The organism is Sorangiineae bacterium MSr11367 (genome assembly GCA_037157805.1).
GTDB classification, from domain to species: domain Bacteria; phylum Myxococcota_A; class Polyangia; order Polyangiales; family Polyangiaceae; genus Pendulispora; species Pendulispora rubella.
In genome coordinates this window covers 8,445,932-8,502,230 of sequence record CP089983.1, presented here as the reverse complement: position 1 = coordinate 8,502,230, position 56,299 = coordinate 8,445,932, and the positions used below count along the sequence as shown (strand labels likewise).

Here is a 56,299-nt window from a genome sequence, read left to right as displayed (position 1 = left end):
TGAACACTGTCTATCTACGACCGGCCGTCCTCTTGAAAAAGTGATGAAGTTGTGATGCTATCCATCGGCAAATATGATGGAGTTTGGCAGGCTCGGAACCCTCAGTCTCGACCAGCTGCGTGTTCTCGTGACCATCGCCGATTCCGGCAGCTTCTCGGCCGCGGGCCGCGCGCTCGGGCGCGCGCAATCTGCGATCAGCCAGGCGATCGCCACGCTCGAAGAGCTTCAAGGCGTCACCCTCTTCGACCGGGAGGGGTACAGGCCGCGCCTCACCGACGTAGGACGGGTCCTGACCGATCAGGCGCGTCTGGTACTGGCGAGCGCGGCACGATTCGAAGCGGTGGCCGCGAATAGCCGTAAAGGTCTCGAACCCGAGCTCGCGATTGCCATCGACCCTCTCGTGCCCACAGAGCCGCTGATCGAAAGTATGAGAGCGCTCGGTGGTGAATTTCCGGATCTCCCGATCAGCTTCTCGACGGAAGGTCTTGGTGGCTCGTTGCGGCGCCTGCGCGCAGGGTCGGCTGCGCTGGCGATATGTCTGTTACTGCCAACGGTTCCGGACGACATCATCGCGTATCCGTTGCTGCGGATCCGCCTGAAGGCGGTGGTCGCGCCTCATCACGCCCTCGCGCGACTCGCGCGACCGGCTACACGAGCCGACCTCGAGCAACATGTGCAACTCGTGCTATCGGACACCGCCGCACCTTCCGGTGAGAGTTACGGCCTCCTAAGCGCGCGACTCTGGCGCTTCGTCGATCTTGGAAGACGTCTCGACTTCCTACTCGCCGGCTTTGGATGGTGCCGCATGCCCGAGCACATCGTGGCGGCGCCGATCGCCTCGGCCCAACTGGTGCCGTTGGAGATCTCGGATGACCCCACTCCGCGCGATGCCTTGACGATCTACGCGGCGCACCGGCGCGATCATATTCTCGGCCCTGCCGGTCGATGGCTACTGGACACGCTTCAGAGCCGACTTGCTGCGGGCTAGGAGCTGGATTCAAGACGCGATGTCCAGCATCTATTTTGGTGAATGTCGCGCCGCTCGGCTACCTACCTCGATACACCGGTGGGCGACCTTCCGCTTCGGCGTTTCGGCCTTCGAGGAAGTCTTGTGTCTTGTAGAGCGCACCATACTGCGTATCCAATTTCGACAAGGCTTGCTGGTCCGACTCGTCGATGGCCAGGTGGGCGGATTCGAGGGTGCTCTGGATCCCGAGAGGCCCGCACGCTGCGATTTTGTTGGCCATCTCGATTCCCGCCTGCAGTGCGGCCTCTTGTGTCGAATGCACGGCCTGCACCACGCCCATGCGAAGGGCTTCGTCGGCACTCCAGTGATCGCCGGTCAACATGTAGCGCATGGCATTTCCCCAACCCGCCTCGCGGACGAAACGCACGGTGGAGCCGCCGCCGGGAAAGCGGCCATGCGTATTCTCATCTTGGCCATACCGAGTATTGGCGGCGGCAATGCGGATGTCGGCGGCAAGATCAATCTCGTGCCCCATGTTCCATGTGTCGCCGTGAACGACGGCAAGCAGGGTGAATGCCTCTGGATCGAGGCGGTTGTGGATCTCGGGCCTATTCAAACCGATGAGTACAACCTGCCCGCGTCGTTCGACCGTGACCTTCGAGCCGGATGCCAGCGGGGTATCTGCCATCGTCAATTCGTGAATCGCCGCGGCGGACGCCGCGCCCGCGGTCGCGCTCGGGTGAGCGCAAGCCTCCAACCCCAAGGTCGAAAGCCCACCCAACACGGTGGCCGCTTTGAGAAGACTGCGGCGCGCAACGGGCTCGTTCGGAATCGCCCTCGCCAATAAGAAGCTCTCGCGCGTTCTCGGGCGGGCGTACGACGCGGCGCTGGCCGGCTCGGGGGTCAACAACACCCAGCTCCAGAAGGAGGGCCAATCCACCACTTGAACGTCGACCTCCGACGAACGTTCCGATTGCAGGCTCGCCTGGATCCACTCCGACCAGACTGCCGAATGCCTTGAGTTTCGCCGATACTCCCGTCAATTTTGATGATTGGAATCAAGCGATAATGCTTCGTGCTCTGGCACGATGATGATGCTTCTACGCATCTATACGAAGGTCCGGAGGCCCAACTTCGATGGGGTGTCCTTTTCGACGCCTCCGTGTCGGCTCTTCTTCAATGGCGCCATGTTCGACGTCGCCCTCGGGCGGCGGGGACGGGAGAGAAATGTGAAATGTCCGCCATCGTGGCGGCGCACAAACCTTTCCCTCGGACGTGAATGCCCCCAGCGCATTCAGCGTCCAAAGCGAAACAGAATCCCAACATCAAGGGAGAGTCATGCGTCCAATCAAATTGTCGCGTACGGTGTGGAGGAATCACAATGGACTATCATGGTCCATTCTTGCCTCGGCATGTGCAGCCCTTTCCGCAGTGGCGGCGTGCAGCGGAGCCAATGGGCCGGGTGCAGAAGCCGGCGGCGATGGCGCCAGTGGTACCTTGGCAGATGCTCACACCCGCGATGGGACGATCGCGCGCGAGGGGAACACCGGTACCGACGACGGCCTCGCCTGCGCAAGCGGGGCGTGGTGTTGGCAGCAGCCACAGCCGAGTGGCAACGACATCCACGGCATTTGGGTTTCGTCGGCCAATGATGTGTGGACCGTTGGCAAACGCGGCACCATATCACATTACGATGGCGCCTCATGGAAGACCATCCACGTCGACGATGAGGAGTTGCGCGGTATCTGGGGAGCTTCCCCCAGCGATATTTGGGCCGTGGGGTCGAACGAAGTCATTCTTCACTACGACGGAACGAGCTGGAAGCGCGTGCACGGGGGTGCCGCCGGGGGAATCACGGGCGGCGCCGTCGCGAAATTGCTGACAGGTATATGGGGGTCTGCGTCAAATGATATTTGGGCAGTGACGCCGAATCTATCCTTCCTTCATTACGATGGAACGGCCTGGTCGGCGGCCGAGACCGACTATGGTGACGTAGGAACGCTCGACTGCACGGTGAAGGATCACGATCGCATCCAGGCGGGCATCTGGGGGAGCTCGAAACGCAATCCCGTTGCCGTCTCGTGCAATTCGACCATCGCCATACTGGAGCCGAACCAACGGTGGGTCGTCGTTCGAGACGATGCGAATGCCTATTGGCATGCCGTTTGGGGCGGGTTCGGTAATATGTGGAAGGGCGGGTCGCGCGGTATTTATCACAACAACGATCTCGACTTGAAGATCCGCCCTGGCGACTCCGTAAGCGCCATCGTCGGGACGTCGTCCGACGATCTTTGGGCGGTTACCTACCTCGGGATGATTTACCACCGCGAGTTCTCGAGGTGGAACTCGGTCTCCGGGGCGCCGCCCGAGGTTGGGCTGCTGGCGGTCGGGGCCAGCGCAGGAAGGACGCTCATTGCGGGCACCCATGGGCATCTCCTCGTCCCGAGCGGATCGGTGGTGACCGACTTCCCCGGCACGGCCCCCTTCGCGCGTGCGGAGTGGAGAAGTATTGCCATTCCAGCCCAGGACGATGAGAACGTATGGGTCGTAGGAGAGACGAGCGTCATCCGTCGCGCCGGCGGCGCCTGGTCCTTGGCCAATCGGACGTCCGACGGGACGCCATTGCCCGACGAGTCACCGCTAGCCGTCGGTAGAAGGGTCGTTGCCGCGGGGCCCGATGATGTGTGGAGCTTGCGCGGCCGCTTTCCCTACCACTTCGATGGTTCGACCTGGACCAAGGCGAACTACACGATGCGCAACGGCGATGAACCCAACGAACTATCCGCGACGGGTAGGGACGATGTTTGGATGGTGGGCCGTGGCAAGACCGTCGATCACTTCGACGGCACCAATTGGACGTCATCGGAGATCTTCTCCGACTTTGCCCTCGGCTCGGCTCACGTTCACGCGCGCACGCCGACCGACGTTTGGGTGGCCGCGGAAATCATCGACGATGCCACGTCGGATTGGATCGCGCACGTGCATCATTACAATGGCTCGACCTGGACGGCCGAAAATCAAACGGCGAGCGGCAACAGCATGAACGCGTTCAATCGGATCTATGCACCGCAGTCCGGCGAGGCTTGGGCAACATCGAGCACGGGCCTTCATCATTACACCGGCGGCAAATGGCACGACGTCCACCCGGCCCTTCCACCCGGCGACAATGATTCGTACTTTGACGACATCGACGGAAGCGGCCCGAATGATGTCTGGGCGCTTCACGAAACGAGCTCGCGCCTCTTTGCCCTTTACCACTTCGACGGCACGAACTGGACCTACGAAATGGTGCCCACGAACGAGCGGCTCAAGGGGATCACCGTCGGTCCGAAGCGTATATGGGTCGCGGGTACCAACGGCGTCTTGCTGGCTCGTGGCCGGTAGCGACGGTTCGGCAATTGCGCGCTCGCTTGATTTGAGCCTCAATTATTTATAGCCTCATTCGAGATGGATCGCGCAATGAAGCCTGCGCAGCTCGAGCTGCCGGCTGAGGGAAGGTGTGTGCGGCCTGCGAACGGCCCGCGTATTCGATTCACGGGTGCAAAGTATCCGCGAGGCATCGCGCGCAGAATTTCGGGTCGTCCATTTCTCCGTTCAGGCCAACGAGGAGCGTGCTTGGGTGTCCGGGGGAGGCTTTCGCGACTACATCCCCGAACGCGATGCGTGCGCTGCTCGGATAGTTCCCTCGGACGTGAAGCTGGGCTACCTGGACGTACCTAGGGACGACGGACGACGGATGGCATCGCAAGGTGCAGGACGTCTCGCACCTCGAGGAAATGATTTCACGGGGTTGGGTCCGAGATCTCTATCTCTGATGCGCCTGTGAGACGCACGTTCCCATGGCGTTTGCTGCCGTGGAGTCGCATCTCGACGCCGTCACGACGGCCCTTCGCTCACGGGAATATGCCATTCCCGAGGACGAGCTCGAACAGCGGCTGCGTGAGCGCTTGTTTCCGGGTACACCGAAGGTGGCGCCAAAGATTTTCAATTACAGCGGCCGGGGTGGTTTTCGACATTGGCTCAAGGTCGTCGCCGTGCGGCTTTGGAGAGCATCTTTCGTTTGCTGGAGGGACAGCTCAGTCTCCCGGCCAGCCTTGCCGTGGACCGATAAACGACGTCCCATCTCGAAGAAAAAACGCAAGGCCCGACGGAAGGCTCCGTCTTAAGGGTCGAAACGGCGTTTTTTGGAGGAGAGCATGGGAGGTCCGTGGGTCGATGAATCGGTTCGAGCGATGCGCTTGGTCTTCATTCTCGTGTGCTTGATGCTCGCTGGAGGCAGTGGGCCACGGGGACTCTGGCAGCGGCTCGAGCACCCAAGCTCGTATTCCATGGTCAGAACGGACGATGAGGCGCTGCATTCGCTCGAGACGTTGCGCGCCGGAACGCGTGCCCATCCGGAAAACACGGCTTCCGTCATCGCGTTTCTGGAGCGCACCGAGCAGGACGACGTTGACTTCAAAATCGACTTCAACGATTGGGCGAGCGAGAAAATTCCAAGGAACGACCTTCTCACGCGGAGAGCGCAACACGAAGCGAATGAGGATGCACGGCAGAAAGAGGAGACTCGCCTACGCCAAGAGCGGGTGAACGATTGCGTCGACCGTTGTGAAGTCGACCTGCACGCTGCACGATGGCGCTCGAATGGTGCATTCGCTCGAGGCGCCAATGCATCCAGCGGTGCGACCGCGAGGCTCGCGACTGATCCGCCGAGCAAGAGCAGATTCCAACACGAACACCTTTGCACCTCCCGTTGGTGAACGGGAGGTCCATTCAACGAGAAAAACTAGGAGAAAATATGAGTGCTTCAAACTCGGGTCGCTTCGTTCTGGTACTTTGTCTATCGATGGTCGGCTGCGCAGACGCTGGAGCTGCCGAAAATGCCGCGAGTGAGAGCCAGCCGGCGGCTGCGCTGAGCGCGGAAGCCGTCGCTCGGATTCGGGTGAAGTCGATTGCGACGCCGAACGGCGTCGGCGGCTTTCTTGGTTGGTACGACACGCAGCTCAGTATGGACTGTTCCTTCCGCAGGGACTGGCACGACACGACGAACAAGGTACGCTGCTGGCCAACGCAACTCGCTGGCTTCGGCTACAACATCTATGGCCCCCCTTCTGATTACTGGATGGATAGCACATGCACAAAGCCGGTAGTTTCGGCTAGCTACCCTACGGACACCGCAGATATGACGACCGTGCACCGCTACCTTCAGCGCCACTACATCGACGGCAACTATAGCGGCCAACTGTATTCCGCCAAGGCATACACGGGACCGGTCTTCCGCCGCGAATTCAACTCGGATCCCTGTGTGCAGCTAGGTCCGCCAGTGAACGGTACCTACTATGAAATAGGGGAGGAGGTCTCTCCGTCCATCTTTGCCGAGGGGCAGATTAAACTTCAGTAAATGGGGAGGCGCGCCGCGACGTCGGGCATTGTAAACACGCGCCGCGGCAATGCTTGATACCAGAATGCAACGGACGAAAAGTCGTCCGAGCTTTGTTCGCGTGGCCATGCTCGATGGTCACGCGAATCGAGCGCGGGCGTCGGTACTGGTCATGGACCCATTCGGGTGCAAGGAATGCATCGAGGCTCCCGATGACGATGGCTGAAGCTCACTCCTCGTGGGGCACCGTGCTGGCCATCGACGAACGCTCGGAAAACTGCCCATACCACTTCGCCAAATTGGGACGCGCCAGGCGAAAATCACCGGCGACTTGGCGGAAATCGAGCCACCCCAATGCACACGCCACCGCGATTTGCCCGAGGTGGAGGCGCTCCAGGGAGAAATGACGCCCATCGCGGGCTTCGATCTCCAGGGCGTCCAGGGCGCGGTTCACTTTGCCCAGTTGCGACTCCGTCCAGACGTGCCATGCATGCGCGGACGGGCGCAGTGACTCGTAGCGGCACAAGAGACCCGCCTCCACGAGCCCATCGCTCAGCGCCTGCAGGCGAAGAACATCGAAGCGCTCGGCACCCTCGCGCGGAATCAGCGGTGCCGCTGCGTTCAGCGTGTCCAGGTATTCGCAAATCACCGGCGAATCGAAGAGCCATGTGCCCTCGTCGGTTTGCAAGGCTGGCAGCTTCGTCAGCGGGTTGTACCGCGAGAGCTCGGGGCTGGGCGTCGTGGGGGTCGTCTTGATGGGGACGCGCTCGATGCGTGCGTCGAGCCCCGTTTCCAGGGCGAAGACGATGACCTTGCGGACGAAAGGGGACGTGCTCGACCAGGTAATGCGCATGGCCCCATCGTACCCCCTTGCGCTAAGCTTGCGCGAGCAACCATGAACTCGCGTGAACCCCAAGACGACCAGCCCTCGCTGGTCGGGCGCCTGCTCGACTGCCACACGCGAATCCGCGAGATGCTGTCGCTGGCCTCGAGCCTCGCCGGGACACCGCCCGAAACGGAAGACGACACCCGCGCGTCGGCGGAACGCATTGCGCGTTACTTCACCCGGGCCCTCCCGATGCACACTCGGGACGAGGAAGAGTCCATCCTCCCGCGTCTCACCGATCCCGATGCTCGGGCGGCGCTTGATCGCATGCGCGGCGAGCACCACGACCACGAGCGGCTCTTGCAGGCGCTGATTGAGCCTTGCGAGACCCTCGCCTCGTCCCCCGAGCGCTGGAGCGAGCTCCGTGACGCCATTCGGGACGCGGCGAGCGCGCTCGAGCCCCACATGATTGAGCACCTCGCCGAGGAAGAGCGCGACCTCTTTCCACACCTCGAGAGGCTCGAAGAGGCCACGCGCCAGAGCATCCTCGACGAAATGGATGCCCGGCGCGCCGCCCGCGGGGGTGGCGGCGGGCGCGGCGGAGGCGGCGGACGCGGTCGCCATCGCGCGCCGTGAGCGCCTTGGGCGCCGACCGATTCCTTTTCGCGCCGGCGGGAGTCTTCTCGACGAGGACCCATGGCCAGCAAGCAATCTCTACCGGATAGCGGCGACTTCGTTCAACGCATCAAGCCATTCCGCCGCGAGCTCCTCGCCCATTGTTACCGCATGCTCGGCTCGCTGGACGACGCCGAGGACGTCGTCCAGGAGACGTACCTGCGCGCCTGGCGGGCCTACGGCGGATTCGAGGAACGCGCCTCTTTTCGCGCATGGCTTTACAAAATTGCAACCAACGGGTGCATCACCGCCACGAAGCAGCGGCGGCGCCGCGCACTGCCATCCGGCTTGGGGGCTCCGGGCGACGATCCCATGGCAACTCCCGTGATGGCCGGCCCCGAGGTCGATTGGGTGCAGCCCATTCCCGATGCATGGGTGAGCTCGGATTCCGACGACCCCGCGGCCATGCTCTCCTCCCGCCAGGGATTGCGCCTCGCCTTAATAGCAACTTGGCAACACCTGCCTCCACGGCAGCGCGCCATTCTGCTGCTGCGCGACGTTCTCTCCTTTTCCGCCGAAGAAACCGGCGAAATGCTCGAAATGTCGACGGGGGCGGTCAAAAGCACGCTTCAGCGCGCCCGCAGCCGCATCAACGAGCTCACCCCGGCCGCGGACGAGGTTCGTGAACCGGCCCATCCCGAGGCCCGCGCGCTGCTGGAGCGCTACATGGCCGCATTCGAAAACGCCGATGCTGCGGCCATCGAGCAGCTCTTGTGCGCCGACGCAACATTGGAAATGGCCCCCGCCCGAACGTGGTTTTCCGGCAAAAAGACCTGCGCGCCCTTCATCGTGCACCAGGCCCTGGGCGCCCCAGGCGAATGGCGCATGGTCCCCACCGCCGCCAATGGCCAGCCCGCGGTCATGGCCTATCGGCGCGGCGAGGACGGTGCGCATCACCCGTTTGGCATTGCCGTTCTCACGTTTCGCCCGTCCGGCATCTCCCGAATCGTTGTATTCGGCAACCCCGCGTTGGTCGCCAAATTCGAGGCGGCTCAGGACGGTTCAGCCAGGGTATTCCAAAACATCAACTCGTAACGCTGCAAGAGCCGGCCATACTCGAACGCGCGCGCCGTACCGCGGCCTGCGTCGATGGCCGATTGGATCACGGCCAGCGCTTGCCGCTCGAGGTCGGGTGCCGGGGCCGCGAAGAAATCAAAAAAGGCGCAACCCGAATCGCCAAAGCCATAATGCTCGCGCAGGGCTTTGGATACCGTGCGGCAGTAATTTCCCCAGGCGCGGAAGTTCGCCACCACCGCGAGCACCACATCGCTCGGCTCGGCATTGAGCGCGAGCCAAGCCAGATAAGACGGATAGGCCTGGCAGCCCGCCCGAGGCGCATAATCCTCCAATGCGCGTCCGCCCACACCGCACGCCTCGGCAAAGCCGGAAAGGGCTTCCAGTGCCAGCACCTCGCCCTGGGCGAGCGTCGTGAAGAATCCCCCGGCGGAAGGATGCGGCGAGCGCGCGGCCAGGTAGAGGAAACTCCGCCAATCGCTGGTGATGATGCGGTGCTGCTCGCAGGCGAGGGCTGCCAGCACCGCGCGCGGTGCCCGCCCGTCGGAAATCGACGGGACCAAGCGATTTTCGTCGCTTTTCGGCTCGAGTTGGCGTTCCACGTCGCGAAGTAGCTCTTGTGCCGTCTGGTTCATGGCCGCCAGTTTACCTGGTGCGTGCGCGAATGCACCGCGGTCGTGCCGGCCCCGTAAATCCATTTACGCGGCCCTAAGTCGATTACAATTTATTGACTGGTAATTCGAATTGCGGAATAAACGTACCACCGCGGATGTGCGCGGTACCACGCGTACGGGTTTTCCCGCCTGGTGCCGTGGCGCCTTTTTCAGCGTGGGGGGTGGCCGATAAGCAGGCCAGACCCTGGCATCCGAGTTGCGATTACTGCGATGCGACGGCGCTGAGCAGAAACGCTGGCGTCGGACCCCCCCCTGGAGAAGTACCGCAATGTACAACATCGTGAATTTCGTCAATGCGCTCCGTCAACGCGAACAAGGTGCAACGGCCATCGAGTACGGTTTGATCGCGTCGCTCATCGCGGTGGTCATCATTGCCGGCGCGACCGCCGTCGGCACCGGCGTGGCCTCGACCTTCACCAACGTCGCCAGCCACCTCTAGTCGACGGCTCGCAGGCAACCCATGAATGCCCCCGCGCCGAATGGAACCGTTTTGATGCTGTTGTGTGTCGGCTTCGCCGCCGCGGCGATTTCCGATTTACGCTATCGAACGATTCCAAATACGCTCGTGTCGAGCATTGCCGCCGCGGGGATCGTCCACGCGGCGGCGGCGTTGGGCCCTCGCGGGGCGCTGGCGTCGTTGCTCGGCGCGGGGGCGGGTGTGGCTCTGCTGGTATGGCCGTTCGCTCGAGGCATCCTCGGCGGCGGCGACGTGAAGTTGCTCGGCGCCGTTGGCGCATGGATCGGCGCCGCCGAGACCGTGCGCGTTCTTCTCATCGGCGCCGTTCTGGGCGGCGTGCTCGCGCTGGGCTTTCTGTTCAACCTTACGCGCATGCAGCGCGCGGGTGTGCGCCGCAACATCGCTTCCTTCGCCGTGCCCTCGGTGGAGCATCTCGACCGCGCGCGGGCCGTGCCCTACGGCGTGGCCCTCGCCGGCGCGGCTGCTTGGGTTCTCCTTTCGGGAGCCTGGTAAATGAAACGCATCCACTCGGAGCACGGCGCTGCGGCCATCGAGTTTGCGCTCGTGCTTCTTCCCTTTGCCCTCCTTCTCTTGGGAACCATCGATTACGGCTGGTACTTCTTCGTCGATCTCGCCTGCACCAATGCCGTGCGCGAAGGCGCGCGCACGGCCACCACCATTCCTGGGGCATGCCCCAATTCGACCGCGACCACCACCGGCGAGACCGCGGCGGCGCAAGCCCTCTCCGGCCTTTTGCCCTCGGGCTACGCGCCGAACATCGACGTCACGTGCACCACCGTAGCGGGCAGCCCGCGCTTTCAATCCGTTCTGATCCTCGACTTCCCTCAGCTCACTGGCTTCTCGCTCATTCCCATGCCGGGCAGCGGCGGGGGCACGGCCCGCGTGTCCACCTCCGCCACGATGCGCGGCTCCCCCTGAAACGACTCAGAGAAAGCTCATGGCCATTTATTCTTCGGAGGGCAATCTCGCCAAAGCGCCACCTCGCAGCCGCGGCACACGCGGTCGGGCCATCGCCTTCATGGCGATTGCACTCTTGGCTGGATCCGCCTCGGCGTGGATGGTCGTTCGCTATGTCGGACGCCATGCCGCCTCGGGGCCGTCCATTCCCATGACCCGCGTCGTCGTCGCCGCTGCCGATATCCCCGCCGCGGCGAAGTTGACCCCCGAGCTGCTCAAGGTCGTCGATTGGCCCGAAGGATCGCAGCCGCGTGGAACCTTCGATCAGCTCGATCCCCTTTCCAATCGCGTGACCGGCGCGGCCATCGTCGCGGGTGAGCCCATCGTGGAGGCGCGCCTTGCGCCCAAAGGGGCCGGTCCCGGCATGGCGTCGCTCATTCCGGCGAACATGCGCGCGATGACCGTTCCGGTGAACGAGGTCGTGGGCGTCGGAGGGTTCATCCATCCGGGCGATCTCGTCGACGTCATCACCACCATGCAGGAGTCGATGGGGGCGTGGACCGGTACGGGGCAGCCGGAATTTCGCTCCAAGATCGTTTTGCAGAGCATTCGCGTGCTGGCCGTCGGGCAGCGGCTTGCGTCGGAGAGTGACAAGCCCGAACAGGTGCCCGTCGTGACGTTGCTCGTATCCCCGGAGGAGGCGGAGCGTCTCGCGCTGGCGTCGACCCAGGGGAAGCTGCAGCTCACCATGCGTTCGCCCTCCGATGGGGACGATGCCGAGACGTCAGGCGTCTCTCCGCGTGAGCTTCTCGGGTCGGTGAAGATGGCGCCTGCTCCGACGGCGTCCGCGTCCTCGGCCCCCGTCGTGGCCCACGCGCACCGTCCTTCCCGCGCGCCGCGGCCTCTCGCCGTGGCGGCGGCTCCGGCGAAGACCGAAGTGGTGGAAGTGCTGCGCGGAGACCGGGTCGAGCAGAAGAAGGTGGGCCAATGAGCGAGCGTCCGACCGTGGTCATGCTCGGTGCGACGCGCGAGCGGTACGCGACCGTGACCGCCGCGCTCGAGCCCATCGCGTTCCTCAGCAAAGAGGTGAACGCCTTGGCTTTGTCCAAGAGCCGCATCGTCCTCGTCGATCTCTCCTACGATCTCGCCCGCGGCCTTCGCGCCGTGGACGAGGTCCGCCGCGTGATTGCCCAAGTGCAAATCGTCGCCGTGGCGGACGCCAAAGATCCCGACGTGATCTTGCGCGCCATGCGCGCGGGCGCCTGCGAATTCGTGGTCCTCGCCGATGGCCGTGAGCTCGCCGCCGTGGTGAAGACGCTTTTGCAGCGCGGCTCGCGCGAGAGCCGCACGGGGACGATCCTCTCCGTATTTCCGGTGAAGGGCGGGGTCGGTGCGACCACCGTGGCGGTGAACCTGGCGTGCGCACTCAGCCGCCAGGATGCGCGTGTCCTCATCGTCGATTTCGAGCGCCAGCTCGGCGCCGCTCTGGCCTTTCTCGACCTCGCGCCGCGCGAATCGATCGGCGACGTGGCGAAGAACCTGCACCGCCTCGATCGGGATCTGCTGCTCTCGTCGCTGGCGCACCATGCGTCGGGGCCGTTCGTCCTGGCCCAGCCGGATTCGCTCGAGGACGGCGATGCCGTGACGGCGGCGCAGGCCACGGAGGTTTTGCAGTTTGCCTCGCGGCATTTCGATTACGTGATCTGCGATGGCCTGCGCGGATTCGACGAGCTGTCCGTCGCCGTCCTCGATGCTTCGAGCCGCGTCCAGCTGATGCTCACCCAAGACGTCATTGCACTCAAGAATGCCAAACGCAGTTTGGCCGTCTTCCAGCGGCTCGGTTATGACAAGGACAAAGTCGAAATCCTGATCAATCGGTATCAAGCCAAAGCGCCCATCGACGTGGCCGCGGCTTGCGACAACCTCGGCCTCGAGGTGCGAAGCACGGTGGCCGACGACTATGCCGCGGCCGTTGCCGCCTTGAACCGCGGGCTTCCCATCGAATCCGTCGCCCCGCGCTCGCCCGTCGTTCGCGATCTCGGCGAGCTCGCCCGCAAGCTCACGGGGGCCCCGCCGGAAAAGCCGCGCAGCTTGTTGCAGACGTTCTTCTCACGGCACGAGGAAAAGGGAATTACGCATGTCGCTCGACGCACGCCTGAAGCCACCTAGCGGGACACCCGCACGTGCCTCGCAACCCGACGCGGCGCCTGCGCTCGCGCCGGATATCTATTATGGGCTCAAGGCCCAGCTGCACACCCGCGTCGTCGACCGGCTCGATCTGGAAACCCTGAGCCGTCTGACCCCCGAGCAGCTCACCCAGGAGCTCACCGGCATTCTGGCGCGGATGGTCACCGACACGAACCTCCCGCTGAACCGCCGTGAACGCGAAAAGATGGTTCACGAGCTGATCGACGACATTCTCGGTTTGGGCCCGCTCGAAGCCCTGATGCGCGATACCGCGATATCGGACATCCTGGTCAACACGTTCGGTACCATTTACGTGGAGCGCGGCGGGCGGCTCGAGCTGACACCGCTGCGCTTTCGCGACAACGAGCACCTGCAGCAAACGATCAACCGCATCGTCTCCCGCGTGGGCCGGCGGGTGGACGAGACCTCGCCCATGGTGGACGCACGCCTGCCGGATGGGTCGCGCGTCAACGCCATCATTCCTCCGCTGGCCGTGGACGGCCCCATCCTGAGCATTCGCCGCTTCGGTGGCGCTCCGCTGCGCACCGACGATCTCGTGCGCACCGGGGCCATGACCGCGGCCATGCGCTCCTTTCTGGAGGCCTGCGTCAAATCGAAGTTCAATGTCCTCGTCGCCGGCGGAACCGGAACCGGCAAGACGACGATGCTGAACGCTCTGTCGTCGTTCATTCCCAATTACGAGCGCATCGTCACCATCGAGGATGCGGCCGAGCTCCAGCTCCAGCAATCGCACGTGGTGCGCCTGGAAACGCGTCCGCCCAACGTCGAAGGCAAGGGGGAAGTCCTCACCCGCGATCTGGTTCGAAATAGCCTGCGCATGCGGCCCGATCGCATCATCGTGGGCGAAATTCGCTCGGTGGAGATCCTCGACATGCTCCAGGCCATGAACACTGGCCACGAGGGCTCGATGGCCACGCTCCACGCCAACTCCTCGCGCGATGCGCTCACCCGCATGATGGCCATGATTGGCATGTCGGGTCTCAACGTCACCGAGCAAGTCGTCTCGCAAATGATTGCCCGCGCGCTCGATCTCATCGTGCAGCTCCAGCGCGGTGGCGACGGAAAGCGGCGCATCGTGGCCATTTCCGAAGTCACCGGTACCGAGGGCACGACCATTCAGATGCAGGACATCTTCGTCTTTCGTCAGCGCGGCGTCGATGCCGAAGGCCGTGCGGTGGGCGACTTCTTCTCGACGGGGATTCGCCCGCGCTGTGCCGAAAGGCTCGAGCGCGCAGGCTTCAACCTTCCGCCCGAGATCTTCACCCCGATGGATAATCGACAGGTGCGCCGGTGATGACCAGCGTGCTGTTCCTCGTCCTGCTCTTGGGCATCGTCACCGGTGCGGAGGCCGTCTATTACTTCGTTCGCTATTTGAGTGAGCGCTCGGCCGAAGAGCTCCGGCGGCGCCTGCAGACCGTGGGCGCGCCGAATGCGGGGCCACAGATTCTCCGCCGCCGGAGGCTCGCCTCGTCGGACCGGCTCAACGAGCTGCTCGCTGGATTCGACCTCGCCGAAAGGATCGAACGCCTGCTCGATCAGAGCGATTCGAAGACGAGCGTGGCCGGGGTGCTCCTGCGGATGATGCTTCTGGCGCTCGCCGGCGGCGTTCTCGCCATGGCGATGCAGCGCACCTTCGCCGCCGCGGTGTTCGTCCCGTTGTTCGGGGCGTCACCGCTCTTGCTGGCCCTCCGTGCGCGGGCCGAGCGGGCGAAAAAGATCTCCGAGCAACTCCCCGACGCCCTGGAAATGATGGCCCGCGCCGTCAAAGCGGGGCATGCGCTTCCGGTCTCGTTCAAGTTCGTGGCGCAGGAATGCCCGCCGCCGATTGCCAGTGAATTCGCCAAAGCCTACGAGCAGCAGAACCTCGGCCTCTCGCTCGACGCCGCGGCGCACAGCATGACGGAGCGCGTACCTGGCTGCCTGGATCTGAAGCTGCTGGCCGTGGCGATTCGCATTCAGAACGAGACCGGCGGAAATCTGGTGGAGGTGCTGGAGCGCATCGCCGAGACCATGCGCGATCGGTTCAAATTCCAATCGAAGCTGCGCGCCCTCACGGCGGAAGGTCGCATTTCCGGCGTCATTCTGGGGGCACTTCCCGTGGTGGTGGCGTTTCTTCTCTCGATCACGAATCCCGGCTACCTCTCCGAGTTGGGGCAAGGGCTCGGTCGCGCCATTTTGGCCTGTGGGTTCGTGCTCTGGGTGAGCGGCATCCTTTGGATCCGCCAATTGACCAAGGTGGCCTACTGATGGATCCCGTCGTCGTTCTCGGTGCAGGTCTCGCCTGTGTGGCCTCCGCAGCCGCGGTGATCGGTGTGCGCGCGATGGTGACGGCGCCGCGCGAGGCGGTGCTCGAACGCGCGCAGCGCATGACCAGTGCTCCCGATCCGGACGCCACCGTGATCACGACCAGGACGCGGTCCGTATGGGCCGCGCTGCTGGCGCCCCTCGGCGGCATCGCGCGCTCGAAGGAGGCCGAGGAGACCTCGCGGATGCGCAAGGTGCTGCTGCACGCGGGCTTCCGCGGCGCGCACGCGCTGGAGACGTTCCTCGGGGCCAAGGTCGCCCTGGCCTTGGCCCTCGGCGGAGGGCTGCTCATGGCGAGCTCCATGCTGCCCAAGCCGGTGCCCGGGGTGCGCGCCCTGGCCGTGGTGCTGCTGTCCGTTGGCTTTTATGCGCCCAACACGTGGCTCCGTGGTCGCGTGCAGTCGCGGCAGACGGCGTTGGTGCGCTCGCTGGCGGATACGGTCGATCTGCTGGTCACCTGCGTGGAAGCGGGCCTCGGCCTGGATGTCGCCCTTTCGCGCATCGCGAAAGAGGTGGAGCTCTCCGCGCCGGAGCTCTCCTTCGAGTTGCGGCAGACCACCATGGAAATCCAGGCCGGCGTTGCTCGCGCCAACGCATTCCGCAGGCTCGCCGAGCGCACCGGCGTCGACGAGCTGCGTGCGCTTTCGGCCATCGTCATTCAGACGGAAATGTTCGGTACGCCCATCGGCCGTGCGCTGCGCACCCACGCGTCCTCGATGCGCACGCGGCGTTCGCACCGCGCCGAGGAGAAGGCGGCCACCGCCAGCGTGAAGATGATGCTGCCCCTCATCGTGTGCATTCTCCCCTCGCTGTTCGCCATCATCCTCGGACCCGCCATCGTCCGCATCGTCACCTTGCTCGGCCCTGCTCTGAAGCACTGATGAAATGAAACATGGACTTCTCGACCTCGCGGAGCGAATTTTCGTGCTCGGGCTCTACGGCGCACTCGTCGTGCGCATCGTCGAGTCCATTTCGGCCGACGGTCTCGGGCTCGGCAACCTGCTCCTTTTGCCCTCCGAAGGACTCGTCTTCTTCTTCGTTCTCCTGCGCCGGCGAACCCGACGCGTGTCCGCGCGTCCGGGCGACTGGGCCCTCGCAATGGTCGCCACCGCGGCACCCATGCTCGTGCGTGCATGCCCCGAGCGTGCGCTCGTTCCGGAGTTCGTGGCCGCCTTCGTCGTCATGATGGGAACGCTCGTTCAATTGCACGCGAAATTGGTTTTGGGCCGCAGCTTCGGTTGCGTTCCGGCCCATCGCGGCTTGAAAGAAGCGGGCCCTTATCGGTTCGTTCGGCACCCGATGTACGCGGGGTACATGCTGAGCCATCTTGCTTTTCTATCGATGAATGCCAGCGCGTGGAATTGCGCGCTCTATCTGGTCTGCACCCTCCTTCAGATCCCGAGACTGGTATCCGAAGAGCGCCTGCTCGGGCTCGATGAAGGCTACACACGGTACCGCGCGCGCGTGCGGTACCGCTTGATCCCGGGAGTCTATTGAGCCATGTCCCTCATCGGCCTCGTGAGCAAATCCAGTGTCTTTGCCCGTGCATCCGGCTCGAAAAATGGCTGGGGCTTCGCCGTTCAAGAAGAGGCGAGGGACCGATGGGCGGTCTCCGGTGTATGCGCAGGCGGCGGCGTTCTCGCGGTGGGCCGCGGGGGCGGCGAGTGGACCGTCTCCAGCGACGATATTCGCCATTCGTCCTTTCCGGCGAGTGCGGTGACGGGCCACGTCATCATCGCCGCCACGAATGCCCCCGACGGCGAAATCCGCATGATGCGCGCATCCCCCTGGCTGTTCGTCTACGAAGGATCGATCGCGGACAACGACGCACTTTGCGCAGCGCTCGATGTCGCGTGGTTCGCCCGCCGCGGTAGCTTTCGGAGCCCCAGCGAGCTTCTTTTTCGGCACATCATGGCGTATCTGCCCGCCATCGAGACCCCGAGCACACGGGGCGCGGCGATGGCCTGCATCACCGAGGATCTCCACCGCGTGCGGTCGTTGGGGACGCTGTCATTTCTCTGCTCCAACGGCGCGAGCTTGTACGCCTATGCATCCGGCCGCGCGCTGGCATTCTCGAACGACGCCGATGCGATGTGGGTCGGCTCCCCAGGTGCCGTCTCGCCCGAGCCCACGGTGGAGCAGTTACCCGATGGGGTATTCCTCGCGTTGAACTCCCGCCGCGACGACCGAAGCTTGGATTGCACGAACTCGGCTTCGTGACGATCCGAGCTCGAAAGAGCACTTCAAGGATGGAGCGGCCGGCATCCTGCCGGCGGTTCGCCCTTAGCACTTGGTGTACGCAACCTGAGGATTGAACAGGGAGATCGGGAGATCGGGAGATATTTTGGATTAGTTCTCTCGAACCTCCCGATCTTCCGATCTCCCTGTTCAAATTCTGCTTCGGATCACGACACGGGTGAGCCGCCGGCGCTCGATGTCGATCCGTAAGGATGGAGCGGCCGGCATCCTGCCGGCGGTTCGCCCTTAGCACTTGGTGTACGCAACCTGAGGATTGAACAGGGAGATCGGGAGATCGGGAGATATTTTGGATTAGTTCTCTCGAACCTCCCGATCTCCCGATCTCCCTGTTCAAATTCTGCTTCGGATCACGACACGGGTGAGCCGCCGGCGCTCGATGTCGATCCGTCGCCAGGAAAAAAGCAAATCCGTGACTACGGCATCGTGTATCGGACGACGAGACCCTGAGGGCGCGCCTGAATCTTCTCCACGATTCGAGCGGCTCCGCGTGCTCCGAACAAGGACGTCGGTAGAAGCGCGAGCAAGGTTCCGATGGCGATGGCGAACGTCTCGCCGCCGGCGTGCGCGATGAGGCTCGCCACGGCGAGGAGCGGAATGGCCGTGAGCACGCTGAAGGAGCCTAGATCCGTCAGCCGCGGGCGGGCGGAGAGCTCGCGTCGAACGCGCTCCACGGCGGGCGGGTGATAGTCGGTGCATCGCTCCAAGGTGGCGCGACCGTCGCCGTCCAAACGCGCAACCACGCCGAGGAGGACGGCCCGTTCGGCGACCTGCTCTTCGCTCCACCCCGTATCCCAGGCAAGGTCCTCGACGGCCTGGCGGCAGGCGTGGCGCGCCGCGAAGTCCAATGGGGCGTAGGCAGGATCTTTCCGCAGGATTGATTCCACGGGGCTCGTCGTTTCGAAGAAGGACCGCCAGTCGATCTCGGCGAGGCGCAGCAGCGCGCGCACGCAAAACTCCACACCCCGCGCGGGCAGCAACGACACCATCCCGACCGCCGGCTCGCCGTCCGTGTCCGACTCGATGGCCCGCATCTGACGAAGAAAGCTCACCAGCGCTCGAAGCACCGCGTGCCGCAGCATCGTCGGCAATGCCCATAGCTCGACGCCGGTGAGCGGCTCCACGTCTTGGTACGCCCGCACGAAGCGCCCCAGCGGGCCCGGCTCCACCTCCACCTGGGCGGCGACCACGTACGCCGTGGCCAGCACCTCGACGCGCACCCAGCCTGGCTCGCCGTCGTACGTCAGTCGCGGGAGCCGGTCGGCGAGCTCGCGCGGTAGCTCCGCAGCCACCTGCCGGGCCGCCCCGCGGATCAAATCATAGTTGCGCAGAAAGCACTCCGCGGCTTTCTCCGTACCGCGTGAGGGCTTGTCCTCGAAGTAGGTCCGCGCCTGCGCGAGTCGTGCTTCGAATGGCTCGAACGCACGGGCTCCGAAACCGCTCGCCTGACCCACGCTCGCGTGCATCTTGGCCAATGCACGCGCATCGGCTTCGAAGCCTGGAAACTGCGATTCACCGTAGCGCCATGTCACTTCCATCACGATGGAGAGCATCTACAAAAAGCTCGCCACCGCCTGCTCCTGCGGATAGTGCGCGCCACCCCTCGGAGGATGGATCCTCGCGTCGGAATATCGAGTGACCAGCACGGATGTGAGCATTACCACCGCGCCCCTTGCGCCCATCGAATCCCTCGATGCAGGCACGCTCGTGCCGGGCCCTTTTTCGCGCCGGAACGTGGCACTCGAATTGCGATGCCTTCGCTCGGAAAAAGCATGCACACCCCAGCTCCAAACGGGATTCTCATTGCCACCCTCTGTTGCGGAATTATCGCTGTCGCTCTTTGGGACTTTCGATATCGCAAAATTCCTAACGGTCTCCTGTTCGTCATCATGGCTGCAGGGCTCGCGCATGCGGCGCTCGCCGGCGGCCACCGTGGAGCCGTGGCGTCGCTGTTCGGTGCCGCGGCCGGCATCGTTCTGCTGGTTTGGCCCTGCGACCGCGGCCTCGTCAGCATCCGGGACGTCAAGCTTCTCTCGGCCATTGGCATGTGGGTCGGCGTCGCCGGCGCCGTGCGCATCCTCGTCATGAGCGCCATCATCGGCGGCTTCTTGGCATGCGCCGTCCTGGTGCGTCTCCCGCGGGAGCATCGTGCGGAGGTGCGTAGGAACATCGCCACCTTCGCGCGCACCGGTTCCTTTTTCCTTTCACCGCAAGAACTCGACGACGCGCGGGTCATCCCGTTCGGATTCGCACTTACCGCGGCGGCCATGTGGGTACTCCTCTACGAAGCGCGATGGGCCCTGTGAGAGCGCCCATCTTCGCCGCCGTGTGCGCGGCCATCCTATGGTCCTGTCCGGCGATGGCCGAGCAGCCGGCACTCCGCATCAGCCGTGAGATGACCTCGTCGCGCGAGCTCTCCCTGGAGGTGGGGCAAAATCGCCTCCTGGAGACGTCGTCGGCGCTGGGGCGCGTTTCCGTCGCCAACCCCGATGTGGCCGATCTCAAGGTCATTACCAACACGCAGCTATTGCTCACGGCGAAAAGCGTGGGCGATACCTACCTCACCGTTTGGGACAAAGGCGACGTGCCGCTGGTGCTTTCGCTCCATGTGTCGCGCAACCTCGATGGGCTGCAAAAGCAGCTCAAGGAGCTCTTTCCCACCGAGGACATCACGGCGTCGTCGGCCGGCGATCTGGTCGTGCTCTCGGGCGAGGTCTCGGACATCCGCATTCCGGAGCGGGCCCTCGCCGTGGGCCGACTGCATGCGCAGAAGATTGCCAATCAGATCAAGGTGCGCGGCAACCACCAGGTGCAGCTCGAGGTGAAATTCTCGGAGGTGTCACGCACCGGGTTGCGCGAGGTGGGGTTCAGCTTTTTCCACAACAACGGCGACCGCGTGGGCGGCCTGGTGGGCCCTGCGCAGCCGCTCGGCGGCTTCGCCAATGCGGCGCCGAATCTCGTGCCGGGCGCCAACGTCCCTGGGGTTCCCGCCGTGTACCCCGGCGGGCGCGCCGATGCGTTTTCGCTCTTCTTCTCGGGATTGTCCCAGTTCCCTTTTTCTGCGGTGCTGCAACTACTCGAGCAGAACTCCCTGGCCAAGACCCTCGCCGAACCGACATTGGTTTCGATGACCGGACAGGAAGCTCGTTTTCTCGCGGGCGGCGAATTCCCCATTCCGCTGGCAACGGGATTCGGAACCGTGCAGGTGACGTACAAGAAGTTCGGTATTCAACTGGTCTTCACCCCCACGGTACTTTCCGACGGGCTCATCAATCTGAAGCTCGCCACCGAGGTCTCCGAGATCGATCCCGCCGTGGGTGTGCAAATCGGCGGCTTTACCGTGCCCGGCCTGAGCTCCCGCCAGAGCGACACCACCGTGCGCATGCGCGATGGACAGAGCTTCGCGATTGCCGGACTTCTCACCGATCGCTCGCGCAACTCCGTGGCCAAAGTTCCTTGGCTCGGCGATCTTCCCGTGCTCGGGAGCCTCTTTCGCTCGTCGAATTTCCGGCGTGACGAGACGGAGTTGCTCGTCGTCATCACCGCGCATTTGGTGCAACCCCTCGGCGCGCGCATGGCACCCGTGATGCCCGGCGGCCACGAGGTCAACGACCCCGACGACTTTTCCCTCTTCGTGCTCGGGCGCACCTCGCAGAGTCCGAGCCACCCTCCTTCCCGCGGCGAAGCCATTTCGGTGCCCGGGCACCACTTGGGTGGGCCGGCTGGACAAGTGGGGTACATCCGATGAAACGAAGGCTCGATGGTCGCTGGCTCGGCGTGGTTCTTCTGGCGCTGCTCGGCTGCTCGCGAAGCACGACGAATACGCCGCCCGCGGACAAAATGGCGGTCAATGCTCAGGCTCTGCGCAAAGAGCTGGCTTTCGCCCTCGCCGGCCACCGCGAGTGGTCGGCGGCAGCCCGTCAATTGCTGGACTTGATTGCGCAGCACCCGAACGATCCCGAACTTCATGCGCTGATTGGAACGGTGTACCGCGAGCAGGGCCTGTTCGAGCAGGCGGAGCGCTCGTACGCCACGGCCATTCGCCTCGACCCGAAGAATGCTGGGGCCTACGCCGGGCGGGGCATTTTGCGCGAGGTGCGTGGCGACGTCGGTGATGCGGCGATTGTCGATTTCAAGGCAGCCATTGGTTTGGCCCCCAACGAAGGCGCCTATTCGAACAACCTGGGGGTCGCGTTTTTCGTGCGCGGACGCTACGAGGAGGCGGAAGCGGCTCTCCAGGAGGGACTGCGCCACGAGCCGTTTTCGCGGCGCATGCGCAACAACCTCGGTTTCGTCTACGGCAAGCTCCGGCAATTCGACCGTGCCAAGCGCGAATTCGAACATGGCGGAAGCTCCGACGAGGCGGAAAACAATTTGGGATTCGCCTTGGAGCAATCCGGCAATGCGCGCGCGGCATGCGCGCACTACCGCGAGGCGGCCACGGTGAATCCTCTGCTCCAGGCGGCCGCCGAGAACGTCCGGCGTGCGTGCCCGGAGGAAGGGAAGTCACCATGATGCGCCGTTGGATCTGGGTCGCCATCGCACTCGGCTCGGGTGGATGCGACCGAACGCACATGAGTCCTCACTTCGGGGAGGCCAACCGCGAGGCCTTTCGCGCGCAGGTCATCGATCTCGATGCCGGCAATCGGGAGAGGCCCAATCCGCCGCTCGATCCCGAGGAGGCCGCGACGATTGCGCGCTCCCTGTCGAAATCGCTGGCCCCCGCCGCCATGGGCACCGCCCCTCGCGATTCGGTTCTCGTGGTGTCGCCGCCCGCGGCGGGGACGGGCGCGGCCCCACCGGCGCAGGAGCCGTCGCGATGAGCGGCCGGGTGCGAAGGCGGGCACGCCAGCGCGGGGCCATTTCGGTGTGGTTCGCGCTCGTGTTGGTCTTCGTTCTCGGTGCCTTCGTCGCGCTGGCCGTCGACGTGGGACACCTATGGCTCGTGCGCAGCGAACTCCAGAATGCCGCAGATTCCGCGGCGCTTGCCGGGGTTCGCGATCTCAATGGGCTCGCCACGCAATACCCCTTTGCCCTCAGTGCGGCCCGCACCTATGGCGACGCCAATCAAGCCAATGGTACGTATGCCAACATCGACCCTGCCGACGTCACACTCGGTCGCTGGGACCTCGACAACCGGACATTCACGCCGACCTTGTTGCCTCCCTACGCCGTGAATGCCGTGCGGGTGACTGCCCGGCGCACGGCGGCGAAAGGCAATGCCATCGATATGTATTTCGCCCAGCTCCTGGGCATCGGTTCGCAAGACGTCACGGCCCAGGCCGTCGCCGTTGGCGGCGGTCCCAGTTCGACGTGTGGCTTCGTGGTGGCCCTGCCGAGTTGCAGCATTTTCGATTCGCTCGGGAACCTGAACTGCGGAGCGTCGCTCACCTTCAATTCCAATGGCAACAATGCGGCATTTACCCTTTTGACGCTGCAGGTGCCGAATACCCCCGATCTGGAGTGCGCGCTGTTCTGCACCCTGAATGCGCTGCTGCACGTACAGCTGCCGCTTTTCTCGTGCAGCTGCTCCGCCAATGCGTGTAGGTCCACGTCGACGAAAACGCAAATTGCCATTTCCAATGGCAACAATTTGTCGGGCACGATGGTTCAACTCATCTTGTCGGCCCTGGCGCTGGCCCCCAGTGGGATCGACGTGGAGCTGCCGGTGTTCGACGTGGCCATCTGCCCGGCGGGCAACTTGTCCAACGTGCAAACCGTCGCAGGCTACGTGCGAACGCGCATCAGCGGCGCGACGCTCGCGCCCAAGAAGTCGATCACGATGTCGATCCAGTGCTCGGGCACCAGCGACACACGTCCGGCGCAGAATTTCTACGGAATGAAGTCCACCGCGGTGTATCTCGCCCGATGATCCGGTCAGCGGATGGCTTCGGCGAATCGCCGCACGAAGTCGCGCTGGGCGAGCGTTTGCACGTACATGGGTTGTGCGGCACGAACGTTCGCCAAGGCATCGTCGGCCGATTGTCCCAGCCAGACGAGGGTCGCTGCCAAGATGGTTCCCGTGCGTCCGAGACCGGCGTGGCAGTGCACGGTGACGCGCTCGTTGCCATCCATCCATCGCTGGATCGAGCGGCAAAGATGGGCCGTGGGCCCGAGGGCGGGGATGCCCATGTCGGTGATGGGAAAGTGCCGGCCGGTGATGCCCATCGCGCGAAGCTTCGCGGGCGAGAATGGGTCCTCGGTGAGCGAGACCAGGTAGCCGATGCCTGCATTGGCGATGGCCGCGAGGTCGTCGTCCTCCTCGCCGAGCAATCCGGGGCGGCCCATGCCGGACAGCTTTCCCGGGAGCACCCAGCGAAAATGATTCGGCAGCGGCGGGGCGGGCTGCGACGGCCAGCAATTTCCCATGCGCACGAAGCGCGCGCACAAAACGGTGGGCGGCGTTTCGAAGAACTCGGTCGCCGAACACGCGGCCTCGATGCGCCCCGCACAGACGAGGCAAACGTCGTCCGCAATGGTGCGTGCAAGCTGCAAATCGTGGGTGACCACGATGGCGGCGCCGGATTCCGCATGGCGCCGCAAGGCCGTCGCGAAGGCTTCGCGTTCCTCCGTGCGAACGACGGGCTCGTCGAGGAGCAGCAGGCGCCCGCCGGCGGCCTCGATGGCGTCGTGTCCGAGCGCGGCCGGCCGGCAAGGTGTCTCGTCGGAGCGCCCTCGTTGCGGTGACCAAAGCACGTCGAGGTTCGCACGGACCAGGCTATCGCATAGATCCGCTCCGCGGTGGCGCCACATGCCCGTGGGGGCGATGCCCGGTGGCGGGCGTCCCGCGAGCGTGCTGACCAGCGAGCTTTTGCCCACGCCCGCCGGCCCGACGATGACCGTGACGGCGCGGTCGCGCAAGCGAAGATTCGCACCGCGCAAAAGCGCGCGTTCGCCGGTGCACAGTCCTGCGTCCTTCAATTCGTAGAGCGGTTCCTGGTCCATGATCGTCCTCACGTCTTCGCGCCGACAATGGCTCGCAGGCGTTCGACCGATTCGCGCGCGGACGGCACACGAATCACGACGTCCTCGAGCGCGCGCGGGAGTCCCAGTTTCTCGATGTCCTCGCGGTGAAGCCGCGAGGCCATCTCGCGTTCGAGAGCGTCCAGGTAGGCTTGGATCCTCCGGGGCGCGCGGGCGCTCTCTTCGATGCGCTGGATCAGCGCGTAGCCAAGGGCGGGATGGTTCGCGCCGATGGTGACGTCATCGTCGACGTACACGATGTGCTTGCCGTCGAAGGCGAAGTTGCTCGGGTGGACGTCGAGAATGACCTGGTACCTGCTCGCGAGCAGCATCGAATCCACCGCCGCGGTCGCAAAGTCGCGCAGCGCACCGAGGGCTGCTTCTTCGTCCTCGTCGCCCCGGAGCATGCGCGAGCGCAAGGTCGACAACCAGGGGGCGACCGTCCACAGCCAGGCGCCGTCGTCGGCATCGGGGGCGAGGCAGAGCACCGTATCCTCGGGCAAGAGCTTCCCGAGCATTCGCTTCAATCGCGCCGAGCGCACCAGCGCATCCCGTGCCGCCTCGAGCGTCGGAAAGCGGCGTCGCGGCGAGGTCTTGAGGCAGTAGCTTCCCGCCTGGAGGATGATCGTGTCGCTCGCGCCGCTGCCGTCGGCCAAGCCGTGCTGGCCCACCAGATCGTGGCGCTGCACGCACACGCCGGCGGCGAGCGCGCGCCGCACGATGTCGCGACCGGTGGTGGACGGCCAGATGCCGCCGACGCCAACCTCGGGCGAGGGAAGTGGAACGTCCGGCGGCCGCGGCGGTGGGATGCTCTCGCCCAAGCCCTGCAGGCGGCCGTGGAGCATGGCCGCCGTTTCGGCGGTGGCCGAGATACCCTCGATGCCTCCGCGCGCGAGCACGGCCGACTGCGCAAGCACGGCCGCGTGGCGCATGGCCAGCACCACCGTCTCGCGCACGCCCATTCCTTCGCGCGCGCGGGCCGCGACGATGGACACCGATTCGTCGAGCTCGAGCCGCAGCCGCACCTCGCCCAGATCCAGCGTGCCCTCGGAATCGTGCTCGTTCATCTGCACGACCAGCGGCGTGCCCGAGCCCCGCAGCGAATGCTTTTCGAGGAAGGCGCGACCCTCCGCCACGCCTTGCACGCTCGCCTCGAGCACCAGCACGAGCGCGTCCGCGCTTTCGATGACGAGCTGCCGGCGTTTGCCCAGCGCCGATGCACCGGGGGTGGTGACCAGCTGGCAATGGATGGGATGGCCCAGAACGAGCCCGCCGTCGATTTCGAGCCAGTCGAAAAACTCGGTGCCCGCATCGTTCGAGCCCGGTGAGATCATCTCGCCGTGCCGCCGTGCCCGCAGCGAATCGGCGAGCATGCGCACGTTCGTCGACTTGCCGGCGCCCGGCGGCCCCGTGTAGACCACACGTACGACGACGCGTCCGACATCCCGATCGAAAATAGCCAAGGCGATCCTTCCTACGGCCCGGGTGCTTGCGCGAAGCTCTTCATGAGTGCGCGCGCGAACGTCGTTCGCTCCGGGCAAAGCGCGACGAACACCAAACCACCGTGCTCCCATGCCATGAAGCTCGCACCGTGGGGGGCGCTCGCCGTCACCAGCTGGCGACGGGAGCAGAACACACCGGCGAGGTCGAGCGAGCTCATGGCCCATTGCCCGAGCTCGACGATCAGGCGGACGCCAAGCAAGGACTCGTTGTACGTCGCGACGGGAAGCGGTAGCGCGAGGCCGGCCGCGCGCATGAAAGCCGCGCCGCCGCCGCTTCCGTTCAAGATGCCCTCGAGGTGCGCGTGGGCATCGAGCGGGCCCGGGCCCACGCGCTGCCGGGCAATGCCCACGAGGATCTCCGACGGAAGAAATGTGTACTTTGCACTGTATTGGCGCCGCCGGTGGGTGACCCACGCGTCCGGCCGCTGCTCGTCGCGTGCCCGGCTGAGGAGCATCATCGCTTCGCTGGTGTGCTGGCGAAGGGCCCGTCGAAGGCCATCGCTCGACACGATCCCGCGGTTCACCAGCTCCTCGCCGAGCAATCCGCCGCCTTGCATGCATGCGCGGTAAACGTCTTCGACCACCGCCGGCTCCAACGGGGGATCGGTTTGATGGCGAAGAAGGTCGGTCAACCGGCGACGCATGCCCGTCGCGACCGCCCAGCATACGCGTCCGTTCTCCACGAAGACGCTGCCGGCCGGCCCGCTCGACGACGCGACGAGCAGAGCGCCCGTCGCGCCAGCGGGCAATTGTTCGATTTCCTCCAGGAGACGCACGGCTGCGTTCACATCGAGTGCGCCGACGATCTCACTGCGCACATCGGGAGGCGGAACGCAGCTCGTAGTCATCTCGCCATGCTCGTTAGGCTGCGGATTCGACGGACGCGAGCGCACCGCGTGCCTTGGCCAGCACCATGCCCAAGTTGGCAGAAACCCTGCAAACCGTGACGAGCACCATGTCCTCGTTTCGCTTCCCGCGTTGGAAAACGTGGAGCAAATTGTCCGAGAGGACGATGATCTCCTGAAAATAGTGATGCCCGTCGTCCTTGACGCCCCGCAAGCGCTTGAACGTGGACTCGATGACCGACACGTTCGAGCCCTGGAAGAGATCTCCGGTGGCGGCGGCGACGAGATCCAATACCTCCTGAGGGTGACTGTCGACGGTCTTCACACCCAGGAGCATTCCCGTTTTCATGTCGACGAAGCCTGCGGCGACACATTCGGGAACCGCACGTTGCACATTCGCGAGAGCACTGTCGAGACTCATGGATCTGCCTTTCTTTGCCCTTGATTCTTCGGGCGCATGGTTACGTCGTCGTAGAATGGCGTCGAGCTCAGGGAACCAGCGGCTCGACGATGGGGATTACTGCCTTCAATTGCGCCCAGCCCAAACCGATGTTCGTGGTCTTCTTGGTCACGAGCATGATGACGGCTCGGTTTTGCTTCAATGTTTTTGCAAAATGATAATTGTGCTCGGAGGTGATGTGTATTTCCTGGAAATAGTGTGCACCGTTCTCCGGTAAACCTCGATGCGCGCGGACCATCTGCTCGATGCGCCCCACGTTCGGACCCCGAAAAAGGTCCATGGTTGCCGCGGCGACGATCTCGTTCAGCGTCTGAGTATAAGCCGCGCCGTTGTGAATGCCGAGCAACATGCCCGTATCGAGATCGACGACGCCGCACGCGACGGCGCCATCCACTTTGGCCACGACTTCCTTGCACGCATCATCGATCTTACCCATCGTTTCTTCTCCTTCGTCTGACTGCCAATCTCCAATGGCTTCGTCCTCCAGCTCGAGTCGTTCGCCTTCGCGTGGAAGGCTGGATTCGTCGATCTGCCGGAGCAGGTCGAGCAGCAGAGAAGAGAAGCTTCGTGCGATGGTCCGGGGCGTAGATCCGAGGGCTGACGTGGACACCGAACCCGATTGGGCCGACAAGATCGCGAGCAATGCGGGCTCCCCGGACAGCGTGCCTTTTTCGGCATGAACGACCTCGCCGTCTTGGACGTAGACGTGCCCCGTGACGGTGTCGCCGATGTGGAGGACGATGGACCGCCGCGCCAGGTGGAACATCTGCAGCATGTCGATCAGCGACAGTCCGTGAATGCTTCCGCGGAATCCGGTGCTGCAGTCGATCGCCTGGCGAATGGCGTCGAGCAAGTCCTCCGGCGTGAACGGTTTGCACAAAACGCGCACGGCGCCGAGTTCGGTGGCCGTCTGGTAATCGCGCGCCGTGGCGAATGCGCTCATGAGGATGGTTCGCGCGGCGATCGATCGCGAGCGGATGGTCGCAATGAGGTCGATGCCATCGCGAACGCCGAGTCGCAGATCGGTGAGCACGACGTCGGCCGGGCGCCGCTCGAGGAGGGTGATGGCCTCGTCCACGCTCTGCGCGCTGGAGACGTCGAAGCCTTGTCCGGTGAGGTGCCGCACGAGGGTCTCTCGGAATTGAAGATCGTCGTCCACGACGAGCACGGCGGTCATGGGGCCGGGCTCCCCGCCGGCGAGGGCAGCGTGATGGCGAAGCATGCGCCTTGGTCGGACGATTCGATGCGCAGGTCACCCCCTGCATCGAGGGCGGCATCGCGCGATGCGGTCAGGCCAAGGCCGCTGTTCCTGGGTTTCGTGGTGAAGAACGGTTCGAAGGCACGGGCGCGGCTTTCGGCGCTCATCCCGGGGCCGTTGTCCTGCACGACGATGCGGACCTTGTGGGTCATGCGCCACGTCGCGATCCGGATCGTGATGGGGGCCTGCGCCGCCTCGACGGCATTCATGACGAGGTTCACCAGGATTTGCTCGACGACCAGCGGCGAGGCCTGCACGCACCGCGCGTTGGGCGAGAGGTCGACTTCGATGCGGTGCCCTCCGTTACGCAGCGATGGACGAAGGAGGCTGCATGTGCGCTCGACGGCCTCACCGAGATCGGCGTGGGACTCGGCCGGCGGGCCGAGTTTGGCGAAACCGAGCAGGCCGTCGACCGTTTTGCGAAGCCGATCGGCGGCGCGCCGCAAGGCCAAGGCGGTGGTATGCAATGCGGTGGGGTCGAGCTCCCGGCCGCGGTCGGCGAGCACCTCGGCGTCGAAGACGATGCTCGCGAGGGGGGCGCGCAGGTCGTGCACGATCTGCGCAACGAGGCGCCCCGTGGCCTCGAGTCGCTGCCGGTGCAGCTGTTGGGCGAGGGTCACGTGCTTGTCGGAGATCTCGCGCATGACCACCAGGAAGTAGGCGCCGCCCAGGGCGTGGCGGGTGCACCCGAGGCGGATGCCGTCGACGTCGGAGTTCGGCGGACGCCAATCGATGGCCTCTCCTGGCGGGCTCGTTTCGAGTCGCTCCCACAAGAGGGGCAACGGGCAGGGGATCTTGCGCGTGGAGATCCCCACGCGCGCCAAGAGCGAGAACGCGCTGGGGGTTGCGCCGACGAGGAGTCCCTCGCGCGAGCACACCGCGAGAGCAGCACCCGCGTGCTTGAGTGCGAGGTGCGTTCCATTCCACGCCGGCTCTTCGAGCCAATCCGTCGATTCGAGGTTCGTGCGCATCGCGGCGATGCGATACGTTTTGCACGATGCGGACCACGTGAAGGTCGCTGGCAACGAGGCCCGCCGCGCGTTCACGAGCGGCGGGTGACGAAAGTCGTTAGCGGTTTACGTCAGCACGCCGTAGCGACGAAGTTTGTCACGCAGGGTCGAACGCGGGAGGCCGAGCGCGCGTGCGGCACCGCTCAACTTGCGATCGGACTCCTGGTACGCTTGGAGGATCAGATCGCGCTCCATGTCGCGCAGTCGGGGCCGATCGGCACCCTCGGTGGCCATGCGGGAACCACTGGGCGGCGCGGCCTTCACGGCAGGGAGCGCGACGCTGGCGGAGATGCACGGGTAGGCGCCGCTGCTCGATGCTTGCCTCAAGGGAGCGATGGCCGCGAGCACGTCCGCCTCCTCGACGACGGAGCTGCGCGAGAGGATCGCCGCACGCTCGACGGTGCCGCGCAGCTCGCGCACGTTGCCTGGCCAATCGTGGAGCCGGAGGCGTGCGAGGGCCGTTTCGGAAAACCGTGTGACGGGAATCCGATGACGATGCGAGAACCTGCGCAGAAACGCCCGCGCGAGCAGGGGGATGTCCTCCGTGCGTTCGCGCAGCGCCGGCAGGACGATGGTGAATCCCGCCAATCGATAGAGCAGATCGGGACGGAGCATCAGCTCCAAGTTGCCATTCGTGGCCGAGACGATTCGCGCTTGGAGCGGCAAGTCTCGCGTGCCGCCGACGCGTCGAAAGGTCCGCGTCTCGAGAACCCGCAGCAATTTGCTTTGTAGGGGGAGGGGCATATCGCCGACCTCGTCGAGAAATACGACACCTTGACCGCCTGCTTCCAAAAGGCCCGCCCGAGGTCCGCGTGCCCCCGTGTAAGCGCCCGCTTCGTGCCCGAAGAGCTCACTCTCGAACAGGTTCTCCGGAACGGCTGCGCAATTGATGGCGACGAACGGTGCTCCGGGGGGCGCACCGATGCGGTGGATCGCTTCCGCCACGAGCTCTTTTCCCGTGCCGGTTTCGCCGAGCACCATCACGGAGATGTCACGGTAGGGGCCGATGCGCCGGATTTGTTCGCGCACCGACTGCAGCGCGGCTGAATCCCCGATGATTTCCGAGTCGAGCACCGCGGCCGACTCCTCCCGCAGGAGAATGGCTTTGACGTCGTGAACGAGCGGCTCGAGGTCGGCGGACGCGTAGCGCTGGATGGTCTTTCGGGTCTCACCGTTTCGCACGAAGAGCGAAATGGCGTCCTGATGGAACATGGCGGCCATCATCGAACAGCCGTCGCACGGCGCGTGCGGAATGGCGCACATGCCTGCGGTGTGGTCGACGATCTTGAGGGCGTATCCTGGCGCTACGAGGATTTCTTTGGCACACGCCGCATCCGAAGCGACACTGAGGTCGCTTCCACATTGGGCGACGGCGGTTTCGATGCGCTCGATGAGTTCGGTCGACGTCGAGATCAGCCCGACACGGTTGCGATGGGAAATACGCGCATCTTCACGCCAATCGCGCTGACTATCGTTCGACATTACACCCCCAAGCGAACGCGCTTCGATGAAGCGCCGGGAAGCCTATCACGAGGTCCGTATTCGATGTAACTCCGCGCGCGGCTTTCGCCATGTCGAAATGCGTTTCTCCGGCATGCCTCACGAAAATCGACACGTCATCGGCTATGATCCGCTGGAGATACGCCGCAGGGTATACCGGTTGCTCGTGAGGATGGAACCTTGATTCAGACCCAACTCGCAACGCTCTATTTCAGACTCTTCGCGCAGATGTTACCGGCCACCCTGGTCACTCCAGCGATCCGTCCGTTATTTGTCAGTCACCATGCTGGCGACGAAGGCGCAATGCATGCGTTCATGGCGATGAATATGCTCGGCGGCGCAATCGGTGCGCCGCTACTGGGGCGCGCGGACGACGCGTTAGGAAACCGACGTGCGTTACTCGTTTTTCTCACGATGGTGGATGCGGTGCTGCTCGGTGCGTTCGCGTTGCACGTACCGACGTCGGTGTTGTTGGTGCTCAGGACGGTGGAGGGCGCCGCACACGTGGGTGCTGCGTCCATTCTCATGGGCGATGCCGCGGTGTACTCGAAGAGCCACGGCGGTCGAGTCATGGGTATGGCTGCCCTGGCCGTGGTTCTGGCGATTGCGTGCGGAAGCTTCTTCGGTGGTTTGCTTTTGACTATCGACGCGCGCATGCCCTTCGTCGTGGCGGGCATGCTCGCGTTGTTCGTCGCGCTGAGTACACGCGAGCGTCCTGCCGCGCAGCGCGCACGCCGCCCGAGCGCGGGATCGTTCACGTCGCTCCTTTCGCGCGAGCCCGAGCTGTGGGTGCCGCTCGGTGCGGCCTTCGTCGGTCGCTTCGTGATCGGTTGTCTGGTGGTGACGTTTGCGCTCTTCGCCCATCGCGCTCACGGCTATTCGGATAAGACGATTGGCTTTCTCTTTTCACTCGTCACCGTGCCGTTCGCTCTCGCGTCGTACCCTGCGGGGCGCTTGCTCGATCGCATTCCGCGCGCGGCGATGCTCGTGGGCGGAGCGCTGCTCTGCGCGGCCGCGCTCGCGGGGCTCGGATGGGTACCGCGCAATGCGATTGGCGTAAGCATGCTGCTCTTCGGCATCGGCTCGTCGATGATCTTCGTGCCGGTGATCTTCTACGGCGCCCAGGTCGGCCAAGCCTCCGAGCGCGCGACCGTGATGGCGCTGGTCCACGGCGCCGGCTGCGTCGGGATGCTGCTCGGCCCCACGGTGGCCGGCATCGTCTCGGCGGTGGTTCGGCGCAACACCGATGCCGTCACGGGCTATCGGGCCGTGTTCCTCGTCGCATGCGGCGTGACCCTCGGCTGGGTCCTCGCCAGCGCGGGCGTCCTCGCACGCCGGATGCGCGAGGAGGCCGCCGAGCTGCGGCGCATTCCCGAGGAATCACCGCGCTCCTGCGACAGCAACGGCTAGCGGCCACTCTCGGCGTTCCGGAGGGAGTTCACAGGAAGACGGGAAGACGGGAAGTTTTTTTGATTGCGGGAACTGTGACGAGAGGAAACCCAACGATTTGGTCCGTGGATTGGGTTCGCCAGGAGGGCATGGCGTCGCCATCGTCTTTCTCGAGGGCGAGGGAGGGGCTCGTGCGGTGTCCGGGACAGGGGGCCGATCGTCCGGGACAGGGCACGGCGCATGGAGTTGCGCATTTTTCGGCCGGATGCGATTGGCACTGCGTTGGCAATGCGTCGGGCAGGCCTTGGTGCGTGGTGTTCCGGACTCCACGCCCGCAAGGTCGCAGACTGAGATGATGGGTTGCCACAAGGTACGATCGGGAGGCAACAGCCCTCCATGTGCCCGTTGACGCGCGGAGCCACCCCTACGGGGGTCCAGCCAGCGGGAACCACACGCGGAGCGGTGACGGGAGGCGCTGTGGGCGCGGACCGGTAGCCGAACACCTCGTTGGGGAAGCAGCAAAAACTGCTCGCATCTACCGGAACTTTTCTACCCTCATTTTTTGTCTGGCAGAGAGAAGGCCAGAAGAAGCACGTGTGAGGTTGCGCGGAGCGCGCGATCACGCACCCGTTTGTCCCGCCCCTGCGCCTGGTGGTGCTTTCATCCCTTGCGCGACGTGGCGCGATTCAGCTCGAGGACTCGCGTCCGCTCCTAGCGCGCCTCGTCGGCGAGCGTGCGGAGCTCGGCCAGCATCGTGTCGCGCTTGGCGATGGCGGCGCGCTGCGCCGTGAGCGCGTTCTCCAGCTCCGCCACCAGCGCATCCCGCTCCTCGAGCTCGGCCACGAGCGCCGCGACGCGCTCGTCGTCGTTCGGCGGCGCTTCCTCGGGAACCTTGGCCGCCAGCGCCTGCACCAATTCTCGCTCGAGCTGCGAAATACGCGCTTCGCGCACGTCGATCATGCTCGACACCTTGGCGAGCTGCTCGTCGTTGGCCGCCTTGTCCTGCAGAGCCTTCGCATTCGCCTCATCGAGCCGGCGCTGCAACTCGTTCTTCTGCTGCAAGTGCTGCGCGGACCGCGCGGTGGTCTCGTCGAGCCCCCGCTGCAGCGTCGCTCTTTCTCGACTCTGCTGATCCATGGCCTTTTTGGCATTGGTGAGCTCGAACCGCATCTTCTCCAGCTCCCGCTCGCGGGAGGACAGCGTGGCCTGAATCGAGATCAGCGCACCGGCTTGTTCGACGAGCTCCGCCTCGAGTTTCGCACCCGCGGCTTCGGCGGTGCGGATGCCCTCTTCGAGCTCGATCCGCGTGACCGCCGCGTGGGCAATGGTTTGCGCGCGCTGCTCGAGTTCCGCCTTCGTCCGCTCGAGTTGCTCGCGCAATTGCTGCCGGTCCCGCCCCTCGCGCACCCGGTCGCGTTCGAGCTTCGACACCGTATGCCGCAGAAGGTCCTCGCGCTCCCGCGTTTCGCGCTCGCGCTCGACAGCGTCCGCCGCACGCCTTTCCACGGCGGCGAGCCAGCCTTGTTTGCGGAGCGTGTCCACCATCATGCGCCCCGTCCACCCGAGCTCCTTCTCGAGGGACTCCACGCTTTGAAACGTCGCTGCATCCTCCTCGGACATACCCCGCTTCTCCCTTCCTCAGTCCAGTGGCGAGACGCTCGACTGCTCGAGCAACCGGCTTGCCATCTGCGAGCGATCCGTAGCTTCCGCGTTCGCGCAGCGTTCGAGCTCGACGTGAACCGCCATGGTCAGCTGTGTGTCGGACTCCAACGCGAACCATAGCGCCTGCGCCAAGCGCACGTGCTCCGTCGACGTGGGCCGTACGCGAATGAGACCATCGAGCATCGACTCGGCCGTCGCTCGCAAGGGGGCATCGCCGGATTGGACGTCCCCGTAATAGACGAACCCCGCACCCGACGCCGCCAGCAGCGCAGGATCGGCGATCAGCACAATCGAGTGCGTGTGCGCAATGCGCAGCGACTCCGCCAGCGCCTTCCCCAGCGACTCGAGGGTCTTCACCCGCGGAGGCGCTACCGCCAGCGCCTCTTCGAACGTCGGCAGCGCCGGCCCGATCGACCAGAGCCAAAAGCGGTTCTCGTTCGCAATCACGGCGAGCGTCGTCTCCTCCGGGCACAGCGTCCCAAGGCGCACCTTCGTTTGCGCCACGGCGAGCATCTGCGTGAGCGCCTGCTCGGCGCTCGAAAACGGCTCGCCCGAGGCCTCCAGCGAGAACCCGGCAATGCGAAAGAGCGCACGATTTCCCGTATTCGGCAACGCCTCCACCTTCGCGATGGTGCAGGCCGATTCAATCGCCTGCAAAGTCGCGCGGCCCCGCGCGGCCGGCCACACGTACCCATGCGGAACGCCCGCGTGGGGGAGCGGCAGGCCCGTTTCGGCATGCACCGTGGCCGGCGCCCACGTTCGTGCATCGCGGTGCCGCGGTCGTCGTGCACTTCCGAGAGGCTTCAACGTCGCCACCAGCTCCTCCGGGCCATCGTTGGGACGTTCCAACGCATCGATGCCCTTCGTGAGCACGAGCTGCTGTGCGATATCGGCGGCGGCGCGGATGGCCACCACCGCGGTTTCCCGCACACCCACACCCGCGATCGCGCGGGCCGCAACGACCGGAATGTCGCGGCCCAGATCGAGCTCCTCCGCGATCCATTCGGGCGCCAGCGCGTCCGCCGCATCCTGCTTGTTCGCCTGCACCACGATCGCTCGCGGGCGGGCCGCATCGCAGTAGCGCGCGCGAAAAATCTCGAACGAGCGCTTGGCTTCACGCACACCCGCCGACGTGCTGTCGCAGACGAACACCAGGACGTCCGCCGTCTCGACCAGGTGCCAGCGCCGCTGGGCCAGCAGCGATTGACCCGGGACGGTGAGAAGCTGACAGCGCAAGCCGTGGCCCGCAATGACGCCCCCGTCGAGGTGCAACCAATCGAAATAGAGGGTGCGCCCATTCTTCTCCTCGGGCACCAACAACTCCCCGCGCCGCAACGTCGTGAACGCGGCCGCGAGCTGTGCCACGTTCGTCGTTTTGCCCGCGTGTGCGGGCCCGTCGTACACGAGTCGAACGAGGATCTTCTGCAGCTTCGGATCGAACCAAACCATGCGTACCCGGCGGGCAGTGCAACGCACGTTCCGAGGTTGCGATCGCTCGGCCTGCCCGCGCCACCTCGCCGGATCCCGCGCCCGGTCGTCGAAGATGGACGGTCTCTGGCGGATACCGCCATCGCGCCGAGCGGATTCTTACATGCCGGTCCCGGCCATTCTTGACGATTCGCGCATTTTGATTGAACGCACCGCGGGGTGTCCGGGCACGCAGGGACGAGATGTTGCGTTCCTTGGCGGTTTACACCGGAATTTTGAGTCTTGCGCTGACGACCGCCTACGCCGGCGGTCTCGCAGCGCGTTCCAGCGGCCCATCCGACGACGGCCCTCGTCGCGCCTCTTCGTTGTCACGCGCCTCGGAAGAGGCAGCGTTTTCCGGCTTCTTGCTCGACGGTGCGGCGATGGTCAGCGTGAAATCACATTGATCGCGGCCGTGGCGACGAACGCCATGGCATACGTGGTGACCAATGCGCCCGGCGTGAGCCATGCGCCGATGACCGCGAAGAAGCCCACGGTCCCGATGGAGGAGCCGACGACACCCGTCAGAAAGGTTCTCACGGCACGGTCGCCGCCGCGCGCGTGCATGAAGACGGCGACCACCGCCGAGAGAACCGGCAAGGTCGAAATGACGCCGCTGGACCTCGGCCCGAGCTGCTCGGCGGCGGCGGTCAGCCCAACGACGATGCCCGTCGCGAGCGCGATGCGCGCGGGAAGTTCCCAATGCGCGGCCGGCGGCAAGGCCGTCACCACCGCGTCTTCCGAGCGCGCGAGCATCCAGCGCACCGCGATCAGCATGGCCAATGCCGCGATGGACAAGGCGCCCAGTGTACCGGACGCATGCTGTAGGAGCACGGCCGCCACGAGAAACCCACCGAGTCCGCAGGCCAGCGCACGAGGCCACGTCGCGCGGCGCGAAGCCCACGCGTAGGCGCCGCAGAAGGCCCCCACGCCGCCCAAGCCGGCGAGCGCACCGGGCGCCGCCCCCGACGCAAACCGCGGCCCGTTGCCCACGGCCAAGAAGAGCGAAATGGGACCGGAGACCACCGGCAGTCCCGTCACGATGCCCGACACGCGCGGACCGTAGCGGCGCGCAGTCCATGAAACGAAGACGAGCAAGAGGGGCATCAAGAGCAACTTCAAAGCAAGCGCGGACATGGGTCGTTTGCGCATAAGATGGGAGCGCGGCGCTTCGGGTCCAATAGATAGATCGGACCGTTCGAGAAGCGGCGCTTATCAAATGGTCGAACTCCGTCATTTGCGTTACTTCCTAGTCCTCGCCGAGGAACTTCATTTCGGGCGCGCCGCGCGCCGCCTTCACATCGCGCAGCCAGGTTTGAGCCAGCAGATTCAAGCCCTCGAGCGCGAGCTCGGTGTCGAGCTGGTGGATCGCAGCCGGCGCCGCATGCAGCTCACCGCCGCGGGGCGCACCTTCTTCGAGGAAGGGCGCCGCGGCATGGTGCAACTCGAGCGGGCCATCGATCTTGCGCGGCGTGCGGGACGCGGTGAGGTGGGCCGGCTTTCGCTGGGCGCTGCAGAGTCGGCGACGTACGCCATCCTACCGAGCTTGCTTCGTGCCTACGTGCGCCGCTATCCGGACGTCGATCTCGCGGTGCGGGAGATGTCGTCGGGTGTGCAGCTGGCGGCGCTCGAACGCGGTGAGATCGACATTGCGTTCATCCGCACGCCGGTCGAGATCAAGGACTTCGAAACGATGCCCTTGACCGAGGAGTCCATGGCCCTGGTGCTGCCCGAGGACCATCCGCTGGCGCGCAAGCGCATGGTGCCGTTGACCGCACTCTCGAACGAGCGATTCATCTTGCATCCCACGCCCGCGAGCGGTTGGACCGAGTTCATGTACGCCGTCTGCCGGCATGCCGGATTCGAACCGCGGATCTCGCAATCGGCCAGCGAGACGACGGTGGCGGTGAGCTTCGTTGCCGCCGGCCTCGGCGTGACCTTGGTGCCGGAGAGCCTGAGCGATGCGGCCCGTCGCCCCGGCGTGGTCACGCGCCCCGTGGCCTCGCCGGTGCCGAACACACAGCTCTTGGTCGTCTACCCGCGCGAGGGGCTACCGGAGACCGCGCGGGCGTTTCTCGAGATCGTCCGTCAGTGGGAGCGGTAGGTTGCCGCGGGCGTCATGCCCATATCCAACTCGAAGATCTCCGTCCCATCGTGCGACGAACGCGATGCAGGCGCTTTGCAGTGCTCGCACGCAGCGTGTTCCAGGATGCGCAGGCGTCCGCACCCGCCGCATCGAGCGCGCGCCGGCCAGTCCAACAGGGCCAAGGCGAGCATGATGCCCGAGGGGCCGAAAACGAGTCCGAGCGCGCCCCAGAGGACCGTCCGTCCGCGATCCATCGCATGGCGCTTGGCGATGAACCCATTGGCCATGGCCGAGGCCACGCTGGCGCAAAGCCCGAAAAGAAGGAAATGGCGAATCCACTCGCGGGAGAAACCCAACGACGTGTCCGCGGGCAAGAGGAAGCCCACCGGCAGTGGAAAGAAGGCGCCGTACCAAGCGTGGTGTGGCGTGGGTGACCACGGCGGATCCTGCAGCGCAAACTCATGGCGCGTTCGCACGGTCCCGTCGGGGCGATACTGGACGAAGACAGCCTGGTTCGAAGGAGATTCGTACTTGACGGTACGGACGCCGCCCAGAAGGGGACCGATTTCGATCTTCTGGACGGGTGTCACGTCGAGCGGCACGCTGAAACGCTGCTCGCCGCCCTCCAAGATGACCACGTGGTTCGTGGTCCAGACGGCCACCTCGCGCGTCCAATTTTGAGCCCACACGGGCTGCGCGTCCACGATCTCTTCGCCGGGCAACTCCAACGCCAAGGTGACCTTGCCGTGGGAGAAGTCGAGCCTCCAGAGCTTCGAGCGCTCGAGGGCGAAGCCGAACGTGTCGTTCGAGGTATTGACGAATTGAAAGCGTACGTCGGGGGAAAAAGGACCAAGTCTCGCGATTTCGCGCTTCGTTCGCTTGTCGTAACCCACGAGAAGCCCTTGGCTCTTGATCTCGTACCAGCGCGTCGATTCCTCCTGCAGTTCGAAAATGTAGCGGATATAGGTCTCCGGGTTCCGGTACCCCAAGCGTCCGCCCCACTCTGGATGCTCCCGTCGAGGGTAAAGCTGGGAAAGGGGAAACAGGGGGTGCAAAGGCTCCGCGGCGTAGGGCTTGCTCTCGGTCCCGAGGTCGGGCCTCGCGCGGCCCGAAAGATCCGTGACCTCGCGCCTCGTGTGAACCTGCCGGACGAGAACGATGTCTCCATCCTCGGTGAGTTCATGGAACTCTTTTCCGGGCCGTCCGCCGTCGTCCACGAATTCGAAGCCCCTCAGGTAGGTCGAGCCGATGACCAAGGTCACGGTTCCGAAGAACCCGATTCCGAGGAGCACACCCGCACCGAGCGCCACGCGTGCCGCGATGGGGGTCGAGCGCAAGACGCCGGCCCGAATGAACGAGCCCCACGCGGCCACCCCGAGCAGCGCGGCGCCTGCCGCGACCACCGCCGTTGCCTGCCAAAATTGGGGGACGGGCAACGCGGCGGCGTGGATGGCGGCCGCACCGCCGACGGGGAGCAGCCGACTTCCGTGCCAGCGCACGGACCGCACGCCTACGAGCATGCCGGCGAAATAATAGCCAATGCCTGCAAGGATATCGACGACGGCCGGGAGCATCAGGGCCGGAGCGTACGGGCTCCCGAGGCTACCAGGCAGCGATACCCAAACGACGGCGGCGGCCAACGGGAGCCCCAGGGCGAGCAGGTAGAGCGCGATCCCCGCGAGCATCTTTCCAAAGAAAATGCGCGTGCGTGAAATGGGGCGGTGCACGAGCAGGGCCCAGGACCCATTTCGCATTTCGGGAAGTGTTTGCAGGATTCCGAATCCCAGTCCGCCGATCGCGCTCGCGAGGACCGTGATCATTTGAAATCCTTCGCCGGACAGGCCTTTCCATGCGCCTTCGCGCCCCGTGTGGGACAGCGCCAACGCCATGCCCGCGGTGGCCATCAAGGTCGCAGCCAACGCCGTTTTGGCTTGATCGCGAAGCTCCTTGGCAAAAATACCCATCATGATGCGACCTCCTGATCGTGCGGCTCGTGCAGCAGAAAGTGACCCACGCTCGCATCCCCGATGTACGCGAGGAGGGAATCCTCGAGCCCCATGGGCAACTCCTCGACCGCGCGAGGATGGAGAGCCCGAAGAGGCGGCGGCAGCGTATCGCCGTTCGATACGACGGTGGCATGGAGCTCGGACGGGCGCACGGCGACCCCGACGAGCCCCGGGAACAGCGACAACCCCGGTGGCTTGCCGTCGAAGTGCAGAATGTATTTCCGAACCTGCTTTTGAAACGTATCGATGGTGCAACACGCGCGCAGGGAGCCCCCATCGAGCACGCCGAGGTAATCGGCCACGCGCTCCACATCCGCCAAAAGGTGCGAGGAAAAAAGAACCGTGCGGCCTTCTCCGCGGCTGAAATGAACGAGCGCCTCGAGGAAAGCCCGGCGCGCAATGGGGTCGAGCCCCATCATGGGGTCGTCCAGTACGAGCAAATCTGGACGCGTGGCGAGCGTGAGGCCGAGGCAGACGATGGCTCTTTGACCTCGCGAAAGATGAATCGCCTTGGCGCGCTCGTCGATGGAGAAGGCCTCCAGGATGGCGCGGAAGGTCTTCTCGTGCCATTTCGCGTGGTACCTCGCCTGGAATCCCGCGTGCTCCTGCACGGTCATCCGACGGTGCACCGGGTGCCCCTCGGCAAGGTAACCGACGCGGGCGCGCACCTCGGGCGGGAGTCGTTGGCTGTCCGCGCCCAAAAGCTTCGATGCGCCACGCGTGGGCTCGATCAATCCGAGCAGCGTGCGAATCGTGGTGCTCTTTCCCGCGCCATTGCGCCCCACGAGTGCGAAGGTCGACCCCACGGGGATTCTCAGGGAAAGATCGCGCACGGCGACCTTTTGACCGAAGATGCACGTGACGGTGTCGAATTCGACGGCGATGTCGGTCATTTGCGTTTCCCCTTTTCCGCACGCCCCCAGAGGAGGCCGAGTCGTTCGTCGATCGCGCGATGGATCTCCTGACTCGAATATCGAAGGAAGACGGCTTCCCGCAGGAACTCTTCGAGCGCATTCTCGAAACGAAGCCGGCGCTCCGCCGCGCTCCACACAGGACGCTCGGGCGCTACGAACATTCCACGCCCCGCGCGTGATTCGACCGTGCCATCTTGGCAAAGCTCGGCATAAGCCTTGGCGATGGTGTTGGCGTTCACCACGAGCTCCTCGGACAGAGCGCGAACGCTGGGGAGGGGATCGCCCGGGACGACGACCCCCAGCCGGACCGCCATGCGCACCTGGTCGACGATCTGCCGATAGATCGGTGTGTTGGAACCAGGGGAGATGCGAATGCGCAAGGTCACGTCGAGCCGCCTGAATGAACTGTACTATGTGACCTAGTACGGATGTCGAATCAAATCGATTCCCCGTTTGGAAGAAGAATCGCCGCCGGCGGAAATTGATTCATTTGGGAAAGTCGGTCGAGACGGCCACGGCGCGCCATGCGGCGAGTTCGCGGGCGACGAAGGCGTTCTTCTCTTCGATGGCGGCGACGGTGTCGCTTCCCAGCGGAAGTCGAAGGGGCGGCGCTTTGGAACCGGCCAGTTCGACGATGGTGCGCGCGAGGCGCACGGGATCGCCCGGCTGCTGCAGGCTGACGCTCTTCGCGCGACTGCGAACCATGCCAGACGTCTCCGCGTAATCGGATATGGTCGCTGCCGTTTCGACGACGGAGTTCGACTCGAGGAACTCCGTGCGGAAATACCCGGGCTCGATGATGGTGACGCCGATGCCCAGCGGCGCGAGCTCACCGTGAAGCGCCTCCGAGATGCCCTCCACCGCGAACTTGGTGGAGCAATAGATGCCGAACCCCGGCCCCGAGCGGTAACCGCCCACGGACGACAGGTTCAAAATGAGCCCCGCGCGCTGCCGGCGTAGATGCGGAAGCACCGCGCGCGTGACGGCGAGGAGGCCGAACACGTTCGTCTCGTAGATGCGCCGCACGTCGTCGCCCGGCGTCTCCTCGACGGCGCCGATGATCCCGTAGCCGGCATTGTTGACGAGGACGTCGATGCGTCCGTACCGCGCGATCGCCGCCTTCACCGCGGCGGCGACCGAGGCCTCGTTGGTGACGTCGAGCGCCACCGGCAAGAGCGCATCCGATGCACCGAAGCGCTCGCCAATTTTCCGAGGATCCCGCGCCGTGGCGACCACCGTGTCGCCCGCAGCGAGCGCCGCTTTCGTGATCTCCGCGCCAATGCCGCGCGATGCACCCGTGATGAACCAAACCCGCTTCGTGTCGTTCGTTGTCATGGCGATCTCCCTCTCTTTGGACGAGGGACAAGATGCGCCTTTCACATTGCGAAGAGAATGCATTGAATGGTGTATGCCTTTTGAATCAATGGTTCATAATCGGGCGGCCATGACCGATTCCCTCGACGGCCTTTCCTCCTTTCTTGCGGTGGCGCAGCACAAGAGTTTCACCGCCGCCGCCTCGGAGGTGGGGGTCACGCCCACGGCGATGAGCCAGAAGATCAAACTGCTCGAGCGCCGCCTCGGCGTCGTGCTCTTCCAGCGGACCACGCGGCACGTGGCCCTCACCGATGCGGGCCAAACGCTTTTCGATCGGCTGCGCCCCGCATTGCGCGACGTGGAGGAGGCGCTCACGGCCCTGAGCGATTACCGCGGCCGGCCTTCGGGCAAGCTTCGCCTCACCGCCCCGCGCACCAGCGGCTGGCTCATCGCACCCCTGGTGGCGCGGATGCGCGAGGCCTACCCCGAGCTCACCGTCGAGGTCTCACTCGACGACGCCTTCGTCGACCTCGTCGCGTCGGGTTTCGATGCGGGCATCCGCCTCGGCGACGCCGTCGAAAAGGACATGGTGCGCGTTCCCATCACGAAGCACTCGTCCTGGTCCATCGTGGGCTCGCCCGGGTACCTCGCCAAGATGGGGCGCCCGTCCAAGCCGGAGGATTTGCTCCAGCACCAGGCCGTTCGCCAGCGCATGATGGCGACCGGCGTCGTGTACCGCTGGGAGCTCGAACGGCGAGGGAAGGAGATCACCATCGACGTGCCCGGCGGCATCGTGGCCAACGACATTCGCCTCATGGTGGCCCTGGTCTGCGAAGGCTGCGGCCTCGCCTACGTCCCCGACGAGGAAATCGAAGACGATCTCGCGGCCGGCCGCGTCGAGCGCGTTCTCGAGTCCTTCGTCACCAAGGGCCCCGGCATTTGCCTCTACTTCCCCGAGCGCACCCAAGAGCAACCGAAGATGCGCGCCCTCATCGAGACCATCAAGCGCCTGCGGCCGTCGCGTTGAGGCGAAACTTCGTCGATCGCTTTCATGATCGCCCATCGTACGATGGTGCCGTGCCCGAGATCGAGACACGGTCCATCGACCCCATCCCGGCGCTCGAGCGGCATGGCCACCCGCGCAGCCTTTTCGCCTTGTGGTTCGCGGCCAACATGCAGATCACCTCGGCCATCACCGGGGCGCTCACCGTGCTCGTGGGGCTGCACCCCATGTGGGCCGTCGTGGCCATCGTCCTGGGCAATGCCCTCGGCGGCGTGCCCATGGCCCTGCACGCGGCCCAAGGACCGAAGCTCGGCGTTCCGCAGATGATCCAGAGCCGCGCCCAATTTGGCGTGTACGGTGCGGTGCTGCCGCTGGTGCTCGTGGTCATGATGTACCTCGGCTTCTTCGCCAGCGGCAATGTGCTCGGGGGCCAGGCGGTGGCGGGGCTCACCCATTTGCCGATGGATATCTCCATCGTGCTGTACGCGGCCTTCACGGCGGTCGTCGCGATCGCGGGCTACCGGCTCATTCACCGCTTTGGTTGGCTGGCCTCGGGGCTGTCGGTCATCGTCTTCGTGTACCTGTCGATCCGCCTCGTCACGGGGCACGATGTTGGTGCGCTGCTGTCGGGGGCGCACTTGGAATGGCCGCCATTCCTGCTCGCCTTGTCCCTCACGGCATCGTGGCAGCTGACCTTCGGGCCGTACGTCGCCGACACCTCGCGCTACTTGCCCGAGGACACGTCCGTGCGTGCCACGTTCTGGTGGACCTACGGTGGCACCGTGCTTGGGGCCGCGTGGGCGATGTCCTTTGGCGCGCTGGCGTTTGCGCTGGCGGGCAAGGCCTTCAAGGGGCACGAGGTGGCGTACGTCGTGGGCCTGGGAGGGCCCTCGCTCGCCGTGCCGCTGCTCCTCTCCGTGGCCCTGGGCAAATTCACGGTCAACGTGCTCAACGTCTACGGTGGCTACATGTCCGTCGCGACCACGCTCACCGCGTTCTCGGGGCGCGCCGTGCTCTCGCAGAGGGGCCGCACCGGCTACGTGCTGGCCGTGGCCGTCGTCGGGGCCACCTTGGCCGTGCTCGGCCGCGGCGACTTCCTGCGCAACTTCATCTTGTTCCTGGAGTTCTTGCTCTACTTTCTGACGCCGTGGTCGGCCATCAACCTGATGGACTTCTACGTCGTGCACCGCGAACACTACGACGTGCCCGCGCTCTACGATGCCGCGGGCCCGTACGGGCGCTGGAACGTGCGCGCCCTTGGTGTCTACGTCGTGGGGGTGCTCGTGCAGATCCCCTTTGCCAACGTGCCCGGTGTGTTCACCGGCTGGCTGGCACCGTGGATGGGGGGCGCGGACATCGCGTGGCTGTTGGGCCTGCTCGTGCCGGCCGTGTTGTACCGTGTCACAAAGTAAGCGGCTCGATCGTCATGCTGGGCATGATGCTCTACCGACTTGCCCTATCGATTCATGTCGTCACCGCGATCCTGGGCCTCGGCCGCGTGGTGGCCATCGCCGTGATCGCGTCCCGTGACGAGCCCGCGGGTGCGGGCACCTGGAACACGCTCCAGCAGCTGGTGAAAGGCCTGACCTGGAGCTTGCCCATCATGCTGCTCTCGGGTGCGCTCCTCGAGTATGCATCCGGGGGTGCCTACCACGGCGCCTGGTGGTTTCGGCTGTCGGTCCTCGCGCTGTTCGTGCTCGGTGCCCTGAGCGGTGCGATGCGGCGCGCGCTTCGGAAGCGTGAATCCACCGGGGATGAGCGCACCCTCGGTCTCGTCGCTCGCCACGCGCGGATCATGTGCGCCGTGACGGCGGCGGCGGCCGTCTTGATGGAGGTGAAACCGTGGTGACGGGTTCACCCATGCCGTACTCACCGCGGGCCGAGGGTGCTCACGAACGTCTCGAGGCGTGCCAGGCCCTCGCGAAGTTCGTCCATCGATGCGGCGTAGGAGAGCCGGACGTGCGTATCGGCCGTGTGATGCCCGAAGTCTTTGCCGGGCGTGAGGGCGACGTGGGCATCCCGTAGTACCCGCTCGCAGAATTCCCACGACGTCAGTCCGGTGCGGCGTACGTCGAAGTAGACGTAGAATGCACCGTCGGGCACCGCGGGAACGGGCAATCCAAGGCGCTCGAGGCCATCGAGGACGAAGCGGCGTCGCTGAAGGAGCTCGATCCGCCGCGTTTCACACACGGCGAGCGATTCAGGGGTGAAGCACTCCAAGGCGGCCAGCTGTGCGGGCGAAGATGCGCACAGGAAGTAGTTCATCGCGAGGCGCTCCATGGCCGATACGAGCCCCTCCGGCACGATGCACCAGCCGAGACGCCACCCCGTCATTCCGAAGTACTTGGAAAAGCTGTTGATGACGATCGCGTCGGGGTCGATCGCCAGCGCGCTCCGCGGCGGCCTTCCCCGCTCGTCGTGATCGCTGAGGTTCAAGTAGATCTCGTCGACGACGCGCCATTTGCCGCGTTCTCGGGCAAAGTTGCAGATGGCCGCCAGTTCGCGGTGCGGAATCGAGGTGCCCGTCGGATTGGAAGGACTGGCAATCAAGACGGAGCGGGTGCGTTCCGTCCAGTGCGCTTGCACGGACGTCGCGTCGAGCTGGAAACGGGTCTCGGCGCTCGCCGGCACGAGGCGGGCATGCGCACCGAAGCTTTCCACGAGCTGCCGGTTGCAGGGATAGCAGGGGTCGGCCATCATCACCTCGTCGCCCGGATCGGTGGTGGCGGCGGTCACCAGCAGCAACGCGGCGGAGGCCCCCGACGTGACGACGACCCGCGCGGGATCGACCTCGACGTCGTGCTGTTCGCGGTAGAACTGGGCGATGGCCTGCCGGAGCGCGGGCAGTCCGAGCGCGGCGGTGTAGGGCAAGGGGCGCCCGTCCATGATCTCCCGCATCGCTTCCAACACGACGGGCGGGGCGCCGAAGTCGGGCTCGCCGATGCTGAGCTTGACGACCCGGTGTCCCTGGCGCTCCAGGGCGGCCGCCTGCTCGCCGAAGACCAACGCATAAAAGGGCGCCGCGTTCGCGGCACGGTACGAAAGATTCATGAGAGGACGAAGCATACCGTACGTTCCCCGAGCTCGACGACCCTTCGAGAGAGCCATGCACTAGGATGCCCGCTGCTCATGCACCTCGTGCCCACGCTCCGCCACCCCCACGATCGCGAAATCATCCGCCTCGCGGTGCCCGCGTTTGGGGCGCTGGTGGCCGAGCCACTCTTTCTGCTTGCCGATTCGGCCATCGTGGGGCACCTCGGCACGGTGCAGCAGGCCGGGTTGGGCATTGCTGGGCAGGCGCTGACGACCATCGTCGGGATTTGCATCTTTCTCGCGTACGGCACCACCTCGTCGGTCGCGCGCCAAGTGGGGGCGGGAAACACGGTGCAGGCCCTTCGGCAAGGCGTCGACGGTGTATGGCTCGCGCTCGCGATCGGTGCCGCGCTCGTCGTCGTCGGCTGGCCGGTATCGCCGGCGATCGTGAATGCCTTTGGAGCCTCGCCTGCCGTGGCTCCGTATGCAGAAATTTACTTGCGCACGAGCCTCTTCGGCGTCCCGGGCATGTTGGTGATGCTGGCCGGCACCGGTGTGCTGCGCGGCCTTCAGGACACGCGAACGCCGCTCTTCGTGTCCATTGGCTGCTTCGCGCTGAACCTCCTCTTGAACGTGGTGTTCGTCTTGATCCTGGGCTGGGGCATCGCCGGCTCTGCGTGGGGCACGGCCATCGCGCAAACCGTGGGCGCGGCCATTTACGCGGCCGTCGTGGTGCGGGGCGCCCGCGCACACGGCGCCTCGTTGCGGCCGGATCTGGCCGGGTTGCGCGCCAGTGCGACGGCGGGGGCTGCGCTCATCGTGCGCACGATCTCGCTCCAGCTCGTGCTGGTGGTGGCCACCGCGGTTTCGGCGCATCTCGGCAACGCCGAAGCGGCCGCGTACACGGTGGGATCGCGCATCTGGATGTTCCTCGCCTTTGCGCTCGACGCCATTGCCATTGCAGCGCAAGCCATCACCGGGCGCTACCTCGGTGCCACCGACGTGGCCGGAACGCGCGCCGCCACGCGCCGCATGGTCGAGTGGGGCGTGGCCTGCGGCATCGTTTTCGGGCTCGTGGTGCTGCTGATTCGCGGGCTCCTTCCGGAGCTTTTTACGCACGATCCGCGTGTGAGCGAGCTGCTCGTCGCGTCGCTCGTGGCCATTGCATGCATGCAGCCCATCGCCGGCGCCGTTTTCGTCCTCGACGGCGTCCTCATTGGCGCCGGCGACCAACGCTATTTGGCATTGGCACAGACCCTCGCGATGGTGGCATTTCTCCCCGCCGCCTGGTTCATGGGGAGCCTCACGGCGCTCTGGGGCGCGATCTCCCTTTGGATGACCGTCCGCCTGCTGACATTGGGGCTTCGCGCCCGCGGTAGCGCATGGCTCGTCACGGGCGCAAGACGCGAATAGCGCCACGCGTAAGACGCCAAGTGCGCCAATCGACGCGCGAGCTCGGATGGGGTCGAGATGGGCTGAACAAGTCGGGTAACCTCGCCGTCCAAGCGATGATGATCCCCCTTCCTAGCGTCGGACCGCGCCGTCGTCTGCTCTTTGCTTGCCTCGCGTCCGCCGGGGCGCTCTCCTTCGCGCTGGGCGCGTGCGGAGCGGATTCCGCGAACCCGGGTGGAGACGGCCCCGGTGCCGACGCGGGGCCTGACGGCCCATCGGGCTCACCCGACGGCTCGCTCACCGATGGCGCCAAACCGCCGGGCCCGTGGACGACGCGCGGCATCTGCTCCAAGGACGCATGGTGCTGGGACCATCCTAGCCCCCAAGGCAACCTGTTGAAGGACGTGTGGGCCGCCGCCTCGAACGACGTCTGGGCCGTGGGGGACGCGGGGACGATCCTTCATTTCGACGGGACGAACTGGTCACCGGTCCCCTCGGGAACGAAGGCCGATTTTCAATCGATTCACGGCAAGAGCTCGAACGATGTCTGGGCCGTCGCCAGCGACGGGGCCATCGCGCATTACGACGGCAGCGCGTGGAAAGTGACGACCACCCTCGAGGATACCATCCTCGGCGAGGCGCTTGCCCTGGGCCCGGCGGACGTCTGGGTGGCGGGGCAGACCTTCAGTGGCGCTCCGTACGGGCGCAAAGGCGTACTCGCCCACTTCGATGGAACCTCGTGGACCAAGGTGAATACCGGTATTTCGCAAGAATACTATTACGGAATCACCGCCATGTGGGGGACGAGCTCGAACGACGTCTATTTCGTGAGCGGCGACGTCTACCATTGGAACGGAACCCGCGCCGAGAGGCAGCTTCTCCCGCAGCGCGGCAATGTCGCCCATAGTTACCGTAAGATATGGGGTACCGCCTCGAACGACGTTTGGGTCGTCGGCGCCAATCGCGATTATGGGCTTATTTGGCACTACGACGGCACCGCCTGGTCCATCGTCTTGGCCGACAACCGGAACATGCTGGGGCCGCGAACCGTCTGGGGCACGAGCCGCACCGACGTATGGGTGGCCGGCTATTTGGCCTCCGACCGCTATGGCACGCTCCACTGGGACGGCGCCGCATGGACTCCTCCGGCAGCCGAAGCCACCATTCCCGCGAGCGCAACCCCAAGCGACGGCTGGTCCATCGGTGCGAACGACGCATGGCTGGTCGGCGAACCGGGCGCGCCCTGGCATTGGAACGGTACGAAGTGGGAAAACGACCCGGGTTTCGACTTGGGGGTTCGTGGCTTTTGGGGCGCGAGCCCGGACAACGTATGGGGCGTTGGCCACCTGGGCAACGACACGATTTACTGCTCCGGAGCGCAGGTCCTGCATGGGACGGCCGCCGGCACCTGGACCCCGAAGCCGGCCGCCGACGTGAATGGTCTCTGGCGCATTTGGGGGGCCGGACCAAACGACATTTGGGCCGTGGCATCGCCGAAACCCCGAGGCCCCGCGCTTTATCGCTACGACGGCCAGAACTGGGCCGCCATGGCCAACACGGCCGTCACCGACGTATACCTCCACGATGTGTGGGGCGCAGCCGGCAACGACGTTTGGATTGCGGGCGAATACCGATTGAGCCACTGGAACGGTACGGAGTTCAAGAACTTCGCGACCCACTTCAACCACTACGCACGCGACATCTTTCACACCGTGTGGGGCCTATCGTCCAACGACGCTTGGACCTACGGCGGATTGCAATGTTACTACGATCCGGGCGGCCCGCCCTGCACGACGGACCAAGACATCCGTCATTGGGACGGCACGAAGTGGAATCCTCTTTCCAACTCCACCATCGCGGTCCAGTCCTTCGGCGGCACCGCGTCGAACGACATCTTCGCCGTCGGCGTCGTCCCCGAGAAACCAAATGCCCCCATCGCCAACAAGCCGCGCATCGAGCATTGGGACGGCCGCGCATGGACCGCGATGCGCCTCCCCGAGGGCACCAAAGGACCTCTCTACGCCGTATGGGCCGGCAGCCCGAAGGACGTCTACGCCGTCGGCGAGGGTGGCACCATTCTCTCTTATGACGGCGCGCAATGGTCACTCCTCGAGAGCGGAACCACACTCGCGTTGTATTCCGTCTGGGGCACGGATGCGAACCACATCCTCGTCGGCGGCAAGAGCAGCACCATTCTGCGCCGCGACCGATAAGGGGAGAGCCGTCACCGCACGACCACCTCGCCCGAAGGACGCACCAGGCGCGCCATGTATCGAATGCGAGCGACGACCGCCGCGGCGCCAACCACGGCGCCTCCCCTGGCGAGCATGGTCGTAGGAACGTAGTCGAGCTGCGCGCTCAACACGACGAGCTTCAAATCGGGCGCACCGTCGACGGCGGGGGCGAAGAATCGACCAGGTCCGCTTTTGAAGCCGTTCGCGAGGGATGTCCGCCATCCCTCGACGGGAACGGCCGTGATGCCGCTCTGCCCATGATACGGAACGGCCCGCGCAAATCTTCCCCTCATGTCGCGTCTGTCGCGTCTGTTGCGGCGCCCAACGGCACCTATGGCGACAGCTCCAACCTCCTGGGTACCCTCGAGGCCGAATGGGATGTGGGGAATGGCCGCAACCGAGCATTGACAGTGCGATTTCGAGCCGGACAGGATCGCGCTCATGTCACTCGAGCGCGAGCTGGTGAAAGAACTGCGTTATCGTGTCGCCGTCGAAAGTGCGGAGCGCGCGCGCCGGTGGGAAGTGGCCATTCCCGGGGTCGCGCTCCAGAGCACGATTGACGCGGCCGAGAGAGACTTGGGGTTCTCCATCCATCCCGACCTCGTCGAGCTCTACACCAAGGTGGCCAACGGAGGCTTCGGCCCCGAATATTACCTCCTCGGGATCGGTGAGAACGGTCACCCTTCCGATCAAAAACGTACCGCCGAAGACGAGTACCATCAATTTCGTAACCCGGACTCCGAGTCGCCGTCCTGGTTCTGGCCGGGACGCGTGCTCCCGATTCATCACTGGGGCTGCGCGATTTATACGTGCATCGATTGTGACTCCGAAGAGGGCGTGCTGTACCGATTCGATCCCAACGCAGTCGATGACGATTGGAGCATTGCCTGGCTCGTCGAAGGGCGAACCCTCGACCAATGGTTGCGAGCATGGCTCGACGACGAGGATCTGTTCGAGTGCGATCAGCCCTTCTGGACCGAGGCACGAAATCGCGCCGTGCGTTAGTCAACGATGGCGCTTGCGCCGCGATTCGTCAGTGCACGCGAAGCCAATCCTTGAGCTCCTCCGCCATCGGAGAAATGAGGACTCGTTTCGCGTGTATGGCGGGCAGTCGTCGCTGCATTCCTTCTCGGCCATGCACGGTGCCGTCGTTGCATCGCCGCGTCCTCAAGATCCGTTCTCACATGGTGTGATGTTGACGCGCTGCGATGTCAGATTAAGGGGATTTAAGCCTTGTCGTTCCGACATCGCGGGCGTAGATCACGTTATATCACGTGATTATCGTGTGAGAACTTGAAGGAGGATGCGATGGACGGCTCCACCCCTGTCTCGCGCCGCTCGCTGTTGCATGGCATGGGCGCTCTCGGTGCATTGGCTTACTTGCCGGGCTGCAAAGGCGGATCGAAGGAAAGCGTCGGTGCGGCGACCGAATCGGTGGGGGATGGGTGGGCCCGGTACAAAGGGACCACCATCAACTTCATCTCCGAGAATACGCCGCCGTCGGCGGCCATTGCGGCGAACCTGAAGCCGTTCGAGGAATTGACCGGCATCAAAGTCAATATCTCGCAAATGGAGCTCACCAAGCTCGTCGAAAAGGTGTCGCTCGATTTCTCCAGCGGGCAAGCGGGATTCCATGTCATCTACGCCGACCCGTACCAAGTGCTCGCGCCCTTTTCGGAGGGGTTGGTCGACCTGACGAAGTTTCTCGACAAAAAAGACTTCCCGGCGCTCGAAAATGGCCTTTCCGACTTCATCTCCACGCAGCTCGATGCGGGCGGGCGCTTTCTCGATCGGCAGAAGTTGTACGCGCTGCCGTACGACACGCCCACCATGATTTGGCATTATCGGGCCGATCTCTTCGAGAAGCACAAAGACAAAATGGCGCACGATCTCGGGTTCGACCCGACGCCGTCCATTCAGCTCACGTGGGAGCAGTATTATGCCATTGCGCGCTGGTTCGACAAGAATGCCAAATCCGAAATACCGTACGGTACCGGGCACCAGGCCAAGCAGCACGATGCACTGATGTGCGACTTCTCCAACGTGCTCTGGGCCTACGGCGGTGACTATTTCCAGGCCGGGCCCGAGCTCGGATTGGTCGGCACGAAGAAGCCGGGCAAATCGACCCTTTCGGGCAACGAAGCCATTGCCGCGGCCGAGTTTTACAACAAGCTTCTCAAGCTCGCGCACCCCGGCTCGCGCACGTGGGATTGGGACGGTGTGGCCAGCGCGTTTCAGGCCGGACAGCTGGCCATGTGCCCCAATTGGCACGAGTTTGCCGCGTCCAATGAAAAGGCGCTTCCCGGCAAGGTCGGGTATGCACCGCTCCCGCGCGGGCCGAAGCGCTCGGCGAACATCTGGGGCGGCACCGGCGTGGGCATCAATGCCAACGCTTCGGACAAGGAGCAGGCGGCCGCGTGGCTCTTCATCAACTGGGCCACGTCGCCGGCCACGCAGTTCATGACCTTGGCCAGCGAGAAAGGCGGCGGCACGCCGACCCGCCGCTCGGTGTATGCGCGGCCGGACGTGGAAGCGGCCAAAAAGCGCCCGTCGCAATTGCCCAACATCCTCGCCGCCGAGGCGGTGAACGAAGCGTGGAAGCCTGAAAATATCGGCCTGCGCCCCAAAGTGGCCACGTGGAACCAGCTCGATACCATTCTCTTCACCCAGGTGTCGCGCATGCTCGCCGGCGAGATCAAACCCGATGAAGCGATGCGGTCCTCGGCCGAGAAATTCGACGTGGTGAACAAGGTATGAAGCGCGCCGGCCCGAGCTTCGAAATGCGCATGATGTTGCCCGCGCTGCTCGTGCTCGCGTCGCTGTCGTTGATTCCATTCGTCACCTTGATTGTCATGAGTTTCAGCCACGTGAAGCTCATGGGCGGCATTCGTTTCGAGAACGCTGCGCTGGAGAATTGGCACCGTCTCATCGAGGACGCGGACGTCCGCTCGTCGTGGGTGACGAGCCTCGTGTACTTCGCGCTCACCCTCGGCGTCGAAATGGCCTCGGGCATCGTCTTCGCCTTGGTCCTGCACCGCGTGGGTCGAGGGCGCAATTTGCTCTTGGCCCTGGCCATCGTGCCCATGTTCATGGCACCCATCGTCGTGGGGCTCCTGGGCCGATTCCTCACCGATTCGACCCTGGGGCTCTACGCCTGGGCGCTGCGCATCCTGGGCTTCGAGGGCGATCTCCTCGCAGGAAAGACGTCGGCGCTTCTCACCGTGATTGGCATGGACGTCTGGGAGTGGACGCCGCTCGTGGCGCTGGTCACCTTCGCCGGCCTCTCCGCCGTACCGGCCCCGTTGGTCGAGGCGGCCGCGGTGGACGGTGCGGGCTATTTTCAGACCCTGCGCTACATCGTCTTTCCGCAGATTCGCCGGGTGCTTCTGGTCGCGCTGTTGGTGCGCGCCATGGATGCCATTCGCTTCTTCGACATCATCACCATCACCACCAACGGCGGCCCGGCGGACGCGACGAAAATCATCCCCGTCCGACTTTACGAAACGGCTTTTCGGTTTCGCGAGCTCGGCTACGCGTCGGTCATCGGCATTTTGATGCTCGCGTTCTCCATCTTGATGGCCAATGCCTTCGTGCGCGTTCTCGGCGAGAAAGGGCTCACCCGATGAGGCGCTCCAACTCCGCGGCGCTCCTCGTCGGCCTTCTGGCACTGCTCGTGCTGGTATGGACGCTCGCGCCCGTGGCCTGGATGGTCGTCTCGTCGTTCAAGCCCACGCCGGCCATCAAAACGGCATCGCCCACCTGGCTCTTCGAGCCCACGCTGGAGCACTACCGCGATTTGATCGGCGCAGGAAACGACGTGCGGCCCTTCGCTCGGAATAGCCTGCTCGCCGCGGGGCTTTCGACGGCGCTCGCCGTGGGCCTGGGGGCGCTCGGTGGGTATGGCCTGGCGCATTGGCACCACAAGAGCAAAAAGCATTTGGCCTTTTGGATCATCTCGACCCGCATGGCGCCGATTGCCGCGGTCATTCTGCCGCTGTTCATTCTGTTTCGGCAATTGGGGTTGATCGACTCCATTGCCGGTTTGACCTTGGCGTACCTCTCCTTCAATTTGCCATTCGCCATTTGGCTCATGAGCGCCTTTTTCGCGGACGTCCCACCGTCGCTCGAGGAGGCGGCCCGCGTCGACGGGTGCAGTCGATGGCAGGCTTTTTGGTACGTCGTTTTGCCGACCACCACGCCGGGGCTCGTCACCACCGGCGTGCTTTGTCTCGTCTTCTCGTGGAACGATTACGCGTTTGCGTCCAGCTTCTCGGGACCCGGTTCGCAGACGCTGCCGATGGCCGCGGGAAGACTCATCACACAAGGCGGGGTCGATTGGGGCCAACTCACCGCCCTGGGCACCATCATCGTGCTGCCCATGATTTTCGCGGGCCTCGCCGTTCGCCGGTGGCTCGTCACCGGCCTCACCATGGGAGCTGTGACAGGAGAATGAGCGAGAACCAACGCCTGGCCGTCTTGCACGGCATCCGAGACATCCGCATCGAAGAGCGCCTCGTGCCCGATCCGGGACCGCGGCAGGTGCTCGTCAAGGTCGCGGCCGTCGGGGTCTGCGGCTCCGACGTGCACTATTACGAACATGGCCGCATTGCCGATTTCGTCGTCCGCAAGCCGCTGGTCCTGGGGCACGAGGCCTCGGGCACCATCGTGGCCGTCGGCGAGCAGGTGCGCGCACTCACCGTCGGGCAGCGCGTCGCCCTGGAGCCGGGGGTGCCCTGCGGCACCTGCCGCGAATGCCGGCTCGGGCGCTACAACCTTTGCCCCGACGTGCAATTCTTCGCCACGCCGCCGGTCGACGGCGCCTTTGCCGAATACGTGGTCATCGACGAGGCCTTCGCGCACCCCATCCCCGCGTCGCTCTCCGACGAAGCCGCGGCGCTCGTCGAGCCGCTCTCCGTGGCCGTGTGGGCCGCAGGCAAAGCGCGCATCGAGCCCGGCACCTCGGTGCTGGTCACCGGCGCAGGCCCCATCGGTTTGCTCTGCGTGCAGGTGGCCCGCGCCCGCGCCGCCTCGCGCATCGTGGTGACCGACGTGAGCGACCACCGCCTCGCGGCCGCGAAACGCATGGGCGCCCACGACGTGGTCAACGTGCGCGAGCGCCCGCTCTCGACCCGCGACATCGAGGCCAACGTGCTTCTGGAGTGCTCGGGCAACCAAGCCGCCGTCGAATCGGCGCTTCGCTGCATGATGCCGGGCGGCACCGTCGTCTTGGTCGGCATGGGCGACGTCGCCCTGAGCATCGACGCCTTTCAGGCCAAGGAGCTCTGGGTCACCGGCACCTTCCGCTACGCGCACGCGTACCCGGCCTCCATTGCGCTGGCCGGCTCCGGCTCGGTCCAACTCGAGGGCCTCGTCACAGGCCATTTCGGCCTCGACGAAGTCACCGGCGCACTCGAAGCATTTCGCAACGATCCGACGTCGCTCAAGGCTATCGTGCACCCGAACAGCCGCGCCCCGTGAATCGACGCTATTTTACCGCCGCCCAAATGGAACGCCACACCCGCTTGCTCGAGCTCCTCGAGCAACGCGGGGAGGTCAGCATCGACGATCTCGCGCAGGTCTTCGGCGTCAGTGCCATGACCATCCACCGCGATCTGGATTTGCTCGAGGAGCGCGGGCGCCTGCAAAAGGTCCGTGGTGGCGCCATCCGACCGGGGGAGGAGAGTCCCGTTGCCCTGGACCACGAGCAAACGTGGCAGTCGCGCCTGACCACGGCGCGATCCGCGAAGCTCGCCATTGCGCGCGCCGCGGCTGCCGAAGTTCGCGACGGCATGACCGTCTTCATGGACGACAGCACCTCCTGCGTTCCCCTCGTCCCCCACATCGCCAAGCGCAGCGGCATCACCGTGGTGACCAATGCCCTATCCCTCGTGCCGCTTCTCACCCGCGAAGGCCTGGCCGTCGTGATGATCGGTGGCACGCACCGCCCCGAGTTCGACGCCAACGTGGGACTCTTGGCCCACGATGCCATTGGCCGCATGCGGTTCGACGTCTCCTTCATGTCGACCCCCGCCGTGCACGATGGCGCGTGCTACCACCCGGACCAAGATTCGGTCCTCGTCAAACGCGCCGCCCTGGCCGTCGGCCGCGTGAAGATTCTCCTCGCGGACCATTCCAAATTTGCGCACATTGCCCCGTATCAATTCGCAAAATTGGCAGATTTTACGCGCCTCTTCACGGACAGCGCCACGTCGCACGAGGCGTATGTTCCCTATTTGAGCGCGGAGCAGTGGACCGCGGTTTGAATCATCCTTTTTCGCGCGCCCAACCGGCGCCGTCGATGCACGTGAACCGATCCACGTGCGCCGCAGCCAGCGACGCCGAGCGCGCGTAGCGCAGAGGGACCGTCACCACGGCTTTGGCTCCAGGGGCAATGTTTCGATCGCCCTCGAACGAGACGTAGTGCTCACCCGCGCGGTTCATCTCGGACGGGCGGCCCCACGCATCGAAGCCGTAGGCCACGCCGGCCACCGAGGAAACGGTGCACGCCCCACGGTTCTCGATCGTCAAATGCAGCATGCGACCCTCGTCGTCATCGCTGCCGATGGACCCGACCGTGACCACGAC

At 64.9% G+C, this 56,299-nt stretch carries 54 protein-coding genes (1 of these 54 only partly in view); 33 read left to right on the top strand and 21 right to left on the bottom strand.

The genetic code is table 11. The features are described from left to right. The first annotated feature begins 73 nt into the window (after positions 1-73). Complete coding sequence (locus LVJ94_32890) at positions 74-988, top strand: LysR family transcriptional regulator (GenBank protein WXB01702.1); 915 nt, start codon at positions 74-76, stop codon at positions 986-988. A gap of 58 nt (positions 989-1,046) precedes the next feature. On the opposite strand, the gene LVJ94_32885 is transcribed toward LVJ94_32890, so the two are convergent. Beyond that, on the bottom strand, positions 1,047-1,907 hold the full coding sequence (locus tag LVJ94_32885; GenBank protein WXB01701.1) for an enoyl-CoA hydratase-related protein: 861 nt from the start codon (positions 1,905-1,907) through the stop codon (positions 1,047-1,049). A 398-nt stretch (positions 1,908-2,305) separates the two neighbouring features. On the opposite strand from LVJ94_32885, the gene LVJ94_32880 reads away from it, so the two are divergent. Then, complete coding sequence (locus tag LVJ94_32880; protein WXB01700.1) at positions 2,306-4,351, top strand: hypothetical protein; 2,046 nt, start codon at positions 2,306-2,308, stop codon at positions 4,349-4,351. 1,411 nt (positions 4,352-5,762) lie between these two features. Then, entirely contained in the window at positions 5,763-6,365 is a 603-nt protein-coding gene (locus tag LVJ94_32875) for a hypothetical protein (GenBank protein ID WXB01699.1), read from the top strand. Between the two features lie 208 nt (positions 6,366-6,573). On the opposite strand, the gene LVJ94_32870 is transcribed toward LVJ94_32875, so the two are convergent. Further along, positions 6,574-7,197 (bottom strand): glutathione S-transferase N-terminal domain-containing protein, encoded by a 624-nt coding sequence (locus LVJ94_32870; protein ID WXB01698.1) that lies wholly within the window; start codon positions 7,195-7,197, stop codon positions 6,574-6,576. Positions 7,198-7,239: 42 nt separating this feature from the next. Here LVJ94_32870 and LVJ94_32865 point away from each other — a divergent pair, with 42 nt between their 5' ends. Then, positions 7,240-7,806 carry a hemerythrin domain-containing protein gene (locus LVJ94_32865; protein WXB01697.1) on the top strand — a complete coding sequence of 189 codons (567 nt, stop codon included), beginning with the start codon at positions 7,240-7,242 and terminating at the stop codon, positions 7,804-7,806. Positions 7,807-7,866: 60 nt separating this feature from the next. After that, on the top strand, positions 7,867-8,880 hold the full coding sequence (locus tag LVJ94_32860) for an RNA polymerase subunit sigma-70 (GenBank protein WXB01696.1): 1,014 nt from the start codon (positions 7,867-7,869) through the stop codon (positions 8,878-8,880). On the opposite strand, the gene LVJ94_32855 is transcribed toward LVJ94_32860, so the two are convergent. Beyond that, on the bottom strand, positions 8,838-9,494 hold the full coding sequence (locus tag LVJ94_32855; protein ID WXB01695.1) for a hypothetical protein: 657 nt from the start codon (positions 9,492-9,494) through the stop codon (positions 8,838-8,840). The two genes, LVJ94_32860 and LVJ94_32855, sit on opposite strands and share 43 nt — an antisense overlap. Before the next feature lie 307 nt (positions 9,495-9,801). Here LVJ94_32855 and LVJ94_32850 point away from each other — a divergent pair, with 307 nt between their 5' ends. The 10 genes from LVJ94_32850 to LVJ94_32805 are packed head-to-tail and all read left to right on the top strand — an operon-like array spanning position 9,802 to position 17,640. Further along, complete coding sequence (locus LVJ94_32850; GenBank protein WXB01694.1) at positions 9,802-9,972, top strand: Flp family type IVb pilin; 171 nt, start codon at positions 9,802-9,804, stop codon at positions 9,970-9,972. Between the two features lie 54 nt (positions 9,973-10,026). Beyond that, positions 10,027-10,503, top strand: a complete 477-nt coding sequence (locus LVJ94_32845; GenBank protein ID WXB01693.1) for a prepilin peptidase — start codon at positions 10,027-10,029, stop codon at positions 10,501-10,503. Further along, the gene (locus tag LVJ94_32840) at positions 10,504-10,929 is read left to right on the top strand and encodes a pilus assembly protein (GenBank protein WXB01692.1); all 426 of its coding nucleotides are present in this window, start codon (positions 10,504-10,506) and stop codon (positions 10,927-10,929) included. 19 nt (positions 10,930-10,948) lie between these two features. Next, positions 10,949-11,899, top strand: a complete 951-nt coding sequence (gene cpaB, locus LVJ94_32835) for a Flp pilus assembly protein CpaB (protein ID WXB01691.1) — start codon at positions 10,949-10,951, stop codon at positions 11,897-11,899. Further along, positions 11,896-13,077, top strand: a complete 1,182-nt coding sequence (locus LVJ94_32830) for an AAA family ATPase (protein WXB01690.1) — start codon at positions 11,896-11,898, stop codon at positions 13,075-13,077. Before cpaB ends, LVJ94_32830 begins: the two co-directional genes overlap by 4 nt. Then, complete coding sequence (locus tag LVJ94_32825) at positions 13,046-14,410, top strand: CpaF family protein (GenBank protein ID WXB01689.1); 1,365 nt, start codon at positions 13,046-13,048, stop codon at positions 14,408-14,410. The genes LVJ94_32830 and LVJ94_32825 overlap by 32 nt, the downstream gene beginning before the upstream one ends. Beyond that, complete coding sequence (locus LVJ94_32820; GenBank protein WXB01688.1) at positions 14,410-15,363, top strand: type II secretion system F family protein; 954 nt, start codon at positions 14,410-14,412, stop codon at positions 15,361-15,363. The genes LVJ94_32825 and LVJ94_32820 overlap by 1 nt, the downstream gene beginning before the upstream one ends. Beyond that, positions 15,363-16,301 carry a type II secretion system F family protein gene (locus LVJ94_32815; GenBank protein ID WXB01687.1) on the top strand — a complete coding sequence of 313 codons (939 nt, stop codon included), beginning with the start codon at positions 15,363-15,365 and terminating at the stop codon, positions 16,299-16,301. The genes LVJ94_32820 and LVJ94_32815 overlap by 1 nt, the downstream gene beginning before the upstream one ends. A gap of 4 nt (positions 16,302-16,305) precedes the next feature. Further along, the gene (locus LVJ94_32810; GenBank protein ID WXB01686.1) at positions 16,306-16,917 is read left to right on the top strand and encodes a hypothetical protein; all 612 of its coding nucleotides are present in this window, start codon (positions 16,306-16,308) and stop codon (positions 16,915-16,917) included. A gap of 3 nt (positions 16,918-16,920) precedes the next feature. Next, positions 16,921-17,640 (top strand): class II glutamine amidotransferase, encoded by a 720-nt coding sequence (locus LVJ94_32805; GenBank protein ID WXB01685.1) that lies wholly within the window; start codon positions 16,921-16,923, stop codon positions 17,638-17,640. A 452-nt stretch (positions 17,641-18,092) separates the two neighbouring features. On the opposite strand, the gene LVJ94_32800 is transcribed toward LVJ94_32805, so the two are convergent. Continuing rightward, positions 18,093-19,217 (bottom strand): hypothetical protein, encoded by a 1,125-nt coding sequence (locus LVJ94_32800; GenBank protein WXB01684.1) that lies wholly within the window; start codon positions 19,215-19,217, stop codon positions 18,093-18,095. Positions 19,218-19,448: 231 nt separating this feature from the next. Between LVJ94_32800 and LVJ94_32795 the strand changes: the two genes are divergently transcribed. The 5 genes from LVJ94_32795 to LVJ94_32775 are packed head-to-tail and all read left to right on the top strand — an operon-like array spanning position 19,449 to position 23,548. Continuing rightward, on the top strand, positions 19,449-19,982 hold the full coding sequence (locus tag LVJ94_32795; GenBank protein ID WXB01683.1) for an A24 family peptidase: 534 nt from the start codon (positions 19,449-19,451) through the stop codon (positions 19,980-19,982). After that, on the top strand, positions 19,970-21,424 hold the full coding sequence (locus LVJ94_32790) for a type II and III secretion system protein family protein (protein WXB01682.1): 1,455 nt from the start codon (positions 19,970-19,972) through the stop codon (positions 21,422-21,424). Before LVJ94_32795 ends, LVJ94_32790 begins: the two co-directional genes overlap by 13 nt. Beyond that, complete coding sequence (locus LVJ94_32785; protein WXB01681.1) at positions 21,421-22,191, top strand: tetratricopeptide repeat protein; 771 nt, start codon at positions 21,421-21,423, stop codon at positions 22,189-22,191. Before LVJ94_32790 ends, LVJ94_32785 begins: the two co-directional genes overlap by 4 nt. Next, the gene (locus tag LVJ94_32780; GenBank protein WXB01680.1) at positions 22,188-22,499 is read left to right on the top strand and encodes a hypothetical protein; all 312 of its coding nucleotides are present in this window, start codon (positions 22,188-22,190) and stop codon (positions 22,497-22,499) included. The genes LVJ94_32785 and LVJ94_32780 overlap by 4 nt, the downstream gene beginning before the upstream one ends. Continuing rightward, complete coding sequence (locus LVJ94_32775) at positions 22,496-23,548, top strand: pilus assembly protein TadG-related protein (GenBank protein ID WXB01679.1); 1,053 nt, start codon at positions 22,496-22,498, stop codon at positions 23,546-23,548. The genes LVJ94_32780 and LVJ94_32775 overlap by 4 nt, the downstream gene beginning before the upstream one ends. Before the next feature lie 5 nt (positions 23,549-23,553). Here the strand turns inward: LVJ94_32775 and LVJ94_32770 are convergent, their stop codons facing one another. The 7 genes from LVJ94_32770 to LVJ94_32740 all read right to left on the bottom strand — a co-directional run bounded on the left by LVJ94_32770 (position 23,554) and on the right by LVJ94_32740 (position 31,196). Continuing rightward, positions 23,554-24,621, bottom strand: a complete 1,068-nt coding sequence (locus LVJ94_32770) for a hypothetical protein (GenBank protein WXB01678.1) — start codon at positions 24,619-24,621, stop codon at positions 23,554-23,556. 8 nt (positions 24,622-24,629) lie between these two features. Continuing rightward, the gene (locus LVJ94_32765; protein WXB01677.1) at positions 24,630-26,102 is read right to left on the bottom strand and encodes a GTPase domain-containing protein; all 1,473 of its coding nucleotides are present in this window, start codon (positions 26,100-26,102) and stop codon (positions 24,630-24,632) included. Between the two features lie 11 nt (positions 26,103-26,113). Next, positions 26,114-26,989 (bottom strand): hypothetical protein, encoded by an 876-nt coding sequence (locus LVJ94_32760; protein WXB01676.1) that lies wholly within the window; start codon positions 26,987-26,989, stop codon positions 26,114-26,116. Positions 26,990-27,002: 13 nt separating this feature from the next. Next, the gene (locus LVJ94_32755; GenBank protein WXB01675.1) at positions 27,003-27,407 is read right to left on the bottom strand and encodes a hypothetical protein; all 405 of its coding nucleotides are present in this window, start codon (positions 27,405-27,407) and stop codon (positions 27,003-27,005) included. Positions 27,408-27,474: 67 nt separating this feature from the next. Beyond that, the gene (locus tag LVJ94_32750) at positions 27,475-28,668 is read right to left on the bottom strand and encodes a response regulator (protein ID WXB01674.1); all 1,194 of its coding nucleotides are present in this window, start codon (positions 28,666-28,668) and stop codon (positions 27,475-27,477) included. Continuing rightward, a complete protein-coding gene (locus LVJ94_32745; protein ID WXB01673.1) occupies positions 28,620-29,675 on the bottom strand; it encodes a HAMP domain-containing histidine kinase in 1,056 nt (351 codons plus the stop codon). The genes LVJ94_32750 and LVJ94_32745 overlap by 49 nt, the downstream gene beginning before the upstream one ends. A gap of 105 nt (positions 29,676-29,780) precedes the next feature. Next, positions 29,781-31,196, bottom strand: coding sequence for a sigma-54 dependent transcriptional regulator (locus LVJ94_32740; GenBank protein WXB01672.1), 1,416 nt, complete (start codon positions 31,194-31,196; stop codon positions 29,781-29,783). Positions 31,197-31,442: 246 nt separating this feature from the next. Here LVJ94_32740 and LVJ94_32735 point away from each other — a divergent pair, with 246 nt between their 5' ends. Beyond that, positions 31,443-32,624, top strand: a complete 1,182-nt coding sequence (locus LVJ94_32735; protein WXB10767.1) for an MFS transporter — start codon at positions 31,443-31,445, stop codon at positions 32,622-32,624. A gap of 690 nt (positions 32,625-33,314) precedes the next feature. Here the strand turns inward: LVJ94_32735 and LVJ94_32730 are convergent. The 3 genes from LVJ94_32730 to LVJ94_32720 all read right to left on the bottom strand — a co-directional run bounded on the left by LVJ94_32730 (position 33,315) and on the right by LVJ94_32720 (position 36,869). Further along, positions 33,315-34,223, bottom strand: coding sequence for a hypothetical protein (locus LVJ94_32730; protein WXB01671.1), 909 nt, complete (start codon positions 34,221-34,223; stop codon positions 33,315-33,317). A gap of 18 nt (positions 34,224-34,241) precedes the next feature. After that, complete coding sequence (locus LVJ94_32725) at positions 34,242-35,714, bottom strand: hypothetical protein (GenBank protein WXB01670.1); 1,473 nt, start codon at positions 35,712-35,714, stop codon at positions 34,242-34,244. 405 nt (positions 35,715-36,119) lie between these two features. After that, positions 36,120-36,869, bottom strand: coding sequence for a hypothetical protein (locus tag LVJ94_32720; GenBank protein ID WXB01669.1), 750 nt, complete (start codon positions 36,867-36,869; stop codon positions 36,120-36,122). Positions 36,870-36,951: 82 nt separating this feature from the next. Here LVJ94_32720 and LVJ94_32715 point away from each other — a divergent pair, with 82 nt between their 5' ends. Beyond that, positions 36,952-37,836 (top strand): LysR substrate-binding domain-containing protein, encoded by an 885-nt coding sequence (locus tag LVJ94_32715; protein ID WXB01668.1) that lies wholly within the window; start codon positions 36,952-36,954, stop codon positions 37,834-37,836. Here the strand turns inward: LVJ94_32715 and LVJ94_32710 are convergent. From LVJ94_32710 to LVJ94_32695, 4 genes are all read right to left on the bottom strand, one after another. Further along, on the bottom strand, positions 37,821-39,785 hold the full coding sequence (locus tag LVJ94_32710; protein ID WXB01667.1) for a hypothetical protein: 1,965 nt from the start codon (positions 39,783-39,785) through the stop codon (positions 37,821-37,823). The genes LVJ94_32715 and LVJ94_32710 overlap by 16 nt on opposite strands. Next, positions 39,782-40,717, bottom strand: coding sequence for an ABC transporter ATP-binding protein (locus LVJ94_32705; GenBank protein ID WXB01666.1), 936 nt, complete (start codon positions 40,715-40,717; stop codon positions 39,782-39,784). Before LVJ94_32705 ends, LVJ94_32710 begins: the two co-directional genes overlap by 4 nt. Further along, positions 40,714-41,124 (bottom strand): GntR family transcriptional regulator, encoded by a 411-nt coding sequence (locus LVJ94_32700; protein ID WXB01665.1) that lies wholly within the window; start codon positions 41,122-41,124, stop codon positions 40,714-40,716. Before LVJ94_32700 ends, LVJ94_32705 begins: the two co-directional genes overlap by 4 nt. 100 nt (positions 41,125-41,224) lie before the next feature. Further along, positions 41,225-42,073, bottom strand: coding sequence for an oxidoreductase (locus LVJ94_32695; GenBank protein ID WXB01664.1), 849 nt, complete (start codon positions 42,071-42,073; stop codon positions 41,225-41,227). Positions 42,074-42,182: 109 nt separating this feature from the next. Between LVJ94_32695 and LVJ94_32690 the strand changes: the two genes are divergently transcribed. The 3 genes from LVJ94_32690 to LVJ94_32680 are packed head-to-tail and all read left to right on the top strand — an operon-like array spanning position 42,183 to position 44,904. Beyond that, positions 42,183-43,079, top strand: a complete 897-nt coding sequence (locus LVJ94_32690) for a LysR substrate-binding domain-containing protein (protein ID WXB01663.1) — start codon at positions 42,183-42,185, stop codon at positions 43,077-43,079. Positions 43,080-43,129: 50 nt separating this feature from the next. Continuing rightward, complete coding sequence (locus LVJ94_32685) at positions 43,130-44,467, top strand: cytosine permease (GenBank protein ID WXB01662.1); 1,338 nt, start codon at positions 43,130-43,132, stop codon at positions 44,465-44,467. Between the two features lie 23 nt (positions 44,468-44,490). Beyond that, positions 44,491-44,904 (top strand): hypothetical protein, encoded by a 414-nt coding sequence (locus tag LVJ94_32680; protein WXB01661.1) that lies wholly within the window; start codon positions 44,491-44,493, stop codon positions 44,902-44,904. Positions 44,905-44,924: 20 nt separating this feature from the next. Here the strand turns inward: LVJ94_32680 and LVJ94_32675 are convergent, their stop codons facing one another. Then, on the bottom strand, positions 44,925-46,106 hold the full coding sequence (locus tag LVJ94_32675; GenBank protein WXB01660.1) for an aminotransferase class I/II-fold pyridoxal phosphate-dependent enzyme: 1,182 nt from the start codon (positions 46,104-46,106) through the stop codon (positions 44,925-44,927). Between the two features lie 78 nt (positions 46,107-46,184). Here LVJ94_32675 and LVJ94_32670 point away from each other — a divergent pair, with 78 nt between their 5' ends. Then, entirely contained in the window at positions 46,185-47,501 is a 1,317-nt protein-coding gene (locus LVJ94_32670; GenBank protein WXB01659.1) for an MATE family efflux transporter, read from the top strand. A gap of 20 nt (positions 47,502-47,521) precedes the next feature. Beyond that, complete coding sequence (locus LVJ94_32665) at positions 47,522-49,693, top strand: hypothetical protein (GenBank protein WXB01658.1); 2,172 nt, start codon at positions 47,522-47,524, stop codon at positions 49,691-49,693. 11 nt (positions 49,694-49,704) lie between these two features. Here LVJ94_32665 and LVJ94_32660 read toward each other — a convergent pair whose 3' ends face one another. Continuing rightward, complete coding sequence (locus tag LVJ94_32660; GenBank protein ID WXB01657.1) at positions 49,705-50,007, bottom strand: hypothetical protein; 303 nt, start codon at positions 50,005-50,007, stop codon at positions 49,705-49,707. A 148-nt stretch (positions 50,008-50,155) separates the two neighbouring features. Here LVJ94_32660 and LVJ94_32655 point away from each other — a divergent pair, with 148 nt between their 5' ends. From LVJ94_32655 to LVJ94_32630, 6 genes are all read left to right on the top strand, one after another. Continuing rightward, positions 50,156-50,719: an SMI1/KNR4 family protein gene (locus tag LVJ94_32655; protein WXB01656.1), complete on the top strand. Its 564-nt coding sequence runs from the start codon at positions 50,156-50,158 to the stop codon at positions 50,717-50,719. 303 nt (positions 50,720-51,022) lie between these two features. Then, positions 51,023-52,471, top strand: coding sequence for an extracellular solute-binding protein (locus LVJ94_32650; protein ID WXB01655.1), 1,449 nt, complete (start codon positions 51,023-51,025; stop codon positions 52,469-52,471). Further along, on the top strand, positions 52,468-53,340 hold the full coding sequence (locus tag LVJ94_32645) for a sugar ABC transporter permease (protein ID WXB01654.1): 873 nt from the start codon (positions 52,468-52,470) through the stop codon (positions 53,338-53,340). The genes LVJ94_32650 and LVJ94_32645 overlap by 4 nt, the downstream gene beginning before the upstream one ends. Beyond that, positions 53,337-54,167, top strand: a complete 831-nt coding sequence (locus LVJ94_32640; protein WXB01653.1) for a carbohydrate ABC transporter permease — start codon at positions 53,337-53,339, stop codon at positions 54,165-54,167. The genes LVJ94_32645 and LVJ94_32640 overlap by 4 nt, the downstream gene beginning before the upstream one ends. Beyond that, positions 54,164-55,192, top strand: a complete 1,029-nt coding sequence (locus LVJ94_32635) for an NAD(P)-dependent alcohol dehydrogenase (protein ID WXB01652.1) — start codon at positions 54,164-54,166, stop codon at positions 55,190-55,192. The genes LVJ94_32640 and LVJ94_32635 overlap by 4 nt, the downstream gene beginning before the upstream one ends. Then, on the top strand, positions 55,189-55,977 hold the full coding sequence (locus LVJ94_32630) for a DeoR/GlpR family DNA-binding transcription regulator (protein WXB01651.1): 789 nt from the start codon (positions 55,189-55,191) through the stop codon (positions 55,975-55,977). The genes LVJ94_32635 and LVJ94_32630 overlap by 4 nt, the downstream gene beginning before the upstream one ends. A 1-nt stretch (position 55,978) precedes the next feature. On the opposite strand, the gene LVJ94_32625 is transcribed toward LVJ94_32630, so the two are convergent. After that, a protein-coding gene (locus LVJ94_32625; GenBank protein WXB01650.1) for a hypothetical protein crosses the window boundary here: on the bottom strand, positions 55,979-56,299 show its 3' portion. 243 nt of this gene lie beyond the right edge of the window; the window shows 321 of its 564 coding nt (coding positions 244-564); the start codon falls outside the window, past its right edge; the stop codon is at positions 55,979-55,981.

What these genes read in the sequence shown, in the direction of transcription:
- LVJ94_32890 (WXB01702.1), top strand. Translation starts at nt 74, where the DNA reads ATGATGGAGTTTGGCAGGCTCGGAACCCTCAGTCTCGACCAGCTGCGT.
- LVJ94_32880 (WXB01700.1), top strand. Translation starts at nt 2,306, where the DNA reads ATGCGTCCAATCAAATTGTCGCGTACGGTGTGGAGGAATCACAATGGA.
- LVJ94_32875 (WXB01699.1), top strand. Translation starts at nt 5,763, where the DNA reads ATGAGTGCTTCAAACTCGGGTCGCTTCGTTCTGGTACTTTGTCTATCG.
- LVJ94_32870 (WXB01698.1), bottom strand. Translation starts at nt 7,197, where the DNA reads ATGCGCATTACCTGGTCGAGCACGTCCCCTTTCGTCCGCAAGGTCATC.
- LVJ94_32865 (WXB01697.1), top strand. Translation starts at nt 7,240, where the DNA reads ATGAACTCGCGTGAACCCCAAGACGACCAGCCCTCGCTGGTCGGGCGC.
- LVJ94_32860 (WXB01696.1), top strand. Translation starts at nt 7,867, where the DNA reads ATGGCCAGCAAGCAATCTCTACCGGATAGCGGCGACTTCGTTCAACGC.
- LVJ94_32855 (WXB01695.1), bottom strand. Translation starts at nt 9,494, where the DNA reads ATGAACCAGACGGCACAAGAGCTACTTCGCGACGTGGAACGCCAACTC.
- LVJ94_32850 (WXB01694.1), top strand. Translation starts at nt 9,802, where the DNA reads ATGTACAACATCGTGAATTTCGTCAATGCGCTCCGTCAACGCGAACAA.
- LVJ94_32845 (WXB01693.1), top strand. Translation starts at nt 10,027, where the DNA reads ATGCTGTTGTGTGTCGGCTTCGCCGCCGCGGCGATTTCCGATTTACGC.
- LVJ94_32840 (WXB01692.1), top strand. Translation starts at nt 10,504, where the DNA reads ATGAAACGCATCCACTCGGAGCACGGCGCTGCGGCCATCGAGTTTGCG.
- cpaB (WXB01691.1), top strand. Translation starts at nt 10,949, where the DNA reads ATGGCCATTTATTCTTCGGAGGGCAATCTCGCCAAAGCGCCACCTCGC.
- LVJ94_32830 (WXB01690.1), top strand. Translation starts at nt 11,896, where the DNA reads ATGAGCGAGCGTCCGACCGTGGTCATGCTCGGTGCGACGCGCGAGCGG.
- LVJ94_32825 (WXB01689.1), top strand. Translation starts at nt 13,046, where the DNA reads ATGTCGCTCGACGCACGCCTGAAGCCACCTAGCGGGACACCCGCACGT.
- LVJ94_32820 (WXB01688.1), top strand. Translation starts at nt 14,410, where the DNA reads ATGACCAGCGTGCTGTTCCTCGTCCTGCTCTTGGGCATCGTCACCGGT.
- LVJ94_32815 (WXB01687.1), top strand. Translation starts at nt 15,363, where the DNA reads ATGGATCCCGTCGTCGTTCTCGGTGCAGGTCTCGCCTGTGTGGCCTCC.
- LVJ94_32810 (WXB01686.1), top strand. Translation starts at nt 16,306, where the DNA reads ATGAAACATGGACTTCTCGACCTCGCGGAGCGAATTTTCGTGCTCGGG.
- LVJ94_32805 (WXB01685.1), top strand. Translation starts at nt 16,921, where the DNA reads ATGTCCCTCATCGGCCTCGTGAGCAAATCCAGTGTCTTTGCCCGTGCA.
- LVJ94_32795 (WXB01683.1), top strand. Translation starts at nt 19,449, where the DNA reads ATGCACACCCCAGCTCCAAACGGGATTCTCATTGCCACCCTCTGTTGC.
- LVJ94_32790 (WXB01682.1), top strand. Translation starts at nt 19,970, where the DNA reads ATGGGCCCTGTGAGAGCGCCCATCTTCGCCGCCGTGTGCGCGGCCATC.
- LVJ94_32785 (WXB01681.1), top strand. Translation starts at nt 21,421, where the DNA reads ATGAAACGAAGGCTCGATGGTCGCTGGCTCGGCGTGGTTCTTCTGGCG.
- LVJ94_32780 (WXB01680.1), top strand. Translation starts at nt 22,188, where the DNA reads ATGATGCGCCGTTGGATCTGGGTCGCCATCGCACTCGGCTCGGGTGGA.
- LVJ94_32775 (WXB01679.1), top strand. Translation starts at nt 22,496, where the DNA reads ATGAGCGGCCGGGTGCGAAGGCGGGCACGCCAGCGCGGGGCCATTTCG.
- LVJ94_32770 (WXB01678.1), bottom strand. Translation starts at nt 24,621, where the DNA reads ATGGACCAGGAACCGCTCTACGAATTGAAGGACGCAGGACTGTGCACC.
- LVJ94_32760 (WXB01676.1), bottom strand. Translation starts at nt 26,989, where the DNA reads ATGACTACGAGCTGCGTTCCGCCTCCCGATGTGCGCAGTGAGATCGTC.
- LVJ94_32755 (WXB01675.1), bottom strand. Translation starts at nt 27,407, where the DNA reads ATGAGTCTCGACAGTGCTCTCGCGAATGTGCAACGTGCGGTTCCCGAA.
- LVJ94_32750 (WXB01674.1), bottom strand. Translation starts at nt 28,668, where the DNA reads ATGCTTCGCCATCACGCTGCCCTCGCCGGCGGGGAGCCCGGCCCCATG.
- LVJ94_32745 (WXB01673.1), bottom strand. Translation starts at nt 29,675, where the DNA reads ATGCGCACGAACCTCGAATCGACGGATTGGCTCGAAGAGCCGGCGTGG.
- LVJ94_32740 (WXB01672.1), bottom strand. Translation starts at nt 31,196, where the DNA reads ATGTCGAACGATAGTCAGCGCGATTGGCGTGAAGATGCGCGTATTTCC.
- LVJ94_32735 (WXB10767.1), top strand. Translation starts at nt 31,443, where the DNA reads ATGTTACCGGCCACCCTGGTCACTCCAGCGATCCGTCCGTTATTTGTC.
- LVJ94_32730 (WXB01671.1), bottom strand. Translation starts at nt 34,223, where the DNA reads ATGTCCGAGGAGGATGCAGCGACGTTTCAAAGCGTGGAGTCCCTCGAG.
- LVJ94_32725 (WXB01670.1), bottom strand. Translation starts at nt 35,714, where the DNA reads ATGGTTTGGTTCGATCCGAAGCTGCAGAAGATCCTCGTTCGACTCGTG.
- LVJ94_32720 (WXB01669.1), bottom strand. Translation starts at nt 36,869, where the DNA reads ATGTCCGCGCTTGCTTTGAAGTTGCTCTTGATGCCCCTCTTGCTCGTC.
- LVJ94_32715 (WXB01668.1), top strand. Translation starts at nt 36,952, where the DNA reads ATGGTCGAACTCCGTCATTTGCGTTACTTCCTAGTCCTCGCCGAGGAA.
- LVJ94_32710 (WXB01667.1), bottom strand. Translation starts at nt 39,785, where the DNA reads ATGATGGGTATTTTTGCCAAGGAGCTTCGCGATCAAGCCAAAACGGCG.
- LVJ94_32705 (WXB01666.1), bottom strand. Translation starts at nt 40,717, where the DNA reads ATGACCGACATCGCCGTCGAATTCGACACCGTCACGTGCATCTTCGGT.
- LVJ94_32695 (WXB01664.1), bottom strand. Translation starts at nt 42,073, where the DNA reads ATGACAACGAACGACACGAAGCGGGTTTGGTTCATCACGGGTGCATCG.
- LVJ94_32690 (WXB01663.1), top strand. Translation starts at nt 42,183, where the DNA reads ATGACCGATTCCCTCGACGGCCTTTCCTCCTTTCTTGCGGTGGCGCAG.
- LVJ94_32680 (WXB01661.1), top strand. Translation starts at nt 44,491, where the DNA reads ATGATGCTCTACCGACTTGCCCTATCGATTCATGTCGTCACCGCGATC.
- LVJ94_32675 (WXB01660.1), bottom strand. Translation starts at nt 46,106, where the DNA reads ATGAATCTTTCGTACCGTGCCGCGAACGCGGCGCCCTTTTATGCGTTG.
- LVJ94_32670 (WXB01659.1), top strand. Translation starts at nt 46,185, where the DNA reads ATGCACCTCGTGCCCACGCTCCGCCACCCCCACGATCGCGAAATCATC.
- LVJ94_32660 (WXB01657.1), bottom strand. Translation starts at nt 50,007, where the DNA reads ATGAGGGGAAGATTTGCGCGGGCCGTTCCGTATCATGGGCAGAGCGGC.
- LVJ94_32655 (WXB01656.1), top strand. Translation starts at nt 50,156, where the DNA reads ATGTCACTCGAGCGCGAGCTGGTGAAAGAACTGCGTTATCGTGTCGCC.
- LVJ94_32650 (WXB01655.1), top strand. Translation starts at nt 51,023, where the DNA reads ATGGACGGCTCCACCCCTGTCTCGCGCCGCTCGCTGTTGCATGGCATG.
- LVJ94_32645 (WXB01654.1), top strand. Translation starts at nt 52,468, where the DNA reads ATGAAGCGCGCCGGCCCGAGCTTCGAAATGCGCATGATGTTGCCCGCG.
- LVJ94_32640 (WXB01653.1), top strand. Translation starts at nt 53,337, where the DNA reads ATGAGGCGCTCCAACTCCGCGGCGCTCCTCGTCGGCCTTCTGGCACTG.
- LVJ94_32635 (WXB01652.1), top strand. Translation starts at nt 54,164, where the DNA reads ATGAGCGAGAACCAACGCCTGGCCGTCTTGCACGGCATCCGAGACATC.